Source organism: Streptomyces europaeiscabiei, assembly GCF_001550375.1.
Classification (GTDB): Bacteria; Actinomycetota; Actinomycetes; order Streptomycetales; family Streptomycetaceae; genus Streptomyces; species Streptomyces europaeiscabiei.
Map to the genome: position 1 here is coordinate 1 of NZ_LRTR01000804.1, position 46,731 is coordinate 46,731.

At 69.0% G+C, this 46,731-nt stretch carries 33 protein-coding genes and 4 pseudogenes; 21 read left to right on the forward strand and 16 right to left on the reverse strand.

Annotation, left to right across the window (positions count from 1 at the left end; all coding sequences use genetic code 11):
* Together tap and tpg are read left to right on the forward strand one after the other, a co-directional pair.
* The coding region (tap, locus tag AWZ10_RS39560) for a telomere-associated protein Tap (RefSeq protein WP_060893472.1) at nt 1-1,845 on the forward strand (1,845 nt) is incomplete at its 5' end.
* A gap of 14 nt (nt 1,846-1,859) precedes the next feature.
* The gene (gene tpg / locus AWZ10_RS39565) at nt 1,860-2,417 is read left to right on the forward strand and encodes a telomere-protecting terminal protein Tpg (RefSeq protein WP_060893473.1); all 558 of its coding nucleotides are present in this window, start codon (nt 1,860-1,862) and stop codon (nt 2,415-2,417) included.
* A gap of 132 nt (nt 2,418-2,549) precedes the next feature.
* On the opposite strand, the gene AWZ10_RS39570 is transcribed toward tpg, so the two are convergent.
* Both AWZ10_RS39570 and AWZ10_RS39575 read right to left on the reverse strand, forming a co-directional pair.
* Complete coding sequence (locus AWZ10_RS39570) at nt 2,550-3,971, reverse strand: hypothetical protein (RefSeq protein ID WP_208618636.1); 1,422 nt, start codon at nt 3,969-3,971, stop codon at nt 2,550-2,552.
* 189 nt (nt 3,972-4,160) lie between these two features.
* Nucleotides 4,161-4,973, reverse strand: coding sequence for a competence protein CoiA family protein (locus AWZ10_RS39575; protein WP_060893474.1), 813 nt, complete (start codon nt 4,971-4,973; stop codon nt 4,161-4,163).
* Nucleotides 4,974-5,587: 614 nt separating this feature from the next.
* On the opposite strand from AWZ10_RS39575, the gene AWZ10_RS39580 reads away from it, so the two are divergent.
* Nucleotides 5,588-7,210, forward strand: coding sequence for a serine/threonine-protein kinase (locus AWZ10_RS39580; RefSeq protein ID WP_244172707.1), 1,623 nt, complete (start codon nt 5,588-5,590; stop codon nt 7,208-7,210).
* Nucleotides 7,211-7,659: 449 nt separating this feature from the next.
* Here the strand turns inward: AWZ10_RS39580 and AWZ10_RS39585 are convergent, their stop codons facing one another.
* Together AWZ10_RS39585 and AWZ10_RS39590 are read right to left on the reverse strand one after the other, a co-directional pair.
* Nucleotides 7,660-10,332, reverse strand: a complete 2,673-nt coding sequence (locus tag AWZ10_RS39585; RefSeq protein WP_060893475.1) for a phospholipase D-like domain-containing protein — start codon at nt 10,330-10,332, stop codon at nt 7,660-7,662.
* Nucleotides 10,329-12,044: a trypsin-like peptidase domain-containing protein gene (locus tag AWZ10_RS39590; protein ID WP_060893476.1), complete on the reverse strand. Its 1,716-nt coding sequence runs from the start codon at nt 12,042-12,044 to the stop codon at nt 10,329-10,331. Before AWZ10_RS39590 ends, AWZ10_RS39585 begins: the two co-directional genes overlap by 4 nt.
* Before the next feature lie 503 nt (nt 12,045-12,547).
* Here AWZ10_RS39590 and AWZ10_RS55370 point away from each other — a divergent pair.
* The 6 genes from AWZ10_RS55370 (at nt 12,548) to AWZ10_RS39620 (ending at nt 18,461) form a co-directional block, all read left to right on the forward strand.
* Nucleotides 12,548-12,679 (forward strand): hypothetical protein, encoded by a 132-nt coding sequence (locus AWZ10_RS55370; protein WP_279616671.1) that lies wholly within the window; start codon nt 12,548-12,550, stop codon nt 12,677-12,679.
* 220 nt (nt 12,680-12,899) lie between these two features.
* Nucleotides 12,900-14,192, forward strand: a complete 1,293-nt coding sequence (locus AWZ10_RS39595; protein WP_060893477.1) for a helix-turn-helix domain-containing protein — start codon at nt 12,900-12,902, stop codon at nt 14,190-14,192.
* A gap of 12 nt (nt 14,193-14,204) precedes the next feature.
* Nucleotides 14,205-14,960: a TIR domain-containing protein gene (locus AWZ10_RS39600; protein ID WP_060893478.1), complete on the forward strand. Its 756-nt coding sequence runs from the start codon at nt 14,205-14,207 to the stop codon at nt 14,958-14,960.
* Nucleotides 14,957-16,939 (forward strand): hypothetical protein, encoded by a 1,983-nt coding sequence (locus AWZ10_RS39605; RefSeq protein ID WP_060893479.1) that lies wholly within the window; start codon nt 14,957-14,959, stop codon nt 16,937-16,939. Before AWZ10_RS39600 ends, AWZ10_RS39605 begins: the two co-directional genes overlap by 4 nt.
* Nucleotides 16,936-17,970: a hypothetical protein gene (locus AWZ10_RS54570; RefSeq protein WP_244172708.1), complete on the forward strand. Its 1,035-nt coding sequence runs from the start codon at nt 16,936-16,938 to the stop codon at nt 17,968-17,970. The genes AWZ10_RS39605 and AWZ10_RS54570 overlap by 4 nt, the downstream gene beginning before the upstream one ends.
* Before the next feature lie 47 nt (nt 17,971-18,017).
* Nucleotides 18,018-18,461: a hypothetical protein gene (locus tag AWZ10_RS39620; protein WP_060893480.1), complete on the forward strand. Its 444-nt coding sequence runs from the start codon at nt 18,018-18,020 to the stop codon at nt 18,459-18,461.
* Between the two features lie 265 nt (nt 18,462-18,726).
* On the opposite strand, the pseudogene AWZ10_RS39625 reads toward AWZ10_RS39620, so the two are convergent.
* A pseudogene (locus tag AWZ10_RS39625) lies at nt 18,727-19,532 on the reverse strand (ISL3 family transposase); the annotation flags it as partial.
* A gap of 805 nt (nt 19,533-20,337) precedes the next feature.
* On the opposite strand from AWZ10_RS39625, the gene AWZ10_RS39630 reads away from it, so the two are divergent.
* Together AWZ10_RS39630 and AWZ10_RS39635 are read left to right on the forward strand one after the other, a co-directional pair.
* Nucleotides 20,338-20,625, forward strand: coding sequence for a hypothetical protein (locus tag AWZ10_RS39630; RefSeq protein ID WP_060893481.1), 288 nt, complete (start codon nt 20,338-20,340; stop codon nt 20,623-20,625).
* Nucleotides 20,626-20,715: 90 nt separating this feature from the next.
* Entirely contained in the window at nt 20,716-21,636 is a 921-nt protein-coding gene (locus AWZ10_RS39635; protein ID WP_159058531.1) for a helix-turn-helix domain-containing protein, read from the forward strand.
* 529 nt (nt 21,637-22,165) lie between these two features.
* Here the strand turns inward: AWZ10_RS39635 and AWZ10_RS39645 are convergent.
* From AWZ10_RS39645 to AWZ10_RS39660, 4 genes are all read right to left on the reverse strand, one after another.
* Entirely contained in the window at nt 22,166-23,653 is a 1,488-nt protein-coding gene (locus AWZ10_RS39645) for a UvrD-helicase domain-containing protein (RefSeq protein ID WP_060893498.1), read from the reverse strand.
* Complete coding sequence (locus AWZ10_RS39650) at nt 23,650-24,132, reverse strand: hypothetical protein (RefSeq protein ID WP_060893484.1); 483 nt, start codon at nt 24,130-24,132, stop codon at nt 23,650-23,652. Before AWZ10_RS39650 ends, AWZ10_RS39645 begins: the two co-directional genes overlap by 4 nt.
* Nucleotides 24,129-24,989, reverse strand: a complete 861-nt coding sequence (locus tag AWZ10_RS39655; RefSeq protein ID WP_060893485.1) for a DUF6083 domain-containing protein — start codon at nt 24,987-24,989, stop codon at nt 24,129-24,131. Before AWZ10_RS39655 ends, AWZ10_RS39650 begins: the two co-directional genes overlap by 4 nt.
* Before the next feature lie 169 nt (nt 24,990-25,158).
* On the reverse strand, nt 25,159-25,422 hold the full coding sequence (locus tag AWZ10_RS39660; RefSeq protein ID WP_060893486.1) for a helix-turn-helix domain-containing protein: 264 nt from the start codon (nt 25,420-25,422) through the stop codon (nt 25,159-25,161).
* Between the two features lie 191 nt (nt 25,423-25,613).
* On the opposite strand from AWZ10_RS39660, the gene AWZ10_RS39665 reads away from it, so the two are divergent.
* Both AWZ10_RS39665 and AWZ10_RS39670 read left to right on the forward strand, forming a co-directional pair.
* Nucleotides 25,614-26,666, forward strand: coding sequence for a hypothetical protein (locus AWZ10_RS39665; RefSeq protein ID WP_060893487.1), 1,053 nt, complete (start codon nt 25,614-25,616; stop codon nt 26,664-26,666).
* A gap of 187 nt (nt 26,667-26,853) precedes the next feature.
* Complete coding sequence (locus tag AWZ10_RS39670; RefSeq protein WP_060893488.1) at nt 26,854-27,510, forward strand: hypothetical protein; 657 nt, start codon at nt 26,854-26,856, stop codon at nt 27,508-27,510.
* A gap of 210 nt (nt 27,511-27,720) precedes the next feature.
* On the opposite strand, the gene AWZ10_RS39675 is transcribed toward AWZ10_RS39670, so the two are convergent.
* The 5 genes from AWZ10_RS39675 to AWZ10_RS39695 form a co-directional block, all read right to left on the reverse strand.
* Nucleotides 27,721-28,278 (reverse strand): hypothetical protein, encoded by a 558-nt coding sequence (locus tag AWZ10_RS39675; protein WP_060893489.1) that lies wholly within the window; start codon nt 28,276-28,278, stop codon nt 27,721-27,723.
* 411 nt (nt 28,279-28,689) lie between these two features.
* Nucleotides 28,690-29,733 carry an aldo/keto reductase gene (locus AWZ10_RS39680; protein WP_060893490.1) on the reverse strand — a complete coding sequence of 348 codons (1,044 nt, stop codon included), beginning with the start codon at nt 29,731-29,733 and terminating at the stop codon, nt 28,690-28,692.
* Nucleotides 29,730-30,488, reverse strand: a complete 759-nt coding sequence (locus AWZ10_RS39685) for an SDR family NAD(P)-dependent oxidoreductase (RefSeq protein WP_060893491.1) — start codon at nt 30,486-30,488, stop codon at nt 29,730-29,732. Before AWZ10_RS39685 ends, AWZ10_RS39680 begins: the two co-directional genes overlap by 4 nt.
* Nucleotides 30,485-31,822 (reverse strand): L-fuconate dehydratase, encoded by a 1,338-nt coding sequence (locus AWZ10_RS39690; RefSeq protein ID WP_060893499.1) that lies wholly within the window; start codon nt 31,820-31,822, stop codon nt 30,485-30,487. Before AWZ10_RS39690 ends, AWZ10_RS39685 begins: the two co-directional genes overlap by 4 nt.
* A gap of 14 nt (nt 31,823-31,836) precedes the next feature.
* The gene (locus AWZ10_RS39695; protein ID WP_060893492.1) at nt 31,837-32,688 is read right to left on the reverse strand and encodes a fumarylacetoacetate hydrolase family protein; all 852 of its coding nucleotides are present in this window, start codon (nt 32,686-32,688) and stop codon (nt 31,837-31,839) included.
* 745 nt (nt 32,689-33,433) lie between these two features.
* Here AWZ10_RS39695 and AWZ10_RS39700 point away from each other — a divergent pair.
* Nucleotides 33,434-33,907: pseudogene (locus AWZ10_RS39700) on the forward strand (IS5 family transposase); the annotation flags it as partial.
* Between the two features lie 4 nt (nt 33,908-33,911).
* Here the strand turns inward: AWZ10_RS39700 and AWZ10_RS39705 are convergent.
* Nucleotides 33,912-34,728 (reverse strand): annotated as a pseudogene (locus AWZ10_RS39705) (enolase C-terminal domain-like protein); the annotation flags it as partial.
* Nucleotides 34,729-35,468: 740 nt separating this feature from the next.
* Here AWZ10_RS39705 and AWZ10_RS39710 point away from each other — a divergent pair.
* From AWZ10_RS39710 to AWZ10_RS39735, 7 genes and pseudogenes are all read left to right on the forward strand, one after another.
* Complete coding sequence (locus AWZ10_RS39710) at nt 35,469-36,836, forward strand: ABC transporter substrate-binding protein (RefSeq protein WP_046703378.1); 1,368 nt, start codon at nt 35,469-35,471, stop codon at nt 36,834-36,836.
* A gap of 42 nt (nt 36,837-36,878) precedes the next feature.
* Nucleotides 36,879-37,892: a carbohydrate ABC transporter permease gene (locus AWZ10_RS39715; protein ID WP_231884873.1), complete on the forward strand. Its 1,014-nt coding sequence runs from the start codon at nt 36,879-36,881 to the stop codon at nt 37,890-37,892.
* Nucleotides 37,892-38,728 carry a carbohydrate ABC transporter permease gene (locus tag AWZ10_RS39720; RefSeq protein ID WP_234360898.1) on the forward strand — a complete coding sequence of 279 codons (837 nt, stop codon included), beginning with the start codon at nt 37,892-37,894 and terminating at the stop codon, nt 38,726-38,728. Before AWZ10_RS39715 ends, AWZ10_RS39720 begins: the two co-directional genes overlap by 1 nt.
* Nucleotides 38,725-41,259, forward strand: a complete 2,535-nt coding sequence (locus AWZ10_RS39725) for a glycosyl hydrolase family 95 catalytic domain-containing protein (protein WP_046703363.1) — start codon at nt 38,725-38,727, stop codon at nt 41,257-41,259. Before AWZ10_RS39720 ends, AWZ10_RS39725 begins: the two co-directional genes overlap by 4 nt.
* Nucleotides 41,244-41,399, forward strand: coding sequence for a hypothetical protein (locus AWZ10_RS52650; RefSeq protein WP_005476711.1), 156 nt, complete (start codon nt 41,244-41,246; stop codon nt 41,397-41,399). The genes AWZ10_RS39725 and AWZ10_RS52650 overlap by 16 nt, the downstream gene beginning before the upstream one ends.
* Nucleotides 41,400-42,318: 919 nt before the next feature.
* On the forward strand, nt 42,319-44,982 hold the full coding sequence (locus tag AWZ10_RS39730) for a BNR repeat-containing protein (protein ID WP_060893493.1): 2,664 nt from the start codon (nt 42,319-42,321) through the stop codon (nt 44,980-44,982).
* Between the two features lie 267 nt (nt 44,983-45,249).
* Nucleotides 45,250-45,614 (forward strand): annotated as a pseudogene (locus AWZ10_RS39735) (AbfB domain-containing protein); the annotation flags it as partial.
* Nucleotides 45,615-45,819: 205 nt separating this feature from the next.
* Here AWZ10_RS39735 and AWZ10_RS39740 read toward each other — a convergent pair.
* A partial coding sequence (locus AWZ10_RS39740; RefSeq protein ID WP_060893494.1) for a helix-turn-helix domain-containing protein occupies nt 45,820-46,731 on the reverse strand: 912 nt, incomplete at its 5' end.

The window sequence follows — 46,731 nt, forward strand, 5'->3', positions numbered from 1 at the left end:
GTCGGCGCACCGGCCGCCGTGTCGCTGCCGCATGCCGAACAGGCCCCGGCTCAGCGGCGCCCCGCTGCGAAGAAGGCCGCCCCGGCGGACACCCCCGCGCCCGGCGGGGCGTACGCGCACGGTCAGCTGCTCGTCCTCGACGCCGACACCGAGCGGAATGTGACCGGCTACGGCGCCGGCGGCCTGATCGTGGACGTGCCCGCCAAGTCGCTGCCCGCGCTGGTGGAGTGGACGCTCACCGAGGCGCGGCTGGGGGCGGAGAGGCTGCACGGTTCGGGCAAGGACGCCGACCCGCTGCTGGTGCTCACCGAGGCCGCGTGTGAACGCTACGGGCTGCCCGCCGCCCTGTCGGATTCCGAGCGGCTCGCCGGACGGCTGCCGGAGAGGCACAAGGTCATCAGGCAGCTCGAGCGCGCGGAGTGGCAGCTGACCAAGCGCGGGCTGGGGCCGTGGGCGCGGATCTACCGCCCCGCCCAGGGCAGCCGCCGTCAGTGCGTACAGCTGTGCATCCCCTCCTGGCGGGCCCTGGACGGCCGCGCCTGGGGCCATGCCGCGCAATTGGAACCCGCAGAGCTCGCCCGGGCACTGGGGGTGTACGCGGCCCGGGTGATGACGCCGGTCGGCTCCACCGCCGTGACCGGGCTGCAGCTGATGACCGCGCTCAGCCCGCCGACCCGCGCGAGCGAGCCGGACGCCGACGGCAGGCGGCACCGCGAGCACCGGCCCGGCTCGCTGGGTACGGAGCCGGTGGACCCCGCGCCGTGCGAGGCGATCGACGGGCACCCCGTCCTGGCCCATCTGCCCCGCTTCCACGTGCGCGGGCCCGGCGAGAGGCTGTTCGAGGAGGCCTACGACTGGGCGCGGGACCTGAGCGATGACGAGTGCATGAAGCGGCACCTGGTCGGCCTGGATGTGAACCTCGCCTTCGGTGCGGCCGCCAACGGCGCCGTCGTCGGCCTGGCCTCGCCGCCCGTGCACGTCACCCGCCCCGCCTTCGATGCGGCGGTGCCCGGCTCCTGGCTGGTCGACCTCTCCCACGTCGACCTCGCCCGGGTGAAGGTCGGCAAGCAGTGGCGCGAGATCGACGCCGCGCTGCTGCCCAGCCCGTTCACGCCGACCGGCAACCGCCCCGAGGGCCCGGCCTGGTACGCCACCCCGACGGTCGCCTACGCCGTCGAACTCGGCTACGACGTCACGCCGCTGGAGGCGTGGGTGCGCCGTGAGAGCGGCCGGTTCCTGGACGGCTGGTACAAGCGGCTGCGCGATGCCTACGTCGCCACCATGGCGGACCTCGGCGTCGCGGAGAAGCTGTCCCCGGCCGACTTCCTGAAGGCGATGGACGGCTACAAGAGCCGTGATCCGGAGCTGGGGATCGTGGTGGACGCGGTCAAGATGACCGTGAAGGGCAGCATCGGCAAGCTGCAGGAGAAGGCGCGCGGCGGCGGCTGGAAGCCGGGGCAGGCCTGGCCCGCCCTCGCCCGCCCGACATGGCGCCCCGACATCCGTGCCACCGTCATCTCCCGGGCCCGCATCAACATGCACCGCAAGATGCTGAATCTGGCGGCGGCCACCGGGCAGTACCCGGTCGCGGTCCTCTCCGACTGCGCGGTGTACGCGGCCGACGGCCCCAGCCCGCTGGACGTCCTGCCCTACGGCGCCGACGGCAAGACCGTGCCCGGCAGCTTCCGGCTGGGGGTCTCGCCCGGGATGGTCAAGCACGAGGGCACCCAGAGCGTGCTGTGGGGTGCGGATGTCCTCGAACAGCTCGGCGCAGACGGCCATGTCGCCAACCTCGCCCGCTACATCAAGACCGGCGAGGTCACCGCCAAGGACACCGGAGAATAGGGAGCGTTACGGCGATGGTCACGGTCGGGGAGGAACTCGACAAGGCGGTGCAGGGCGCGTTCACGCGTCCCGTTCCCAAAACGGCCGGGGCGCAGATGCGCTACCTGGTCAAGCAGCACCAGCGCAGCACCCAGCGCGTGGCCGAACTGCTCGGCATCAGCCAGCGCACCGTCGAACGGTACGTGAACAACCAGATCAAAACCCCCCGGCCGCACCTCGCCGAGCGCCTCGAACGCGAAGTCCGCGCACGCTGGCAGCCGCAGATCCGTGCCAGAGCGAAACAGGCTGCGGCCACCACGAGCGGCATCATGATCGATGTCCAGGCCCGGTTCGGCTACACCGCCGCCGCCGGCAGCACCGACCAGGCCCGCGTGCGTCACCTCACCCTCGCCCTGCCGCCCCGTCACGCCGCCCGCCTCCTTGCAGCCCAGGAGGCAGGGGTCGACGAGGACGAGCTGCGTCAGGTCGCGGCCGAGGCCCTGGGTGAGGTGTACTTCCGCGACAACGGCCGCCGCGCCCACGGCCTCGAAGTGGAACTCAAAGACCTCGTCGACCTGCAGTTCGAGCTGTAGCGCGGGCGGGGCACCGGGAGCAGGAGAACAGGAACTGAGCCGAAGCACGATGGTTGTCACCAAGGCAGGCGTGCTGTCACCAGGCCCGCCGGGCAGCGAGTGCCGAGCAGGGTTCCGGACCGCGGTGCAGTCTCAGGTGTCCACCCCGGCCTCCCACTTGCGTCGGCGCAGCACGTAGTCGCTGAAGAGGTGTCGGCTCCGGTCGAGCAGTTCCCCCACCTCCGCATCACCGCGCCGCGCGTCCGCCGACGGATGCCAGCGCTGCGCGGATTGGCCGGCCCAGGTGCGCAGCTTCACATCCGGGTCCTCCAACAGGCCGACCGCCGCCCGTAGCGCCACGATGCCGCCGCGCGCGTCGAGCAGCCGGAACGCACCGACGCGGACGTGCCGCGGCCGCTCGGAGCTGGTGCGCTCCAACAGCCAGTCGGCAGGCAGTTCCTTGACCGAGGGCAGCAGGGCGACGGCCGTCTCGCGGACGACACCGGCGGCAGGGTCGTCGAGGAGCGGCCGCAACTGGTCCGCGTCCGCGCAGTCCAGTGCCCGCAGCCCTGCCACCGCTCGCGCCCGCACCCCTGCCGCCGGGTGCACGAGCAGCGGCCACAACAGCCCTGCGTCCGCGCGGTTCCCGCACTCGGCCAGCCCGATGACCGCACCGGGCGGCAACTCGGGGTCGTCCGCAGCCGTGCACCGCTCCCGGTACCAGGCCGCCGGATCACCTCCCTGCTGTCGTACGACATACCGTGCGCAAGCACGCACGAGCGCGGAACGGTCGCTGAGAAACGTCTCCGCCTGCTCTGACCGCCCCGCCCGTCTCAGCGCGGTGACGCCGGCCGAACGGACATGTGGGTTGCGCGCGGACAGCAGTGGAGGCAGCACATCCTCGTAGGCCTCCTCATCCCCAAGAACCGTGAGCGCCGCTGTGGCACACAGGTCCTGGACCACGGTGTCCTGGTCCCGGGCGGCCGCGCGGGCCAGCTCGGCGGGACGGAGCAGTCGGCCTTCGACGGCCAGCCGGTAGGCGAACCGACGGACGATGCGGTCGGGGTCAGCGAAGAGTACAGCGAGCTGCCCGTGAGATGCCTGACGCAGAATGTGGCCGAGCGCATCGACACCGAAGGCGCCTCTGTCGCGGCGGCCGACGCGGAGGATGAGCGGCGCGAGGTCGAGGGCAGAGTCGATATTCAGGGCCTCGCACAGCAGTTGTCGGGCGCGCTCGCGCACCGGCTCGACCCAGTCGGTGCAGCGGATCACGATCAACGGCAGCAGGCCGGGGTACCGGACCGACTGGCGCAGGGCCTCCTGACGGATCCGCCCGTCGCGGTGGCAGAGGGCGAGTGCGAGCCGGGACTCGCCGAGCTGCGTGAGGTCGGCGGGCAGTGGGGCGGAGTGTTCCCACCCCGGCAGGAACTGCGGGCGGTACCAGGCCACCTCGCGTACTGCTGCGTCCAGCGCGAGCCAGTCAGCGGGGTCGGCGACATCGAGCGTGCTCTGCAGCGGCGCACCTCCCGCGAGCCGCATCGCTGCCGCTGCCCTGTCCTCGATGTCCTCGAGCATTTCCGCCCCTCCAGCAGTCGTACCAGGCGATCGTAGGGGCGGGGATCGCACAGGGCGCTCGAAATACGGCCCGTGATGGCCGAGGGCCGCCGCCCGGCACCCACCACAAGGCGCACGCTCGCCAACAGTCGGGTGGCGACGCCTACGGGGAGTCCTCGGCTCCCGCACCGTGGTGGGGGGCGTCGCAGGTCATGCGGGTGCGGGCCGTGTGGCCTGCATCGACGCGGCGTACTCGTCGGCCGCCGTGACGTCCTCGGGGGCTGCCCACCCGTCGTAGCGGGTGCCCAGGGCTGTGGTGGCCGTTCGGGGGACGAGGCGGCTGTACAGAAGAGCGTCGACGAACTGTGGGAGATCCCGTTCCTCGCCGTGGTCCCAGCTGGCGTGAACAGGGCCGTGCCAGAACGGGCTGGGGTCGCAGACCTCCGCGCAGGCCACGACGCTGAACCGGCGCACGAGCGGGTGCAGACGGATCCACGGCCCGTCCGGCCCTGCGGGACGGTACAGGCGGGCGGCGGGCACCCGGTCGAGCCAGCGCGCGGCGCGGTGCGTGAACCAGACCACGCCGAGGCCGTCGTCCTGGTAGCGGCGGGTGCGCTCGAGGACCTCGTCGACCGACGCGGAGGAGACCTGCGCCTCCAGAGCGGTCCGCGCTCCTGACAGCGCGGTGACGAGGACGTCGGCCCGCCAGCCGCCGTGCGCGGCGCGCACCTCCAGCTCCGCCCGGTGGCCGGTCTCCCGCGCGGCGGCGGCCAAGGCCCTCTTGAGAGCGCGGTGTTCCTCCGTCTCGCCGGCGGCCGCGCAGGTGGTGCTGCGGCGGTCGTGTGCGAAGAACCGCCCACCGCGTCCGGACACCTTCGCGTGCATCGCCAGCCCGCATTCCGTGCAGGCCAAAACCGGCCTCGGCCGCACCCGGTACACCGCCTCCCAGGCCATGCCGACACCGAGACCGTCGAGGGTCACATCCAGCGTCCCGTGCCCGTGCAGGCGCGCGGTCAGTGGCATCGGCACGCTCCCCTTTCACTGATCGGCTGCGGGTATCCCTCCAGCCTGCCCGCCCAGTAGCCACAAAGTCGACCGGCCCGCACGTGAGTTGCCCCAGCGAAGCATGACCCGGCACCGGGCGGCGGGCGGCGGCCCGCTGGCGCGTGGGGTCCGATCAGGAGACCGGCAGGCGGCGAGGGGCCCGGCGAGAATCACGAGCGGCCTCCGGCTGCGGGCGGCTGTACAGAAATCTGCGGCACGTAGTTGCATCTGGTGGGCGTCGATGTCGCCTGCGGTGATTCGTGCGTCGCGTAGTTCCTGTGTGGGGCGGGCGGGAGTTGGCCAATCGCGGCCTGGAGGCTGCGGGCGTGCTGGCGGACGGTCGCGTCCCGCCACGGGTCGGTACTGAGGCGACGGGCAGGGCAGTAAGGTGCGCGGCTTCGGGCTTGCCTGGGTGGTGGGCTGCGCGTTCGGCGATGTGGTCGGTGTTGCGCAGGGCGGGTGTGTGGCGGATCGAGGCGGAGGGTGAGGACTGGCAGCGGCATCTGCCATCGCCTCCGGTTGCGCAGGTAGTCGATACGATTGATCACCACTTTTGGCGTATGCGTGCTGTTGATCACCAGGGGGAAGCAATCGTGTCCAGCCGTGTTCAGTCATTGCAGCAAGGTGATCCGCAGCGTGTCGGCCCCTACCGCGTTGTGGGGCGTCTTGGGTCCGGCGGCATGGGCACCGTGTATGCCGCGCTCAGCGGTGCTGGGGAGCGGATGGCTGTCAAGGTCGTGCATCCGGCGCAGGCCGCCGCCGACGAGTTCCGTGCTCGGTTCCGGCGGGAGGTCCACCTGTCCCAGCGTGTTGCGGGGCCCTGCCTGGTCTCGGTGCTTGATGCTGACCCCGATGCGCCCAGTCCGTGGCTCGCTACCGCTTTCGTACCCGGTCCCACCCTCGACCGGTACGTGGCCGCCAGCGGGCCCCTGGCCGGGGCCCGTCTGTATGCCTTGGCCGTGGGTACCGCAGCAGCATTGTCCGCAGTCCACGAAGCCGGTGTTGTCCACCGGGATGTGAAGCCCCAGAATGTCATTCTGGCGCCTTCGGGACCGATGGTGCTGGACTTCGGCATCGCTCATGCCTTGGACGGGACTTCCGTCACCCGCACTGGCGTGATGACGGGCACGCCGGGGTGGATCAGCCCTGAGCATTACCGCACCGGGACGGTCGGCCCAGAGGGCGATGTGTTCGCCTGGGGTGCCCTGGTCGCCTACGCGGCAACAGGGCGTCTTCCCTTCGGCAGCGGTGCTGCGGACGCCGTGGCTTTTCGTGTCCTGTCCGCCGAGCCCGACCTTGACGGCATGGGCGATGATCTGCGCCAGCTGGTGGATAGGGCCCTGTCGAAGGAACCCTCCAGCCGGCCGGCAGCATCCGAACTCGCGCAAGTGTGTGGTGAGTTGCTTGCCAGCCAGACGACAGCCGTCACCGGGCCCGCCGATCTGCCTCAGCCGACGCTGATAGCCGACTTGGTCGGTCTCAATTGGGATCTGCCGTCCGACGAGCCGGTCTGGCCTGCCCCCTCGAAACGCACCGGCCGTACTCGCCTGTACCTGGCGGTCGTCGCAGCCGCTGCCGTCGTGGGGAGCCTCGGTGGCGTCCTCGTCGCCACGCAGTCATCCACCGCCGCTCGGGGACCGGCCTCCGCACCCGGCGGTCAGAGAACGTCGGCCGCCGGCCTCACGCCTGCAGCGCAGCACTCCGCCAGCCCTGAAACCGGCCCCGCGCTGACCACCTCCGACGTACCGTCATCCTCCTCGCCGATTCCTCGTTCTTCGCCTGCCCCCTCTCCCGCTTACACCCGCAGCGACAGCGCTCAGCCCACCGTTGAGGAGTGGGCCGCCGCCCGGGTACCGGCCACACAGGCGGAGAAAGCCGCCGCACAGCGCCTGCGCGAGGGCGCTGCTCCCGTCCTTCAAGGGCAGCAGTACATGGGCGACGAAGTGACCGTCACATTCAACCCCTCGGCGCAGACGATGTTCGTCACCTTCGGCCCTGGAAGCTACCCCGAAGGGCAGAGCTACCAGGACGATGCCGACTGGACCGACATCGTCCGCGGTCTGATGTTCGGCAGCTGCGCAGAAGCCCAGCAGACCTTCCACGACGACATCACCTGGCCCTACGGTCGTGCCGCCGTCGTCTACCGCGAGTCGATGGCCAGCCCCCTCATCGCCAACTTCCGAGAGGTCACCCACACCGACAGCTGCCGCGTATAGCCGCAACACCTCCGCAGAAACCACGGACTCCTACTGCAGGGCCGCAGGGGGCGCGCGGGAGTGTCTAATTTAGACACTCCCACCGCACGCCGGTCATCTGCATGATGGCGTGCGGATCACCCCGGTGCCGTCTCGAGTGTGGCACTGGCGGATCATGCGTACGACGTTATCGCCGTTCGACTGCCCCGGGGAGTGGGCTGGCGGCGCCCCGGGCCACCTGCAGCGCCACCGCCAGCCGCGGGCGCGGCGCGGGCCGACGCTGGCCTGTGGACACCGCACCATCTCCCGTCAGGCCGCGGCCGAGATCCAAGCCAGCGGCAGCGCCCCCCTCTTGAGCCGTCAAGGGGCACGGGGAGAACAGGTCCGGCCGATCCGAGCCTCGCGGCTCGAGACCATCTGGTTCCCCGGGCCCTGTCCCGCGCGCCGTCGTCCCCGTCACTCGCCCGGCATCAAAGCGTCGTCGCATATTCGGCGGGGAAGAGGTCGGCGAGGACGCCGCCTGCCGCACAGAGTTCCTCAAGGGCTCCGCGGGTAAGTGGCCGAGCCGACTCGGCCAACGTCTCGCCCACGCCGGGCAGGTAGGCGATCGTCTCATCGGTCACGAACGCGAGACGCCAGCCGCAGTCGGCGGCGATCAGGACGACTCCATCGCACCGGCGATAGTGCCGTGCCGCGACGACCAGACGGGGCACGCGCGCGTCGATGAACGGGGCGGTTATGCCGCGGACATCGAGCCGGAGCTGGACGGCCGTTACACCCGGCGACGCTGCCAGCCTCAGCTCGTCCAGGCCGAACTCTTCAGCCGTGCGGGCGCACCAGAGGTCGTCGTCGATGAAGTCGATGGCGGCGAGGAGCTGATCGTCGGCCACGTCACAGGTGATGTTTTGTCTGGTTATAGCGGATAGGTAATGGCTTGTCGTCTCGGTCGGATCGAGCAGGCCGTGGGCGAGGGCCGCCGCAAGGACCGGTTTGACGGCGACGACGCGTTCGCGCCGGTCGCTGCCAGGCTGAATCACCAGCCAGCACAGAGCCGCGACGGTTTCAGGCAGCCAGGCGGGCAGCCGGTTGAGCACTTGCGTTCGGGTCGGCGCGTCGAGCTGGTCGAGCCAGCCGTCGCCCTGGCCGGTCCCTACGAACGGCCGCAGCCACAGCTGCCATATCTCGTCCAGGTCGTCGTCGGTGAGCTCGGCCCGCTCCGGATGGCGGGCTTGGTCGAGGCGGAGGTGGGCGAGGGTAATGGCCATCACGGCGAAGTTCCCGGCGGGGGCGAACGGATCGACCCATACAAGGCGTGGATCGGTTTGCGCGGCGGCCCAGCGGCGCAGGACGTTCCGGGCGCGCATCCGGATTCGCGTGGACGGCTTCCAGGAGCGGGGCGGCCTGTGCTCACCGTGGTCAGGTTGCTCGTGTGTGCGGTCGAGAAGCTGTGCGAGCAGCGAATGCGGATGCGGGCTGGCGATGGTCGGGGTACGGGCGCGGAGTGCCTCGAGCAGTTCGACGAGCGGTTCGGCGCCATCGAGCGTATGGCGCCTCCACACGCGGTTGTAGACACTCGCCCGGGGGTCGCGTGCGAGCTGTTCACGTTCGAGGCGGTCCCACAGGTCGTCATCCGTCTGTTCACCGTGCTCGCCACGGGCCTCCGTTGCGGTACCGGTGGTCGTGGCCAGTTCGCTGACATCCATGGTGAGGTTGCGGTGCAGCCGGATGAGTGCCCGGCCGAGAGGTGTGTCCAGATCTGCGCCGTGGAGTTCGGGGGGAATGTCGCCGCCGGAGCGGGCCGAGTTCTTGATGAGCGTGGCGGCGAGGGCGACGGGGTCATCAACGATGACACGGTTCGACAGGACTTGCTCGTCGCCGTCGAGGAGTTGGACAAGTCGGCCTTCCAGCGGCCCGGCGGTCAGCGCACGGCCGTTGTCGCCGGCGGTGAGGGGCTGATGACATGTGAGGTCGTCGAGGAGCCAGTCGTCGCTCCAGGGTGGCTCGGTCGTGATCTCGATCCGGCCATCGGGAAGCGCGGTGGCGGTCACAAGCTGCGCTGTGGGGGATTCCGGCTCCGGGTGGGTGCGGAAGCTGAGGGACGTCAGAGCTCGGAGACTGTGTTCCCGAACCGCCACGCCGGGCGGCACGAAAGCGGCCCGAACCTCGTCGGTCTCCAGCGGGGCAAGGACAGCGAGTTCGATGTTGCCCTGGGCGGCGTGGGTCAGCCTGAGCGCGGCGCTCGAGAGGTTCGCCGATCCGGACACTAGCCACGCTCGCGGTCCCGCCAGGATGCCGATGAGCTTTGCGTGGACGAACTGATCGGGCTCATAGGCAGCCACGGACACGCCAGCGCCGCTTGCGGCAAGCCGCTCGGCGAGTCGCTCGCCGTTGACGCTCGTCGACCCGGTGACGAAGAGCTTCACCCTTTCGGGCTTCAGCATGTCGAGCAGGGCGCCGACTGCGACGGCATTAGCGTCGTAGAAGGGAGCGGCCAGCCACAGCTCGTTCACCCGAACTCCCGACTCGGCGACTACGGCCGCAAGCTGGTCGGCGATCGGGGTGTCAAGGTTGTGCAGCAGGGGCGATGGCACGTGCTGGGTGGCCACAGCCGGGGACGGGATCTGGCCTTCGAGGTGCTGGAACCGTGCGGCGAGCGTGGTGTCACCGACTATGCCGACGAGGCGCCGCATCCACGATCGCCACGCGGCGATGGCGGCGTCGCCGACAGGGGTGCCAGACCGGAAGGTGGTGAACGCCTCGCGGCCATCGTCCAGACCTCCGGCCGACAGGTTTCCGGAACCGACCAGCAGCGTGGCCCTGGCACCGGTGACCGCCAAATAGGACTTGGGGTGGAATGCCCCGCTGATCCGGACCCCGCGCAGGAGCCAGCGGCGGTTCACGGTTGCGAGCGTGTCGGCGCGCTCCGCTGGTATGCGGGCAAGGCTGGTGGTGAGACGCCGATGGTCAGCCAGCACGGCGATGTTGAGCGGCGGTTCGCCGAGCCGGGCGAGCAGGAACTCGTTGAACAGTCCGAGATCCATGGTGTACGTCGTGGCCCATAGCGCCTGCGCGCCGCCGGTGAAGAGTTCGACGATGGGCTGGACTGTGGGTATCACCGGACCGTTTTCGGGAGTGTCCGTCATCCGAGGACCTCTTCGACGAATCTCATTCCCCGTGCGGTCAGAGTTGCAGGACTTTTATCGTCGGCGGTCTCGCTCCACAAGCCGAGGTCCCAAGTGAGGGACGACAAGGGCGCATTGCGAACAGCTGCCAGCGGGAACCGCCCGATTCCGTGGTCGTAGAAGCGCAGCAGGCCGTCCTCCCAACGGAAGCGGAAGGTGAGTTCCGGCAGCTTCGAGTACGCGATCCGCTCATGGACGGGGATGACGAACCGTGACACCAGCCACCACAACGTGTCCGCCACAGTGGGGCTATCGGCCAGATGGCTGCCCAGGGCTGCGATGACGCCAGCGATCGAGGGCTGCCATCCCGACCTGATGCCGGCGGCCTTCTGCCAGCCGTCTCCTGCGCGGCCTTCCATCCGGCGGGCCAGCTCAAGCACCACCACAAGACCGGAGGAGGCGGTATCGAGCCGGCTGGTGAGCCGTCGCAGATCGTCCAGCGGTGCAGTTGCCACATCCACGTCGGTGCCATCGGCATCCGAAACGGCGAGCGTCCCGGCCGCCAGCTGGGCGGCGAGGGCAGTGGTCAAAGAGGTCGGGTCAAGGTCCGGTTGCCCGGCAGCCAGACCAGCAGCGACCCTGCGCACCTCATCCCAAGTGAGGCCGCGGCCAAGATCACGGGTGCGGGTCAGGCCGGCTCGGCAGAACTCGGACCAAACCGAGCAAAGTGCCTCCTGCCAGACGTCTTTGGCTATCAGCGCAGCCCACTGACCCGCTACCACGGCATGGGCTTCGCTGCGGGGCGCCGGCGGCGACCACAGCGCGTCCCGGTACGCGGTCTCCGAGGCGACGACGCTCGGGGCAGTGTCGAGGAGCGAGAGGTAGTGGCCAACGCTGAGGCGCCGTTGCCGCACCCCCGCCTCCGAGAACACCTCCCCGACCACTGTCGGACCATCGTCGACGCCCAGCAGTTCGCTGTTTTCCCCGACCACGGTGGAGAGCACTTCGGCGTCCGGGGTGTCCGTACCGAACAGCGCAGCGTGGACGGCGTCACGCTCTTCAGGCAGCTCCCGCAGTCGGCACAAACAGGCGACATGGGCGTACTCATCGATCACATCGGCCGGCAGGTCGTCGGCCGCCCACATGGCACGCTGGTAGTACGCGGTGTGCTCCACGGCCGACTTGAATGTGTTCGCGAGCCGCCGAGCCCGGTCGGTATCGTAGAGCACGTCGATGGGGATCGGCCGACCGCCGAGCAGCGTCCCTGTTCTGGCCACGATGCCGAACTCGGCCATCGGCGAACGGTAGTACAGCCCGTAGCCGCCAAAGGCGCTCTCCACCGATTCACCCCGCCCATAGGGCCCCGGCCCCATCGCCAGGCCGCTCAGTTTGCGGGCCCCCACTGGACTCGATCCGCAGTCCCGGGGGCAGCGCAGTACAGCCAGGCCGTACTCCCACTCCCGACGTTTGATGAATGCCGACAGCGTATTGCCGTCAGCCGCGAGGTGCCGGTCGCGGTACTCGGCGAGCAGGAAGGCGTGGAACGAGAAGTAGCGGGCCCGCCGCGACAACTCCAGGATGCCGGGAAGCAGGACCGGCATCAGCCGGTCCTGCGTGGTCGTCTGGAGTCCGAGCGGGTCCCGGCCTTCTTTGAGTTTCAGCGAGGCCTCGATCCAGGCGGGTGCAGGCACCTTCGTCCCGTCTGCCCTCAGCCCCTCAAACTTCGCTGTCACCTGTTCGCGTCTCCCATGCGCCGACTGCAGAGGTTCACCGTAGAGGTCCGGTCGCGAGCAGGGCACGACCGAGAACTCGAGTTCCGAAAAAACGCCGCAGCTGTTGGAGGAAGGAGCGCAGCAGGTCAGTGGCCCGGTACCCGCCGCTACCTGACATACCAGCTGCAGCAGGCGCTCAGGCCGCGAAACTGCCCGCGGTGGCAAAGAAGCAGGCGCCGTCCGGGGCTGCCAATCGTCGGTATTTTCGCCGCCTGTGGCCGTTCTGAACGTGCTGCCTCATGACCGGCAAACCCACCGCGCCTGCACGGTCGGACCGCAGGTCACCGTCAAGTGCGCGGAATGCGGCGCTGTCATCCGCCGACGGCGCGGTGAAGGCGGGCCGCCCGGTGGAGGGACGATCCGTGGCGACTGCAGCGGGAACAGCAGCCCGCCACCATGGCCGGAGGCTTGCGCGTCATGACCGCGCACATTCGGGCGGCTCGGGGACCCGGTGGCGGGCCGCCGTGTCCGCCGAACACCGCTTCCACATCACCCAGTTGGTCATGGAGGCCGACGCGCAGCTGGTGGAGCTGCGCGGCGTGCACAGCGGCACCACCCCCGAGGTGAGCCCACACCCTGCTCCAGCACCTCAGTGAGAGTGCCGCCCTGATCGATCTCCGTTCAGGCCCTTAATCCGCTCCGCGGCAGGCCTGGTTGGCGCCCGATCTGGCGGGTCCTCTCGTCGCGAGTAGCGCCTCCCGTCTGCGGAGAGGAAACGGGAAACAGTGCCATTTGCCTTGTCCGTCCAGTCAGGAGTGCCGCACTCTTTCGTGCAGCAACCCTCTTGCACCTGGATGGACGGTCCTGGAGGTTTCCGTGCCACAGCCGTCCAGCGAGTTCGGCGAAGAGCTGAGGAAGCGGCGCTTGGGCGCCGGATTGAGTCTGACAGCGCTATCCGCGGTCGTGCACTACAGCAAGGCGCAGTTGAGCAAGGTCGAACGAGGCATCAAGGCGCCCAGCCGTGATCTGGCTCGGTTGTGCGACGCCGCCCTCCACGCCGGCGGAGCGCTGATCGCTCTGATCGCCCCGCCCGCTACTGACGTACCGAAGGAACCGGCTCCCTACGGGGTCAACGAGGAGGAGTGGGTGATGCAACTGTCACCGGATGGTTCGAGCGGGTTTCAGCCCGTGGGTCGGCGGCAGGTCGTTAGCGCCGGGGCAGCCTCGCTGATGAACTGGCGTACGGGCGGCCAAAGCCGCGTATCGCAGAGCGGGGGCGTGGGGATGCTGGATGCATCCCGTTCGCTGTTCACGCACTACCGGCGGCTCGGCCAGAGCGTTGAGCCCGGCTTCCTGCTGCCCGGGCTGATAGCGCAGACCCATACACTGCGGGAGTTGTCCGCACACGTGGATTCCCGCACCCGCCAGGAGTTGCTGGCGCTGGGCTCCCGGTACGCCGAGTACGTCGGCTGGCTGGTGCAGGAGACGGGTGACGAGCAGGCGGCGCTGTGGTGGACGCAGCGCGCGGTAGACCTTGCTGCAGCCGGTGGCGACCGGGCACTGGCCGGGTATGCGCTGGTCCGGCGGGCCCTGGTCACGCTGTATCAGGACGATGCCGAGCAGACCGTTGCTCTGGCACGTCGGGCGCAGAGCGGCACGCTCCCGCCGCGGATCCGGGGTCTTGCCGCGCAGCGCGAGGCGCAGGGGCACGCTCTCGCCGGCGATGGTGACGCGTGTTTACGCGCTCTGGACCGGGCCCGGACACTGCTGGCCCGCCAGGAAAGCGAGGGCGACGCTCCCGTGATCGGCAGCATGCATCTGCCTGACTCGGCCGGCATGATCACCGGGTGGTGTCTGTTCGACCTCGGCCAGATGCGGAGGGCAGCTGAGGAATTGGACCGCCAACTTGCGCTGGTGTCGCCTGATGCGGTGCGTACGCAGGTGCGTTACGGCGTACGCCGGGCGCTGGCTTATGCGTCGCACGGTGAGATCGACCACGCGTGCGCATTGGCGGCGCCGCTGCTCGACGGAGTGGAGGCTGTCCGGTCCGCGACCGTGACGATCGACCTCCGTCGCCTCTCCCGCGTCTTGGCCCGCTATTCCGGCCACGCCCTGGTGCGCCGGCTGGAGCCACGCCTGGCAGTGCTATCCCGACTCCCTGTCTCCTGAGAGGAACCTGGCATGCCCGACGTGTTCATCAACTACCGCACAGGGGACGGCAATGAAATCGCCGCCCTGATCGACAACGAGCTTGCCAACCGTTTCGGCAAGGACCGGGCGTTTCGCGCCTCGAGGTCCATCCCTCCGGGCTCCACCTACCCCGACGCCCTCCTCATGAGCGTGCGCCGCAGCGCACTGGTGCTGGCGATCATCGGGGCCGACTGGCTCAACTTCCAGTCCAGGCTGCGCGACCCGGAGGACTGGGTCCGCAAGGAGATTGTGGAGGCGTTCAACTGCGGAGTGCCGGTGGTGCCCGTCCTCGCAGGCAGGGGGACGGAACGCCTGCGCAAGGAAAGACTGCCGGACGAGCTGGCGAGGCTGGCCGAACTGCAGTCCGTGCGGCTGGACACACAGAACGGCGAAGCGGACTTGAAGCGCCTGGGCGACCTGGTAGCCGAGATGGTTCCCGAGCTGTACGACCTCGAGCACGCCGAAGTACCGACGCCTGCTCCCGGCTCCGTCTCCAATTCGGCTGGCGCCGTCAGCGGAACGGCCGTGCAGAGCCGTGACTTCACCGGAGATGTCGGCAACACCGTGATCAAAGGATCGACCGGTCCTGTGCATTCCGGCCAGGGAAATATCTACCAGAACTCGCGCCATGTTTCAGGTGACCGGCACTACTCGGGCGACGGCATGACGAGCATCGAGGGTGATCAGCGTGGTGACATCCGCCACCGGTTCGGTGACTCGGGCCAGCCCGAGGACGACGAACGGTGAGCGATACGTTCACCACGCGCGTCGAGCAGCCCGGCGGGCCGGTGCACGCCGGCTCGGGTGACTTCTACAGCTACACCGTCAATGTGGGCCTTGGTGACCAGGAGACGCCCGGCCGAAGTCCGCGCCGCATCGCAGATGACCAGCTCCGCCTTCTTCGGCAGCAGTTCGTCGACCCCGCCGGGATGGGCATGGCACGCCGGGTGCTCGACGGCAGCAGTACCGTGATCCTGCACGGCGCTCCTGGCAGCGGCAGGACCGCGGCAGCCTGCGTCCTGCTGTACGAGGTTCACCAGGGCACCGGTATCTTCCGCGAGCTTCTGCCCGGGGAGGAGGAGGGGGCCCTCACCGATCCGGGCCTGGTCGGCGTCGGTGACCGGCTGCTGTTGAACCTTGCCGAGGCGGACGTCTCCCAGTGGGCTCAGACGCGTAGGGACCTGTCTGCTCTGCGCAAGGCCGTGCAGGAACAGCAGGCGCATCTGGTGGTCGTCATGCCGCATGATGGCGCCTTGGAGTCTCACCTCCAGCCCTACCGAGCCGATATTGCGCGCCCGCCGGCCATGGAGGTCTTCCGGCGGCATCTGCGTCTCCACCGGCTACCGTACGAGGAGTACCTGGTTCCTGCCCCGGCGCTAGATGAATTCCTGGCAGAACAGCCGCCGATGGAGGAGATCGCGCACTTCGCCGACCGCGTTCGCCGAGCCCGTGCGGCGTCTCCGGTTCGTGGGGGGTTCGCCGCTTGGTGCGAGCAGTCCCGCGACGCGCGCACTCAGTGGCGCAAGGAGGTCGCCGAACTCGTCTCGACGAAGTGCGCCGCCCAGCAGCGGGCGCTGCTGTTTGCCGCCGCCATGCTCCACGGCGCGCATGCTGACGTCGTCCACCGCGGCGCCGCACTTCTGCTCAGCACCCTCAACACGCCTCGGGACGAGACGCCTTTACTCGAAGGCAAAGACCTGGCCGAGCGCTTGGCGGAGATCGGTGCAGCAGCCGGTCCGGATGGCCGCGTGCGGTTCGACAGGCTGGACTACGACGCCGCGGTCCGCGCCCACTTCTGGGACCACATGCCTGACCTGCGGCACCTGTTCAGCTCCTGGACCGCCCAGAGTGCGGAGCTGGACGATCCGCATATCACTTCGGATCTACGCAAGCGACTGGTGGGCCGGCTCGCCGACCAGTACTTGCGCACCGGACGGGGAAACGATTTGGCATTCCTGGCGGAGGAGTGGAGCGCTGCGCCCACGAGCCGTGCCCGGCTGGAGGCCGCTGTGGACACATTGGCCTGCGGTCTGAACGACCCGCGCTACGGCCGAAGCCTGCGGATGCTCGTCTACTACTGGTGTAAGGGGAAGCATCTGACGGGGAACCTCGCGCATGTTCTCCTACGCGCCTGCACTGACGTGATCGCCCCCACTCACCCTGACCAGGCCGTGACCCGCTTACATCACCTGGCCCGCCGGGAACGCGGCGCCACCCCCGCTCTCGATGCGTTGTGCCGCCTGGCAGCGACCAGTGCCCGACTTCGCCGCCGCATGCTCGACCGCCTCACCTGTCATTCGGCCGCACCGACCGTCGACGCCCGCCTCTTCCTGCGGATCTGCGACCCCGTGGCACTCACGGACCCAGCAGGCGCACTGCGCCCGCTCATCGACGAAAAGGGCGTCCAGGACTGCGCGGTAGCAGGCTGGGCGGAGGCACTCGCCCGACTACCGCAGCCGCACTGGCAGCCGTACGCCGAACGATGGCTGCACACAGCCTGCACCGCCGACAAAAGTCGCGACCGGCTGCTCGCTCTGTTGGTCGATGCCGCGGGCCGAAACGGCAGCACCCTCGCAGCGCTGTACTCGGCCGCCCGCGCCGCAGAGCCCGCCGCCCCAGGTGGGCGGGCATCCGGCGCCGCAACCACCGAACACCTACTCCAGAAGATCTCCACGGCCCAGGGCCTACGCCCGTCGGCCGCACCGCCCAGGGGGACCACACGATGACCACCGGCCGCAAGACGACGATCGTTTTCCTCACCGTCCTGTGTGCCCTACTGCTGACCATCCTCGGCCTGGTGCAGGAATGGCCCGCATGGGCGTGGGCCGCCCTGGCCCTCGCCGTCATCGGCGCTCCCGCGGCAGCCTTCAAGATCGCAGCGACACGCCGCGGCTCTCTACCCGCCGACTTCACGAACTTCCTCCCCGCCGCTCCGATCGAGCGCAGGGAACACCACGTCAGCCGCGTCGCACTGCCCAGCCGATGGCCCGACTACGACTTCGTGTTCTCCGCCACCGTACGGTGGCACCCTCTCGAAACCCACGGCGACGACCCCGTCCTCAACCCGGCAGGCCTCGCCGTCGAAGCGGTGCTGGACCGCGCCCGCACGCTCACCGAACAGCGGGAGCCCGGCCGGGCCTCACTCGTCCAGCACGAACTGAGCGGTGCCCTCAGCAGAATGCGTCCGGACCACACCGGCCATCTCCAAGTCATGGCAGAAAACGTCACGCTCACCTTGCACGAACCCGACCAGGAACGGCTGACCAAACTCGCTGAGATCCGCAAGGACAAGGCGGTCTGGGAACACCAGCGCACATACGAGAAGAGCAAGCGCGAGTACCTGGGCGACGACGTACTCAAGGACACTGGCAGCGCGGTGGTCTGGTGGCTGGCCAAGAACGACAACCACGTAGAGAAGACCGTGGCAGACCTCGGTCTCCTTGCCCAGCTCACATCCGCAGCCAACGACGCCGATATCCCCGAGCGGCTTCAGGACCTCATCCCCACGTCCAGCGAGACCTCCACGCCTGCCGAACGGGAACCGACAGCTTCTGACCACTTCGATGCCTTCCTCACCGGCATGGGCTTCACCAGCGGAGATGACCGACGGGGAATGCTCACCAAGCAGATCGCCGACATCATCAGAACGCAGGACAAACACGAGACGGCTGATGAACTGCTGCGCCGCTACGACCCGCCAGCAGCCTTCACTTCCAACGCGGGCGACCAGCCAGAAGAGCCAGAACACCCCAGATGACGCAGACGGCCGAATACCCGGAGCTCAGATCTACTTGAAGGAGAACCATGGACAGCGAGTTGGCCGCGTTGACCGCGTCAGGAGCGACCGCCCTGGTCTCACTCATGGTCACCGATTCCTGGACGCACGCCCGCGAACTCCTGCGGCGGTTCCTCTCACGCAACGATCCAGGCAACTCCACGATCACCGATCTGGACGCCGCGCGGGACCGGCTCCTCGCCTCCCAGTCCACTGGCCGTCCACACGAGGCCCGCGAGACCGTCGAACAGTGGGACGCATACCTACGACATCTGTTGGAGGCACGCGCCGTCTCCGGCGCCGAACTGCGCGAACTGCTCACGTCGTTGCAGCACCTCCAGAGCGGAGCCGCGCGGCCGGGCACCGTACACAACCACGTTAAAGGCGGTGTACACCACGGCCCAGTCATCCAATCAGGCCGGATCACCGGACTGACCATCCACGCCCACCACCCCGACCCGCCACAGGACTGAGTTCTGAGCACACAGGCTGTCGTGGGCGAGTCCGTGAGGCAGAGGGAAACGGTAGGTACCGGCGCCGTAGACGGAGTGGATCTGGTTGTCCGCCGCCCAGCTCAGCTCCAGTACCGCGCCGTCCAAGGCTCCGCCATCGACGACGGCCGCCAGCAGGTCGGGCCCGTTGGTGATCTGCGTGAACCAGCCCGCGCGCTGCGGCAGGGTGATAGGGACTGTAAAACGTTCGGCCCTGTCTCACATTCGGTGATGACGGAGCGTGCCGCTATCCGAGGAGGATGCGGTGGCGAAGGAGAGTGAAGCCTGCTCGTCCGTGCATCTGGCGCGCCATCCGCTTGGTCTTGGTGTTGACGCCCTCGGTGGGGCCGTTGCTGTACGGAAGCATGAGCGCGGCGATCCCGGCGTCGAGGTCCCGCTCCAGGCCCCGGGTGAAGGTGTGCAGGTGAGGCAGATCGACTGCGGGCCTGGACGATCCAGCGCGAGAGTGCGTCGGCATTTCCTGCGCAAGGCGTCAGGAGTTTGGCGAAGCCCCCCCGACAACGGCGGCCAGTTGGGTCATCTCGGGGCAGGCTGCGGTGATCCGGGCCAGCAGCTCGCGATGCTCGGCCTTGGGTTGTCGGGCCTGGTGAGGATCATCTGGGCGAGCCGGCGCGGGGAGATGTGGCTGCGGCCAGCGTCCGCGCGGCCCTGGTTGATGTACTTGTGCAGGGAGGTTGAGGCAGCCGGTGAAGCCGAGGGCCTTGATCTCTTCGAAGAGGTGCTTGACGGGGACCGCGGGGTCTTCGGCCCGGCGTTTGCGCAAGTACTCGCGGTAGGGGTCGACGAGGCTGGCACGGTACTTGGGGACGCAGAGCATCCGCTCGGGCCGGTCGGCTCGCGCGTAGCGTTTGACGGCGTTCAGCGCCAGCGGCGGGCGGCGGGTGCACTCAAGGCCCACGCCCTTCTCGAGCAGGCCGTGGATCTGATGCCGGCGTTCGAGGGTGGTCTGGGCGCGGGGCCCGTCGTACAGGGGCGCATCCAGCACGGTGGCCCAGCAACTGCTGTGGCCTTGACCTCGTTCAGGGCGGCTTCCCAGCGTCCCCCGGAGCGAGTAGCTTCCACTCGCCGTTCGTCCAGCGTGTGGGGCCGCCCGACGTGGGCAGCCGTATCACCAGCACGACATGCGAGGGGGACATGAGGAACGCCACTGGACCGCGTGGGCTGTTTGTTGGATCCAGCGGCGCCTGGGTACGAGCGCATCGCCATCGCTGACCAGGGGCGGAACGCGCTGTAGTGAGTGAGCCCGAAACACAGAAGCCCGACCGCTGAGCGGCCGGGCTCTGGTGGGTGGATTTATTGACTTTCCCCCTGGATGGGGCTTTTGCCCCTCCCGCAGTGTCGAGCCAACGCGCCAACGCGCCCGACAGCTGAAACAAACGGATTCGTCCGGGCTAGTGGACGAGTTCCCATGCGATTGTTGCCCGCTTGGACGGACTCCAATTAAGGGCTATTAAGAGTTGTTTCCCTCGACGTGTCAAATCCCCCGGCAGGCACTCGGACGAAGGGCCTGATTCCGCGCCTCTGGCCTGCATTGTTGCGCACCTGTTTGTTTCCTTAGTTTCGGTCCACGGATCGAGTCGGACGAAGTCGGATGCCGGGAAACAATGGCATCTTCCGGCCCGAAGTGATGGACCCGTGGGGCACATGTGTACGAAGTGAAATCCTCGGGCCAATGGTTCAAAATGCAAGGAAACAGGGTTAGTTGTGATGCGGTCGCGTGCGGGCTTATCTTGTTGAAAACGGAGCCCTGAACGGGTGATCTCGGTCAACGCCAACGCCGTGATCATGGATTTCTTTCCGGGTGCCGGGCTAGACAGGATCGAGATCAAGGAAAGAAATGACCATTCGCCGTTTCTCGCGTTCCCCCGGTAATTTTTCCATCTCCCGGGCCGGTACGCCGTACGGGACCGCTGCCTGCGTCACGGCTCCGGTCCCGTACGAGGAGTTCCTTTTCCTCCCCACCCGTTTCGTGGTGCTGGTGATCGTGATCATCTGCTACGTCGGAGGGTTCTTGGGTCTGCTCCGTGCAGGTCACGACCCCCTGGACATCGTCAGCGTCCTCTACCTCGCCTCCGGTGTGGCGGTCGACATGGCCCGCCGCGCCATTGGCCTGATGCGCCGCTGACGGCAGTACCCACGCCGCCCACCAGGGCAAATGCCGACCCCATCCGGGTCGGCATTTGCCGTATCACCACGAATACCGGAGGACGCGCTGATGGGGCGCCCCGAGAAACCGATCTTGTCGTACGACTGTGCTGCTGGAGGCTTCGCCTGCGTGCTGCGCGGCGCCCGTGAACGGGCTGGCTCACCCAACTACCGCACGATGGCGGAGACCGAGAGCTGCAGCGTCTCGTACTCCCAGCTCTCCAAGGCCGCCAGTGGCAACACCGTGCCGAGCTGGGCGGTCACCGAGTCATTCCTCAGCAGCCTCAACGAGCTGTCGATGAACGAGCGGCCGGGGGACCCGCCGGAGGACATCGGCATGTGGTTCGAGCGGTGGAAGAAGGCTGCGGAGCGCGAGGAGACCGAGGGCGCAGCGCCGCTGCGTCGCCGCCGGGCTCGCCACGCCCGGCCTGGCGAGCCGATGATCGTGCCCACCGCCGCCGACCCCACAAAGGCGACCACGCCGAAGGAGTTCATCGTCCAGCTGAAGATCCTTCAGGCCTGGTCCGGGCACAACCAGGCGGAGATCTGCAGGCGGTCCAAGGTGCCCACGAGCACGATGAGCAACACACTGGGGCGCTCCACGCTGCCCACGTGGTCGTTCGTGGAGAAATTCGTCACCGCGTGCGGAGGACGCAAGTCCAGCCTGCAAATCTGGCGGGACGCCTGGCGCAACATCTGTGTCATACCGCTCCTGGACGACGCCCCCACGGCCGGCGCCGGGGTGCGCATCGTTGAGGAGGCGCTGAATCTGGGATCCGACTCGGCGGGCGAGCAGGTCGCCGAGACCGTCGCCTACCTGAAGAAGGCCAAGAAGGCCAAGAAGGCGACGGGCGCCAGCATCCCGCGCCAGCGTCATGCCTGGTTGCAGGACGCAGTCGAGGGCAAGCCCGGCAGCGAGCTCGTACTTCTGACCAGCCTCGTGCCGGACTTCCCCCCGAGGCTCGGCCCCCCAGCGCGTCGCCCTTCTTGAGCAGACGTCACCAGCCCGTATCCGCGTCGACGAGCGCGGACTCAATCTCTGGACGCTAGCCCGGGGCCCACCAAGGGGTCCCGGGCTTCGCCGTGCACATGAACGTCGTACGGCTCAACGACCCGGTCCGTGACCGGTCACGGGTCGTACGGGCGGTGGTCCGCAGGCGAGTCCCGTTGAGTGGTCGACACCTTCTCTATGTCGGCAACCTTCTGCGGCACCACACTCCGCGACGTACGCACCGCGGAACAGGTCGACGAGCGGACCCTCGTCGACCGGCCGAGGGAAGTGGCGCGCCCATCGCTGATGCCAGCGCCGCACTCGAAGGTGCACCCGAGCCTCGCGCGGCGCCGGGCACGCTGGTTCGGCTGGACGGACTACCTGGCGACACGATCCCGTGCGCGTTCCCCGTGAGGCATAGACGCTGTGGGCCTAGCCCGGTTGAGGGCTGAGGCGGTCTGGGCCAAGCGGCAAGTGGTCTGCCCAGAGTGCGGGGCATTCGGCCTCGCCGGTGAGGTGAGGTCTACGTTCACCTGTCCTCGGCCTGCGGTGATGGTGACAGGGATGGGGCTGGGTGGTCCTCGATCCAGGACAGGCCTCCGATGTCGAGGCGGCGGCGGGTACGGGTGACGGCGACGTAGGCGAGACGGGCTTCGCCGTCGTCGATCGGACCGGGCATCGCATGACCGGTGTCGTCCAGTTGGTCGCTGTCCTTGGGCGGGGTGAAGTCGTCGGCGATTCTCACGCAAGGCCATTCGCGGCCCTTGGCCTTGTGGGCGGTGGAGACGGTGACCTCGGCCTGTTGCTCGGGGAGGAGTTGAGCAAGGGCGGACAGGACGGCGTCGGTGCCGTGGGTGTCGACGAGGTCGACCAGAGGCTGCAGGTCACGTCCGGCCGGATCGTGGGCGGCGTAGTCCTGAAGCTCACCCCAGGAGGGGAACAGGACCAATTCGGGATGGGTGGTGCAGCGGCCGTCCTTTAGATCACGGGCGGCCAGGGCCAGGGCGCGCAGGCTGTCTCCTCCCCCGACCAGGGCTACCCGGTACCCGGTAGTCAGCAGGTCCATGACCTGGGCGATGGCGCCAACGTTGGTGCGGCACAGCACCGCGTCGGGACGGGTGAGGGGACCGATTTCGGTGGGCACGGTCTCGGTGCCGGTGAGGCGGATCGGGGCATCGGCGATGGCCAGCCACCGGTTGGCCTCGTCGGCGAGGCGGGGGCCGAAGCGGAAGGACTGGGAGAGGGCGAGCTGGGTGCCGTCGAAGCCGGTCATGACGTCTTTGGCTCCACGCCAGTCGTAGATGGCCTGGGCGGAGTCGCCGACCATGACCAGCTGGGCGTGGTCGCGCTGGTCGAGGAAGATCTGCTCGACGACGGGGTTGGTGTCCTGAGCCTCGTCGAGGAGGAGGAACTCGGTGCCAATTTTCGGGCTCGTGAGGGCCCAGATTTTCAGGTAGTGGTCGTGGTCGAAGCGGACCGCGCCGTCGTCAGGGTGCTGAAGGTCGGTCCAGGCTTTTCGGGCGAAGGGGACGATGTGGGCGGCGAGTTGGGCGTGCAGGTCGCGGTCGTCCAGGCCGCGCAGGTGGGGGACGTGGTGGCGGGTGATGGCGGGGTCGGCGGTGTGGCAGAAGCGGGCCACCGTACGCAGGGCGGCGTTGGAGAGTGTTCGTTGTGACAGGTCGCGTTCGCCGATGCGGAGGGCTTTGGTGATGCCGAGGGCTTGTCCGGTCTGCCAGGCGTGGCGGCGGGGGGCGCCCAGGCGGTGGGTGTAGCGGTGGCCGATGGCGGCGTAGGCGAGGGCGTGGGCGGTCTTGCAGGTGACGGTGGGCGGGAAGCGGATGCGTGCGTCCTGGGCGATGGCCCGGTTGTAGGCGAGGTAGCGGCCGCGGCGCTGGGTGGCGTGGGCGAGCTGGGCCAGGGTGGTGGTTTTGCCGGTGCCTGCTCCGGCTTGAAGGGCCAGGTGGTCGCCTGTGTGGAAGGCGTCGGCTGCGGCTTGTTGTTCGTCGGTGGGGGTCAGCACGGCGTGGCTCCGGGGGTGAGGGTGAGGGCGCGGCCGACTGCGGCGAGGAGATGGGGTGCGGTGGTGTGGGCGAGCAGGTTCTGGACCTTGCGGTCGAGGCGCTCGGCTTCTGCGTCGGCGTGTCGGGCGAGGGCCCGGTGGAGGGCCATCTGGAGGAAGAGGCGGAGTGGTTGTCCCGCGCTGTCGGCGGCGGCCTGGAGGTCAGCGTGTGTGGCGGGCGGGTAGGCGAGGTTGAGGAGGATCTTGCCGTCCGCGTTGGGGTAGTGCGTGGTGATCACGTCGATGGGGAGCAGTGCGCCGGTCTGGTGGCGCAGTCGGTTGAGGGCCTTGCCTGGGGTTTTGGCGGATACCAGGGCCAGGAGGTGGGTGGTGTCGTGGTTGGCTGCGAGCGGCGTTGTGCGGGTGGCCTGGTGGAGTTCGGCTGGGGTGAGGGGCCGGGTCAGGGTGATGTCCAGGGCGTGGTGCGGCATTGTCATCCCTTCCCGTGGTGGTCGGGCGTGGTGTGGGGCAGGCGGGTGTGGATGTGTGCCGCGTGGAGGAGGGGGTCGAAGACCTGCCATCCGGCCAGGGCGAGGTCGGCGGCGCCGGGATTGGTGGCGTGGTTGGGGCAGCGCTGGGTGCGCCAGCGCATCTGCTCGGTGTACGGCAGGCGGCTGAGGTCGTAGACGGCCATGAGTGTGGCGGGCAGGGTGAGTTGGCCGCGTTGTGGGCTCGCGGGGTGCAGCGTCCATTGGCCTTGGGGGGTGTTGGGGTCGAGGACGGGCTGGGGGCAGCGGTGGCGGTGTCGGGTCTGGGCTACACACCGGATGCCTTCGATGGGGGTCTGGGCGAGGTAGCGGCCCAGGAGGAGTTGCACGATGGACCGGGCGGGGCGGTTGCTGTCGGCGGGTGGCTTGCAGGCGGCGGGCGGGGGAGGGGTGAAGACGCCGGTGTCGGTGAGGCGGCGGGTGCGGATGGCGAGGTGGCGGCGTACCGCGTCAAGGTGCGGGCCGGTCCGGGTGGTGGGGGTGCGGTCCGGGCAGAGCATGGCGTGCGGGACGCGGCACCAGGTGCTGCCGTCGCCGTGGGGGTGGGCGATGCCGCTGCTCAGGTGCCAGCGGCAGGATTCGGGGACGTGGGCGGCGGTCAGTTCGGCGGGGTGCAGGGCGATGGGCCGCTGGTCGGTGCGCTGGTAGAAGTCGATGCGGTTGCCGCATCGGCGGCAGCGGCCGCTCTGGCCGGCGCGCAGTAGGCGGCTGGGGCTGGTGGCGGTGACGCGTAGCGGGCGGCGCGTCGATATGGTGCGGGGGCTGCCGTCCCAGTGGCGGCCGGTGGAGAGGGTGTTGGGGTGCATGGCGGGGACCGTGTCAGGCGACACCCGGCGATGGTGGGGATGGACAGGGTGGTGTCCCCCGGGCGGCCCAGTGGCATCGAACGCGCATAGCAGTTGGCGTGCGCAGGTTTGATGCGTGCTCGCCGGTTCGGGTGAATCGTAAAACGGTGGGCGAGCGGGGGTAGTGCGGTCAGGAGTCTGGGGTGCCGGGTGGGGTGTGGTTGTCGCAGATGGGGCCCAGCAGGTGGTCGATGGGGACGTCGAAGGCGTGGGCGAGGGCGTGCCAGGTGGTGACGCTGCCGGTGGTGCGGCCGTGTTCGAGGTCGATGAGGGTGCGCCGGGCGAGGCCGCTGCGGGCGGCGAGTTCGTCGAGGGTCCAGCCGCGCGTGTCCCTCAGCCGCGCCAGCGTCACGCGCAGCGCAGTGAGGTCGGGTTCAGGCGGCAAGATCGCCACTCCACCATCCGACGGTGCAGACCCCTGCCCTGTCAGTGCGGGTTTCTGCACTATCGATGCAGGTGGACGACGGACGGTTCGGCACTGCGGGAGGGCAGGGATCTGCACTACGGTGCGGCCGACTCCCGCTCTTGCACTGGGAGGGCACGGCACCTGGACAGCACGGATTCGGAGGGGAGGGCAACGGGCCGATGCGCGTTGCGAGCACGCACGCCACGGTGCAGCGCATCTGGACGGTGGAGCTGCGCCCGCAGCCGGGCGGACCAGCTTTGGCCTGTCCTCACTGCACGCTGCACGGCCACCCCGTGCAGGCCGCCTCCGCACGGTCCGCGGCCCTGACCCATCTGGCCCGGCACGCCCGCACCGACGCTCTGCCGGGGCATCTGCGTACCTGCCAGTGCAGGGCACGCGGCTGCCAGTGGCATCCCCGCCACCGCGGCTGTGCAGGACCGGTGCTCCTCGCCCTCACCCGTGACCGCAGCGGCCGCACCTGGCGTCTCGCCGACGCCTGCGCCGCCTGCGCGGCTGCCACCAGTCACACGGCTGTTGTCCCCGCCACCCTCCTCGCCCCGCGACCTCCCGGACGCTCTCGGTGCCGGCCCGAGCCGCCGGGCGGCCCGGCCGAACGCACGCGGGTGCGGGAGATGCTCACCTATCTGGCAGCGGCACTCCCCCAGTTCACCTCCCCCGGCGCCCGCCTGCTCGCCCTGCAGTGCGCCCTGCGCTCCGACACCCACGGCTGTGTCCAGCTGCCCGGTGGCCTGCTGCGCGGCATGCGGCTGCACGGCCGCAGCGAGCTGTGGGAGGAACTGGAACACACACGCTGGCTACGCCGCCCAGCGGGCAAGTATCCGCGTTCGCAGGCGCAGCTGCTGGATGCCGCAGTTCTCTCCCAGCAGCCGGGCAGCCGAGCGCGAGCTCGCGCCGCCCACTGGGCCCTGCGCCCCACTCCCCTGGCACCGCCGACCGGACGGCCTGCGGCTTTGCAGCTGACTGCGCTGGCCCTGGCCTCGCACACCTCGGGGGGCGCCGGCAATACCGACATGAATGTGCTCGCCCGCCTGTGCGGACACTCACCTCATCAGACCGCCGAACTCCTCGACCGCCTGACGGCTTCACGCACGCTCACCGCCTGGCACCACAATCGCGAAACCGACGAAGTCTTCTGGCACCTGCCCCAACAGCACGGCCCGGCGAACCTCGACGGCACTGACTGCGGTGCATGGATGACAGTCCGGCTGTGAGCGCAGGACATCGCCCGGGCGGAACAACTGGCTCCGCCCGCCCGTACCATCGCTACACAGGAGCAGACTGCACCAGGTGCGGCCCGCCCATGACTCGATCAAGCCCTGCGGAATCACCGCCCAGCCCAGGCGCCCGCTCTGGGGGTTGCTTCAGCCCGCCACCGCGCCCCGAGGAAAGGCCAGCATCATGCCTGACACCCAGACCGCCACTACCGAACTGACATCGCAATACACGGCCCAGGTAGCGGGCGACCTTGAACGCAATGCCAAGGAGCAGGACCGCATCGGCGCGGAAATCAACGCGCTGCAGGAACAACTGCTCGCCCTGCAACACGACCACACCGTGCTGACGAGCATGCAAAAGGCACTTGGCGCCACAGACACCGCCGCGCAGCCTGCCCCCGAAGCCGCGGCAACGCCCTCGGTACCGCGGCAGAAGACCACCACGCAGCCCGCTACGGGCAAGCGGGTGCGGACGAAGAAGACTGCCGCCGCGCAAGGCGGCGAGGCGGTCAAGAAGACTGCCGCCAAGAAGCCCGAGGCCACAGCCAAGACGACGGCAGCGAAGGCGACCCAGCCCACCCTCGTCGAGCTGATCCGCCGCCACCTCGCCGATCAGGGCGAGCCCCGCTCCGCGGCGGAGATCGCCGCCGCACTCGGCGAGGCCCACCCCGACCGCACCATCAAGACCACCGTCGTACGCACCACAGTCGAGGGACTCGTCGCCAAGAGCCATGCCCAGCGCACCAAGCAGGGCAGCTCCGTCTACTACACCACCACCGGCACCCCGGAGACGGCCTCAACCGCGACGGCCCCAGCCAAGGACCAGCCCGAGACCAACTGATCACCGGGGTGCCCTTACTGGGCATGGCTGACCACCCCGCGCCCGTCCGACGAGACGACGAGCCTTGGGTGCGCCCCGGTGATGTGCACGCAGAAAGTGCCTTCCTGCTGTGGTGACAGAGACCTTGGACAAGCCGCATCGTCCCAGCTCAGAAGGCACTTTCGCGTTTCCGCTCAAGATCCGGACACTATGGCAGGTGAAAAGCACAGGCTAGATGTTGTTGATCTGAAAGGAGCCGATGCGGTCGTTCGCCCAGTCGCCCACGTAGGGCGTGTCATAGCCCCAGTAGGTTGCGCAGCAATCGCCGTCATAGCGGTACGCCGACTGGAAGTTGCAGCTGCTGTACGTCCTGAACGACGAGATGCTCCTGCTCCACAGGCCGGTGTCCAGCTTGTAGCCCGACAGGTCACAGGGGCCGTAGTCGCCGAACACCATGGTCGAGCCGCCGCCGTAGTTGGCGTGCTCGTACCAGGACATGAGCGGTGTCCGGGCGCTGTTGCGCGCTGCTGCTGCCGTCGCCCGGTCGTCGGAGCAGGTCCGGCTCTTCACCCGGGAGAACTTCTCGCCCGTCTTCACCGGCTCCACGACGATGGTGCAGTACTTACCTGTCGGCCGGGTGTCCGCCGCCCGCGCGGACGAGGCGGCCTCCGCCGGCGCGGCGACCGACGGGGTGGCCAGGGCCGTCGTGACCATGGACGCGGCGACCAGTCCGAGTGCGAACGAGGTTCGGCGGGGGCTCAGCGGATTCAGCTGCTTCAGTGGATTCATGTCTCTCCCGTTGGTGTGTGGCGGGAACCATTGCTCCTGCGACACCCCCATGGTCAATGGCGCCTCTCAGCCCACGCCACGCGTTTCGAGCACGGTCGAATGCCGCTGGTCATCCCATGCACCAACAGACCAAACACCAACAGGCCAAGCCGATCCACCGACCTGCTTGACCCGCCGGGTCAGGGAGGCGTGCCGAAGTTGAGCGAGCCCACATGTCCCGCCTGGACCACTGCGCCGTGCTGCACGCCGCGGGTGATCGTGTTGTGGACGGGCGCAACATAGGCAAGAGTGTTCGACCCATTGGTGCCTGTTGGTGTGCCTGCCCCGGACATGTGCTGCCCGACTGTTCCGTCGCAGCGAAGGCTGAGCAGTCTCACCGAAGCTTGAGCGGCTCGTCTGATCTATTTATGTCTACCGCGTCCCGTCCACGTCCTCACGCATGGCCGCGGGGCCTTCCCCGGTCGGCGCGGCTGCGGGGACGGGGGTGTCCGGGGCCAGCAGTCCCTCGGCGCGCAGCTCGTCCCACAGGGCGTCCGGAATCGGGCGCCGCAGCTGCTCCACCGTGTCGTGCACCTCCTGGGGGGAGCGCGCGCCGGTCAGGACGCTCGCGACCGCGGGATGGCCGAACGGGAAGCGCAGCGCGGCGGCGCGCAGTGGCACGTCATGGCGTTCGCAGACCGCGAGGAGTCGTAGCGCCCGGTCGAGGACCGGCTGCGGAGCCGGTGCGTAGTCGTACGTGGCGCCTGGCCGGGGGGCCGTCAGCAACCCGGAGTTGAACACCCCGCCGATGACGACGCTCCGGCCGCGGGCGGCGGCCTCGGGGAGCAGTTCGGCGAGCGCGTCGTGTTCCAGGAGGGTGTAGCGGCCGGCGAGGAGGACGACGTCGATGTCTGTCTCGCGCAGGAACCGGGCGGGCAGGGCGGACTGGTTCATGCCGACGCCGATCGCTCCGATCACGCCTTCGGCGCGCAGCCGCTCCAGCGCCGGGTACGCCTCGCGCAACGCCTGGTCGGCGTGGTCGTCGGGGTCGTGCAGCAGGGCCACGTCGACGTGGTCGAGGCCGAGACGTTCCAGGCTGGTCTCCAGGGAGCGCAGCACTCCGTCGGCGCTGAAGTCCCAGACGCGGCGGTGGACGGCCGGGACGGCGAAGCCATGGGCGAGGTCGTCGCCGGCGCCGCCCTCCGGGTCCGGCACGAGAAGCCGTCCCACCTTGGTGGCGAGGGTGTAGGTGTCACGGGGGCGGTCGCGCAGCGCGGCGCCGAGCCGCCGTTCCGACAGGCCGAGACCGTAGTGGGGCGCGGTGTCGAAGGTGCGGACACCGGCGTCCCAGGCCGCCTCCACCGTGGCATGGGCGGCCTCATCCGTGACCGGATGGAGAAGGTTGCCGAGGGCGGCACAGCCCAGCGCCAGTTCCGAGACCGGTACGGCGCTGCCGCCCAGCGTGGTGGTCCTCACGACCGGTCCACCGGGCGCAGCCGCAATCCCTGCATACCGCCGTCCACCGCGAGCGAGGTGCCGGTGACGGACGCCGCGGCCGGACTCGCCAGGTAGACGATCGCGGCCGCCACCTCGTCGGCGGTGACCAGGCGGCCCATGGGCTGGCGGGCGTTGAGTGCGGCCCGCTCGCCCTCGGGGTCGTCGGCTGAGTCGAGGAGCCGGCCGACCCAGGGGGTGTCGGCGGTGCCGGGGTTGACGCAGTTGACGCGGATGCCCTCGCGGACGTGGTCGGCGGCCATGGCGAGGGTCAGTGAGAGGACGGCGCCCTTGCTGGCGCAGTACAGGGCGCGCTGCGGCAGTCCCGCGGTGGCGCCTATCGAGCACGTGTTGACGACCGACGCGTGCGCGGAGCGGCGCAGGTGGGGCAGGGTGGCGCGCGTAGTGCGGACGATGCCGAGGACGTTGACGTCCAGGACCCGGTGCCACTGCTCGTCCGGGTTGTCCTCGACGGTGCCCACCGCGCCGATGCCCGCGTTGTTCACGAGGATGTCCAGGCCGCCGAGCCGTTCGGCGGCCTGTTCCACGGCGGCGCGCACGGAGACGTCGTCGGTGACGTCGGCCTGGAGGCCGAGCAACGGTTCACTGACACCGCCCGGGTCGAGGTCGAGCACGGCCACCGCCGCGCCCTGGGCCGCCAGTGCGCGGGCCGTGGCGAGCCCGATTCCGGACGCTCCGCCGGTGACGACGGCCCTGAGCCCGGACAGACCGATCATGCCGCCTCCTTCTGAGCAGCGCGGTCGGCCACCCAGAACGCGCCGTCCGGGTAGCGGTACTCGGCGATGGATTTCTCCCGCATGGTGGCGGAGAAACCGGGAATGAGCGGCGCGGTGTAGTGGCCGTCGCGCATCACCACGGGAGCGGTGAAGTGCTCGTGGAGGTGGTCGACGTACTCGATGACCCGGTCGTCCGTTGTTCCGGACAGCGCCAGGTAGTCGAACATCGACAGGTGCTGCACCAGCTCGCACAGACCCACACCGCCGGCGTGCGGGCACACCGGCACCCCGAACTTCGCGGCGAGGAGCAGGATCGCGAGGTTCTCGTTGACCCCGCCGACCCGGGCCGCGTCGATCTGGAGCACGTCGATGGCGCCGGCCTGGAGGAGCTGCTTGAAGACGATGCGGTTCTGCACGTGCTCGCCGGTGGCGACCTTCACGGGGGCCACCGCCCGCCGTACCGTGGCGTGGCCGAGGATGTCGTCGGGGCTGGTGGGCTCCTCGATCCAGTACGGGTCGAACTCGGCGAGCGCATTGGTCCACTCGATGGCCTCGTCCACGTTCCAGCGCTGGTTGGCGTCGATGGCGATGCGTACCCCGTCGCCGACAGCGGCGCGGGCGGTGCGCAGACGCCGGATGTCGTCGTCCAGGTCGGCGCCGACCTTGAGCTTGATCTGGGTGAAGCCGTCGGCGACGGCCTGCTTGGCCAGCCGGGTGAGCTTCCCGTCGGAGTAGCCGAGCCAGCCCGGTGACGTGGTGTAGCCGGGGTAGCCGCGCTCCAGCAGGACGGCCTCGCGCTGCGCGAGCCCGGTCCGGCCCTCGCGCAGAAGGGTGAGGGCGTCCTCGGGGGTGAGGGCGTCTGTGATGTAGCGGAAGTCGACCTGGGAGACCAGCCACTCGGGCTCCGCGTGGGCGAGCAGCCGCCACAGGGGCTGCCCGGCGCGCTTGGAGGCGAGATCCCAGACGGCGTTGACGACGGCACCGATGGCCATGTGCATCACGCCCTTCTCGGGGCCGAGCCAGCGCAGCTGGCTGTCGCCGATCAGGTCGCGGCTCAGCGAGCCCGGGTCGGCGCACAGCTCCTGAACCGAGCGGCCCACGACATGGGGTCGCAGAGCGTCGATCGCGGCGACCTGGACATCGTTGCCGCGGCCGATGGTGAAGGTGAAGCCGTGGCCTTCGTGGCCGTCGCCGGCGTCGGTGCGCAGTACGACGTAGGCAGCGGAGTAGTCGGGGTCCGGGTTCATCGCGTCCGACCCGTCCAGTTCCCGTGAGGTGGGGAAGCGGACGTCGTAGGTGTCGACCGCGGTGATCCGGGCGGAGGTTGTAGTCACGGGGGTGCTGCCTTTCACGCTTGGGCGAAGGTCTGGCGCTGGCTGCCGAGTCCGTCGACGGAAAGCTCGACGGTGTCGCCGGGGCGCAGGAAGGGAGTGCCGGGAAGCCCCAGAGCCACGCCCGCGGGTGTACCGGTGTTGATCACGTCACCGGGCTCCAGGACCATGTACCGGCTCAAGTACGAGACGATGTGGTCGACCGAGAAGATCATGTCGCCGGTGTGGCCGTCCTGCCGCTTCACGCCGTTGACGCTCAGGTGCAGGCCGAGGTCCTGCTGGTCACCGACCTCGTCGGCGGTGACCAGCCACGGACCCATCGGGTTGAACGTCTCGCAGGACTTGCCCAGATCCCACTGCGAGGAGTACTCCAGCTGGAACTCGCGCTCGGAGACGTCGTGGCTGATCGCGTAGCCCGCGATCACGGCCCGCGCGGCTTCGGGTCCGTCGAGGTAGCGGGCCCGCCGTCCGATAACGACCGCCAGCTCGACCTCCCAGTCGGTCTTCACCGAGCCGCGCGGGATCAGTACCTCGTCGTACGGGCCGACGACCGTGCTCGGGTCCTTCATGAAGACCACGGGGCGGGGCGGGATCGCCGCGCCGGTCTCGGCGGCGTGGTCGCGGTAGTTCAACCCGACGCAGATGATCTTGCCGGGGCGCGCGACGGGCGCGCCGATGCGCAGACCGTCCGGGTCGAGTACGGGCAGCTCTCCCGCCTCGACCGCCGCGCGGGCCCGGTCCACTCCCCCGGAGGCGAGGAAGACGCCGTCGATGTCAGGGGCCACAGAGGACAGGTCCAGCAGCCGGCCGTCGTCGGTACGGACGGCGGGCCGCTCCTCACCGGGGGCGCCGACTCGAAGCAGTTTCACTGAGGGCTCCCTTGCCATGCGGGTTTCGTCTGAGTGGTGGTCGGCCGTGGGGCTGGGCCGCGCCTGTGGTGCGCCCGGGCCGGACCTGTCGACAGGCTTCGCTCATCCGCAGCACAGTCATCGGATGTATGGCTGCACAGTGACCTTAGATGCGGGGGATCGCACTGACAATGGATTCCTCGGATGTATTTCGTCGGCGATGCCGGTCAAGCGCTCACACATGCAGATGGCCCATGGCCACGAATGGCCACGAGGTCGACACGCGACCCGCCGTCCGATGACTTCAGAGTGAGCCCGCCCCAGCCCCCCGCTCTACGCCGGCACCGGCGGCTCCGCTGTCGAATCGTGAGCTGCCGCAGCGCATCGCCCGTCACGCAGGAAGGCCGAAACTCCGCAGGTCGTACGGGGCCTCAGTACGGAGTCCCGAGGTCGGGACGGCGCCTCGGCGCCCTACGGCGTGGCGTCCCGTAAATCTCTGGCGGCGAACCCTTGTCAACGTCGGCAACGCCGTCGTAGCGGCCTCGACGTCCCAAGATACATCGGAGGAATGATTGCACCATCCAGTGCGTCCGTTCGGCTCACAACCGTGCGGTCGCTCCGCCTCCGCATCCCTCGGGCCCCGGCTGACCCTCACATCCACCCCTCAGGGCACGATCCGCGCATTGTCCGCACCGGATCGGCAGCTGCCCGTCCGGCGACCTCGCCCCTCGCCCCGTTCGTGGGGAAACGACAGTCGCGGCCGTGGATCGTGTCGGATGAACTGTGGTCGCTCATCGAACCGTTGCTGCCCGAGCCTGGTCCGAAGCTGGTGGAGGGCAGGCCGCGGGTGCCGGACCGGCAGGCGTTGTGCGGGATCCTGTTCGTGCTGCACACCGGTATCCAGTGGGAGTACCTGCCGCAGGAGCTGGGCTTCGGGTCGGGGATGACGTGCTGGCGGCGCCTGGCCGCGTGGAACGAGGCCGGCGTGTGGGACGAACTGCACCTGGTGCTGCTGAGGAAACTGCGGGCCGCGAAGAAGCTGGACTGGTCGCGGGCGGTGATCGACTCCTCCCACGTCCGGGCAGCTCGGCGCGGCCCAAAAGCGGGCCCAGCCCGGTCGACCGTGCACGGCCGGGCAGCAAGCACCACGTCCTCACCGACGGACAGGGCATCCCGCTCGCAGTCTCGCTGACCGGCGGAAACCGCGGGCGACGTCACACAGTTGCTGCCTCTGCTGGACAAGGGTAGGGGTCGAACTCGGCCAGCGCGGTGGTCCAGGTGATGGCTTCGTCGACGTTCCAGCGCTGGTTGGCGTCCATGGCGATGCGGATGTCCGGGCCGACTGCGGTACGGGCAGCCCGGAAGCGCCGGATGTCGTCGTCGAGATCGGCCCCGACCTTGAGCTTGATCTGCCGGAAGCCGTCGGCCACCGCGCGCTGTGCCAGGCGGGTCAGCTTCTCGTCGGTGTAGCCGAGCCAGCCGGGCGAGGTGGTATAGGCGGGATAGCCGTGGGCGAGGAGGTCGCTTTCCCGTGCGGTACGGCCTTCCCGGCCGCGTTGCAGGATCGTTACTGCTTCCTGGCGGGTGAGTGCGTCGGTGATGTACCGGTAGTCGATCTGGTCGGCGAGCCATTCGGGGTCGGCGTCGGCGAGGAACTTCCACACCTTTTTCGGGACCGAGCAAGCGCAGTTGACTGTCGCCGGTGAGGTCGCGCGCGAGGCTGCCTGGGTCGTCGCACAGATCCTCTACGGACCGGCCCACGACGTGGGCTCGCAAGGCGTCGAGCGCCGCGACCTGCACGTCGTTGCCACGACCGATGGTGAAGGCGAAGCCGTGGCCCTCCAGGCCGTCTTCGCTGTCCGTCCGCAGTACGAGATAGGCGGCCGAGCAGTCGGGGTCGGTGTTCATCGCATCCGACCCGTCCAGCTCCCGGGACGTGGGGAACCGTATGTCGTACGTGTCGAGACCGGTGATCCGGGAGACGCTTGTTGAGGACACGCTGAGCCTTTCGTGATCGGTGAGCCTGACGGACAGTGCCAGGGCCGGCAGCCGCCACCGCATCGCCGGGACCGACCCCGCTGACAGATGGGTCCGGCTGAGCCGGGTACCTGAGGCCACCGGCGGAAGCACACGTGGGGAGCCTCCTGTGCGGCCGTGTGCCGGCCACGCCGGTTGACCCCGTCGGCGAGAAACAGTGACCTGGGCCCGTGCTTCGGACGCCCTCGCCCAGATGTGTGGACGGGGCCGGGAAGGTCACCGGGCGGGGAGCGCGCGCCGGCCTTCGACGCGGTCCCTTGCGGCCCATCCCTCGACACTTCGGATGATTTTTCTGCGGCGGTGCCTGACAGTACGACCGCCGGCCCGTTGGCGCAGTCAGTCCTCCGATGTCTATGGTCGAGGACTGGTCCCAAAAGTGATTAGATGGGCGCTTTGCCCTGGTGATCTATCTCGGCGTTCGTGCCGTCGGTCACGATCCTGCGCATACATCGGATGAGACTCTTGCCAAGTGTGGCAATGCGCTCGTAACGTCACGCCACGTTCCACAGGCAGCCGAGGAGGACCTCGGTGGTGAGACGATTGCCACGCCTGAGGTCGCCCCCGGGGCAAGGCATCGGATGTCTAGTCGTGTCGCTGGGGAAGCTTTCGGCCTGACGGTGGAGAAAACAACCTTGTTTCGGCCATTGCTCGTTGCTGGAACGCGGTTGTAACGTTTCATGCCTTAGCCGCATGGACTGAGTAGATCCGATGTTTTACCCGGCTTCGCGAATCCGAATCGCGCCCTATCGATGGGTTTCCCGATCATGAGACGTTTCAATGAAGCACGTCGAAACCCGCTGCCTCGCGCCCTGACGGCGCTGTCCGCGGTCGCCGTTCTCACCTCCTCTGCCGTGGCGTGTTCGTCGTCGGGGAGTGAGGGGAGCGACACCACGGGCTCGGCGCCGGTCACTCTGACCGTTCAGCAGCAGACCGGGCAGGAGACCTTGTTCGGCTACTTCGCCAAGGCCTTCCACAAGGCGCACCCGAACGTGACGGTCAAACTGCAGACGATCAGCCAGGAGCAGAAGGCCGGCTCGAACCTCACTGTGCTGGGCTCGGCCAACGCGCCCGACGTCGGCTTCGTCCCGGTCGGCTCGTCGCCCTACACCGCTCTGACCAGCCGTGGCGGGCTGACCGATCTCAGTGACGTGTGGAGTTCCGGTGACCTCGCCAAGCGCTACGGCAGCGGCGTCTCCGGGTCGCTGAAGGTCGGCGGCAAGCCGTACGTCGTCGCCTTCTCCCAGGCCATCTACAACGTCGTCTGGTACAACCCGGCAGCCTTCGCCAAAGCCGGCGTGACCGTGCCGACCGATCACCGGTTCGCGACGCCGGAAGACCTCATCGCCGCGGCCAAGAAGCTGAAGTCGGCCGGGTACGCACCGCTGCAGCTCGGCGGCGCCTCCGGCTATCAGGCCAGCTGGATGGTCGACGCCCTGCTGCCGACCTCGGCGTCGCCGGCGCAGCTCGAGAACTACCTGGCGTCCTACAACAGCAAGACCGCCGTCACCGCGAAGTACACCGACCCGGCCTTCACCAAGGTGCTCTCGACGCTTGAGAACTACCGCAAGTCGGGCGTCTACCAGGACGGGTTCCTCGGTCAGAAGTACCAGGACGCCGAGACGCCGTTCCTCGCGGGCAAGGCGGGAATGTTCCTCGGCGGCAACTTCACGGCGGCCGACTTCGTGCCCGCGAAGACCTCGGTGAAGCCCGACTGGCTGCTCCTGCCGCCGGTCAACGCCGGGACGAAGACCACGCAGACCGGCTACTACGGCGACGCCCTGGGCATCCCGGTGAGGGCGCAGCACAAGGCGTGGGCGAAGAAGTTCCTCGAGTTCGTCATGTCCGAGAAGGCGCAGTCGGAGGGCGTGGTCGGCACCGCCAATCTGCTCCCCGGGGTGAAGGACCTGCCCGCCTCGGCCTTCACGAAGTTGGACGCGAATTCCCGCAGCATCCTGGCTGACATCGCCAAGAACGGCAGTGCGGCCGGCTGGACGTCGGTGGTGCCGAACGCGCTCGCGCAGACCTTCATCGACCCGAAGATCCAGGCGATGTACTCCGGCAGCCTTTCGCCGTCCGCGCTGGCACAGCAGCAGCAGGACGAACTGCTGAGCTTCCGCAAGTCCGCGAGCTGAGCCGACCGTGAACGAGCCGTATCCCAGTTCGAGGAGAGGTGTATGAGCACGCATTCCGTGATCACGGCGTCGGACCCGGGGGCCGCCGCCGGCGACGCCGCGAAGTCCACGGGCGTCGTGCCCAGCCGGGCGCGATCGCGATCCGCGAGGCGTCCCGGCGCGGGCGGGAGGGGGTCGGGTCGCCGGTCGAGGGCCACCACCTCACCGTTGGTGACCCGCCTGGCACTGGTGCCCGCGCTTGTCCTGCTCGCCGTCTTCGTCCTCGGCGCGATCGTCCAGACGGTACGCATCAGTACCACGGACTGGGTCGGCTTCGGTCCCATGCACTCCGTGGGGCTGGACAACTACCGCACTGTTCTCAAGAGTTCGGACACCTACCAGTCGCTGGGCGTCACTCTCGTGTACGCCGCCGCGTCGGCGGTGGCGACGATCGTCATCAGCAGCCTTCTCGCCGCGGCGGTCAGCCACGGCGTGAAGGGCGGGCGCTTCTACCGGGTCATCTGGTTCCTGCCCGGTGTCGCGCCCGCGGCCGCCGTGTCGATCTTCTGGACGGCGAGTTTCCAGCCGCACTCGGGCGGCGTCAACCAGGTCCTCGGCCACATCGGACTCGGCAACGCGCACGCGTGGCTGGGTGACGCCTCCACGGCCGTCTGGCCGGTGGTGTTCGTGACCGTGTGGGCGGGCGTCGGCTTCGCGTTCCTGCTGCTGCTCGGGGCGATGGAACAGGTCCCCGTCTCCATCTATGAGGCCGCGCGCATCGACGGCGCCTCGACGGCACGACAGTTCTTCAGCATGACTCTCCCGATGATCCGGCCGGTGTTCGTCATGACGGCCCTGCTCGAGTTCATGTGGGCGTTCAACGGATTCACGACCGTGTGGGCGATGACGCAGGGCGGTCCGGGCACGGCGACCTCGATCCTGCCGGTGCGGATCTACCGGGAGGCGCTGCTGAAGGGGCAGTTCGGCCCGGCGTCGGCACTGGCCGTGCTCTCGGCAGTCGTACTCATCGCGGTCGGCCTCGTCGGCGTACGGGCCAGCCGCTCGAAGGAGGCGTGATGCGTAATCTGCTCGGTCGAGGCACCGCACGGGCCGCCCTCGTGCTCTGGACGCTGCTCGCCGTCGTGCCGTTCGTGCTGATCCTGCTGCTCAGCGTCAGGTCCAACGCGGACATCTACCTGAACGGCCTCGGTATCACCGGAAAGATCCTGCCCGGCAACTACGCGCGGGCCTGGCAGGGTTCGGCCGGGACGGCCGGACTGACCAGCTACTTCGGCAACAGTCTGATCGCGGCCGTCACCGCGCTCGTCTTCAACCTCGGGGCCGGAGTGACGGCGGCGTACTTCGCGACGCACCTGTCCGACCGCAGCCGCATCTGGTTCACCCGGCTGTTCGTGTCGTCGACCGTCCTGCCGATCGTGCTGATGATCGTTCCCTACTACCAGGCGTTCAACGCGTTCGGCCTGCTCAACATGCCGGTGGTCATCGGCATCGCGTACGGCGCCCTGGCCCTGCCGACCACCGTGCTGATCATGCACTCGTTCTTCGTCGACTTCCCGGTCGAGCTGCTGGAGGCAGCCGCACTCGACGGCACAGGGGCCTGGCGCACGTACGTCCGCATCGTCCTCCCGCTCGCCAAGGGCGCGGTGACGGCGGTGGCGATGCTCACGCTCGTGTTCGTCTGGGGCGAGACACAACTCGGCGTGGTGCTGCTGCAGTCCGGTGAGTCGCAGACCGTGCCGGTCGGTCTGCTCTCGTTCCAGGGCCAGTACACGACCGACCAGGGGGCGCTGTTCGCCGGGCTCTCGCTGGCGTCCATCCCGATCATCCTGCTGTACCTCGTCTTCCACAAGAACGTCACCAAGGGCATCGCGCTCGGCGGAGTGTTCAAATGACCACCAACCCCCTGTACGCGCCACTGTCACAAGCGGTCGACGGCCTCGATGTGAGCCGCCGCCACCCCATCGTCCGCACGCCGGCCGCCGGCGACTTCTTCGAGGGCGCTCTGCTGGGCAACGGGGAGTTCGGGGCGGTCGTCGTGCCGCGGCCGGACGCCATCGTGATCCACCTGGGTCACAACGCTGTCTGGGACAAGCGGGCCCAGGTGGTCGACCCGGACCGGCTGGGGACGTTCACGGACGTGCTCACCGCCGCCGAGGAGGCAGCCCGGCACGGACGCCCGGACGAGGACGAGGAGTTCGCCCGGTACCTCGCCGACACCGAGGAGGGCTACGGGGCTCCGTACCCCAAGCCGTTTCCGTGCGGCTCGGTCCTGCTCAGCCTCGACACCCGGCGCTGCGAGGTCCTCGGCTATCACGTCGACATCGCCACCGGGATCTGCAGCGTGCAGCTCACCATCGACGGCGCTCCGTCCACGGTCGAGATCTTCGTCGCGGCGGATTCCGACACCGCGTGGGTGCGCTGGTCGGCGCACGATACCGCGACGCTGCCGGTACGGGGCCTGCGCGTACTCCCCGACCCGCTCGGTTACGACGGCGCGGACGGGCCCGCCGACCCCATCGAAGCGGGCAACGCCTACACGCGCCCGAAGTCGGCGTTCACGCCGAACGAACACCTCACCCACGAGCAGTCGTCCCATCACCTCGCCTTCGTGCAGGGCCTGCCCGTCACCGGCGAGGCTCTGCCCGACACTCCGGCATTCCGGCTCGGGCTCACCTCCGACACCGAACTCACGGCCGGAACCGTCGCCGGTTTCAAGGGGCGACGCGTCGCTCTCGACCCCCTCGCCACGCATGTCGCACCGACCCGCGAACTCAACCTGCGGATCGATCTGACCCAAGACGAACTGTCGGCGCTGTCGGCCGCCCCGGTCGCCGTCGAGATGGGTGACCAGGACACGGCCAGGTCGGCGACGACGGCCTCATGGCGCGACTTCTGGGCCCGCTCGGCGATCGACGTCGGTGGCCACGAACTCGAGGCGCTGTGGTACCGCAACCTGTACTGGACGCGCTGTGCGCTGCGGGACGGCGGTGTCGCGCCCGGCCTGTTCGGCCCGTGGACCTACCGGGACATCGGCTCCGGCTTCCACGGCGACTACCACTTCAACTACAACGTGCAACAGCTGTACTGGGGCCTGTTCGTCACCGGCCACGAGGACCTCCACCACCCCTACCTGGATCTGCTGGACTCGCTGCTGCCACAGGCCCGGCGTACCGCAGAGCAGTACTACGGCATGCCCGGTGCGGCCTTCTCACTGATCGGCTGGCCGCTGGAGACCACGCTCGCGCCCTACCTGTGCCCGAAGTGGGCGTGGGAGGCGTTCATCCCGGCCTGGGCGGTGCAGACCCTGTGGTGGCACTACCTCTACACCGGTGACGTCGACCTGCTGGCGGACCGCATCGCACCCTTCCTGGTCGACGTCGCCCAGTTCCTGCTCGACTATCTCGACGCGGGCACCGAGCGCCTGGCCCGCGACGACGGACGGTTGCACGTCTACCCCACGGTCGTCCCGGAGGTGTACGGCCTGTCCGACGGGCTGCGCCTCAACGTCGACGGACACGTCGACATCGTGTTCTTCACCTTCGCCTTCCAGGCACTGGTGGACGCGGACGAGGCGCTGCGTACCGCCGGACGGGACGCTCTGCCCGAAGACCTCGTGGAACGCGCCCGCGCCGCGGTGTCCCAGCTCGTCCCGCTGCCGACGACAGAGACCGACGAGGGCACCGTGTGGGTGAGCGTCGCAGGCGAGGACCCGGACGTCGTCTACAACGTCCCGGCCGCGGCGATGGCGGTCTTCCCGTGCGAAGCCGTCTCGCTCTCGTCACCGGCCGACCAGGTCGACATCGCCCGCCGTACGGTCCGCCGCCAGCGCACCGAGGGAGGCAACGACCTCGTGTTCGTCGCCATGCAGGAGGCACGGCTCGGTCAGCTCGACCTCGAGCGGTGGCTGCGCCACGTCCGGTACTGCACGATCCCCAACGGCACGGCGACAGCACGGGTCCAGTGCGCTGGCGGCCGGTACGACGACGCGACACCCTTCGACTTCATGGCGCGCATGGGGGTGTGGACCGAGAACTTCGCGGTCGGCGCCGTGATCTCCGAGTGCCTGCTGCAGAGCCACGACGGCGTGATCCGCATCCTGCCGAACTGGCCCCTTGATCTCCCGGTCAGCTTCACCGAACTGCGAACTCGCGGGGGTCACCGGGTTTCCTTCACCCGGCGCCCCGGCGAGGCAGACCGGCTCGAGCTGACCGGAGGGCACGAACGTGAACTGACGGTCGTGCCGCCGTGGTCCGGACCGAGCACCGTCCACCCGGCCGCGGACAGCACCGAAGAAGCGCAAGCGATCCACCATCCGCCCGGGTCGATCCGACTGTCGGTGCAGACCGGGACGGTCGTCCGTATCTCACCTGTTCCGTCCCTCAATGACGAGCTCGAAGGAACCACCACATGCGCGATTTCCTGAGACCACGCCAGCTCCCAGCCGTCGGAGCGGCCGCCGCCCTGGTTGCGGGGCTGTTCGCCGGTGCCGACAGCGCGGCCGCGGCCAACAGCACCTACTACGTCAACAACCAGGCCGGAGGGGAGGGGGCTCCGTGGCGCTGAGCGGCCGTCTGCCAGGCCGGAGTTCTGGCGGGCCGCCGTACCCCCGCCGTCACGAATGCGGGCGCGTGAGGCGACCCGGGGCCCGTCCTGGGCTGATGGGGAGCAGCTGCTGCCGCGATGCAGCTGAGGCCGTCACGCTGGTCAGCCGTGCGGGCATCGCCGTGGCTAAGCGTCCGGCTGCACGGAGTCCGTGGTGGTGTTTTGGGTGTCAGGTGGCCGACCGTGGACCGAGGCAGCCTACCGACCCACCCATGTCGCGGACGGCTCCGCATCCGCGATTCACTATGTCATCTGCATGCAGCGATAGCGGTATCGGAACCGGCCTGCCTTCTCGCCTGCCAACCTGCGCGGTTCTTCGCCGAACAGGCGGCACGAGCCGCGACATGGCACAAGGTCGGCCACACGAACACGGTTGGCACGGCCGCGGTCGGGGCACGGCGCCGCCCGCCATGCGCTCGACGGCCTCTCGGCCCATCGGTGGCGAGGCCATGTGCTCATTGGCCGCCCGGACCATGTCCCCGGCCAATCACTCAGCGGTGAGGAAGGTGTTGGGGCGGCGGTCACGAGGGGGACGGGTGGTGCCGGCACGGCCAAGAGTGGCCCTGGAAGGTCAAGTCCCAGGCCGCGATGGACGGTCGACGGCCTTGCCCGGGGACCGCACGCGCACGGCGGCGAAGCGAGAGCGCACCCCGACCTATCGGCGGTAATACGTCCGATGTTACCCCCGCCGACACATGCTGTTTGTAAGGCCAGTCATGACATCGTGTGCTGTCCTGCGAACTGCCAGGAGAAGGCCTTGTCGGAGCCGATCACCCGCCGAACGGGCGCTCGGCGGCATGGCGGTCACCCGCGGCGGGCTTCGCCCATGCGTCCGCAGCCCTGTCTCACGTCAGGTACTACCGACACAGAAGGAACGATCATGCCCATGACGCAAAGACGTCGAAGGTTCCTGCCGCGGCTGCGGGCCACGCTGATCGCCAGTGCCGCCGCCCTGGCGTGCATGCTGGTCATGCTTTCCGCGCCCGTTCCGGCGTCGGCCGTCGACCAAGTGACCAGGACCGATAACTTCGAACGCGCCAACGGCTCCCTCGGGGCGAACTGGGTCTCCGACCGAGGAACGTGGTCGATCGCATCCGGTGAAGCTCTCTCCGCTGCCACCCCGACGAACGCTGTCGCCACCTACCGTCCGGTTCAGCTAGGTAGCTCGTACACCGTGAGTGCTCAGATCAGGATCGTCAGCAGCTCGCCTTCCGGTGCGGAATGGAGCGGTATCGCGGCGAACGTACAGGGAACGACCTCGCTGGACTACTACGTCCTGCGCGTGTCGACCGCCGGTGGGGCCCGCACGGGGCAGTGGCAGCTGCTGAAGATGGCGGCCAGCACCACACCGACCGTGCTGGCCCAGGGAAACATGAACGCGCCCTACGGCACATCTCTCGAACTGAACCTCGGTCGCACCGGGACCCGTTTCACCGTCTCGGTGCGCAACAGCGACTCCGGGACGACCCTCGTCGACACGTCGTACACGCTGCCCACCACCGACCCGACCCGTGTGGGCGGATCCGCCGGCCTCTACTCGAACACCGGCAACCTGCGCGCGAAGTCGTTCTCCCTGACGACCTCCACCCCGGCCATCTCACCTACGGCAACGCGGTCCGATGACTTCGAACGCGTCAACGGCTCCCTCGGGGCGAACTGGGTCTCCGACCGAGGAACGTGGTCGATCGCATCCGGTGAAGCTCTCTCCGCTGCCACCCCGACGAACGCTGTCGCCACCTACCGTCCGGTTCAGCTAGGTAGCTCGTACACCGTGAGTGCTCAGATCAGGATCGTCAGCAGCTCGCCTTCCGGTGCGGAATGGAGCGGTATCGCGGCGAACGTACGGGGAACGACCTCGCTGGACTACTACGTCCTGCGCGTGTCGACCGCCGGTGGGGGCCAGACGGGGCGGTGGCAGCTGCTGAAGATGGCGGCCAGCACCACACCGACCGTGCTGGCCCAGGGAAACATGAACGCGCCCTACGGCTCATCTCTCGAACTGAACCTCGGTCGCGACGGGACCGATTTCACCGTCTCGGTGCGCAACAGCGACTCCGGGGCCACCCTCGTCGACACGTCGTACACGCTGCCCACCACCGACCCGACCCGTGTGGGCGGCTCCGCCGGCCTCTACTCGAACACGGGCAACCTGCGCGCGAAGTCGTTCACGTTCACGACTTCCACCCCGGCCATCTCACCTCCGGGAACGCTCGATTGCACGGTGGACAAGGGCTCCTACGACTTCCCCGGTGCCCAGCGGCAGGTGCTCCAGACGATCCCGGTGGGCACGACGTGGGCCGGCATGCCGGTGACTCAACGGGTGCTGACACACGGTGACGATCAGTACGTGGCCTACTACGCCGCCGATCGCCGGATGACGATCGCGCACCGCAGCCTCTCGGACAACAGCTGGACCACAAAGGTGCTCCCCTCGACGTTGGGCTGGGACAGCCACAACTACATCTCGCTGGGACTGGACCGCGACGGCAACCTCCATGTGTCCGGCAACATGCACAACGTGGCGCTGGTGTACTTCCGCACCACCGTGCCCGGCGACGTGACGTCGCTGATCCGGGTGACCACGATGATCGATGCGTCGACCGAGAACTCGGTGACCTATCCCGAGTTCATCAACCGCCAGGACGGCAGTCTCGTCTTCAGCTATCGCAATGGTGGGTCAGGTGACGGCGTGACCTACTTCAACGTGTATGACGAGGCCTCCTCCGCCTGGTCGCGGCTGGTCGACGAGCCGCTCTTCGACGGCGACGGATCCGACGACAATCCGAGCGGGACGTGGAACGCCTACTTCGAGAACCCTGCCCTCGGACCAGACGGATGGTTCCACATGATCTGGGTCTGGCGTGACAGTCCCGACGCCGCGACCAACAGTCGGCTGAGCTACGCCAAGAGCAGGAACCTCGTCGATTGGTTCGACAGTGCCGGCAATGCGCTGACGACCCCGTTCCGGTACGGCGAGGCGGATGTGATCGACCCGGTGCCGGACGGCGGCGGTCTGCTCAACGGCAACTCGAAGCTCGGCTTCGACGCCGAGGGCACTCCGATCATCAGCTATCACAAGTACGACGATGACGGGAACTCCCAGATCTACGTTGCGCGCCCCGACGGATCAGGCGCGTGGGACATCCACCAAATCAGCGACTGGAAGGGCCGCTGGAGTTTCGGCGGTGGCGGCAGCCTCGCCTTCACGGTGTCCATGCTCGGCTCCGAGATGATGGAGGACGGCAACATCCGCGTCGACTTCACTTGCTCGGGTGAACCGCGGAGCATCGTCATCGACGGTGGCCTGCACCCCGTGGCGGAGGCCTCGACCCCGGAGTTGCCCGCCGAGATCACGGATGTGCGCGGCACCTACCCTGGCCTGGAGGTGCGACTGCAGGCCGACCTGGCCGGCCGCAACGACACCGGCACCTACTATCTCCGCTGGGAACACCTGCCCGCAAACCAGGACAAGTCGCGCACGGACTGGCCTAGGGAAGGAAGTGCGCTGGAGGTGGTGCTCCTGGGCCCGCCGTCCGCGGGGTAGAAGACGGCCGCTCTCCGCAGCGTCGGTTCTGCAGGGGCGGGCTCAGGCGAACCCGTCCCGCTGAGCGGCAGCACCAGCACACACACGTCTGCGGCCTTCGTACCGGTCCCATGTGTTTCCAGACCTGGAACACAGGATCGGGGCGAAGGCCGCCGTGCACTGTGGGGACCAGGCAGACCCAGCGATAGACCGGTTCAGAACGAGGAAGCTGTCGGTGCAGGAGGGCCGCATCGGACTGGAGGCCTCGCCGAACGTGGGCCTTGCCCCTTGATCAACCTCCCCGTGGTGAGCACTTCCAGCACCACCGCGCTCAAGCAGGCGTCCACCTTCACGGCCGTCGCCGGACTGGCCGACGCGGGCGGCTACTCGTTCCGCGACAGCTCCGGCAACTACCTTCGCCACTACGACTACCGAGCCCGCTTCGGCGCCAACGACGGTACGTCGACCTTCGCGAAGGACGCCACGTTCATCGCCCGGACGAGCACGACGTCGGGCTCGGTCCGCTTCGAGTCGTACAACTACCCGGGCTACTTCCTGCGCCACTACAACTACCAGCTGCGCGTGGACGGGACGGACGGCACAGGCATCTTCCGCCGGGACAGCTCGTCGTGCCGGTGACCGGCTGGGCCTGAGCAGCGCCCTTGCCGGCCCAGGCAGTCGCGCCGGCGGTCGGGGATTTCCGTCAGACGCCGTTTCCGGGAGGACGGATTTCCGCACCCCCTGGACGAAGCGCTTTACCACCCGGAAGACCTGCGGCCCTGACCGAAGGCTTTCACCGGACCGTCCCGGTGACCGCCCGGTATGGGTCACCTCCCCTGTACCTCGCCTGCATCTCCCCTATGTGCGCCCCAAATGCCGCATGGCCAGGGCCAGTTGGAGTCTGAGTCGGCCCTGCGGGGTACGGACGGGCCACCCGAGCAGCGCCTCGGCGTGGCCCAACCGGTCCTGGAGCGTGGAGTGGTGGACGTTGACCTCGACGGCGGCTGCCCGCAGGCTCGCCGTCGAGGCGACCGCGTGCAACGTCGTCAGCATCCAGGGCGCGTCCGCGACCGCCGCATCCAGCGCCCGCACATCGGGCGGCGGATCGGCCCCCGGCACGACAAGCTCGGCGAGCAGCCCGATACCGCCGAGCTCATCGGCGTACACGACCCGGGGTCCGGGAGCGTGCGGGGTGCCGTCGGCGGTGAAACGGAGCGCGGTCCGGGCGGCGGCCCAGGAGCCCGGCAGTTCGAGCACGGGCACGGCGGGGCCGACACCGACCCGGCCCGGTGGGAGGGCGGTGTCGGCGGGTCCGGCGTCGAGGTGCGCCGGTCGCGGGTCCGTGGCGGCGGGTCCGGCGTGGGTCGGTGCGGTGCCCCGGGCCGGTACCGGTGACGGCCCGGGGGCGGACGGCCGGGCTTGCGGATGGATCGGCCCGCGCCGGGCGGAGGCGTTCACGATGCGGGGCGGGCCGTCGAACGGCGCGATCACGCGGGCCCGGATGGCCGGGTCCAGGCCCAGCTGCCGGGCCGCGTGCAGCCGTACCTGCTCGGGTGCGGTGGCGTCGAGGAGGGTTTCCACGAGCGCCGGGTCGTCGGCGCGGGCCGTCGGTGCGCGGCCACGGGTGCGGTCGAGGACGACGCGGATGGCAGCCGCCGCCCGTTCGAGGATCACCGCGTCGACGACGCTGGGTGCCCCCGCCCGCTCCAGCCACAGCGCCGGGGCGCCGTCCGGCGCCAGCGCGGCGGACGGCCACGCGGGGTCGGGAGG

Bases quoted from the DNA above. Each gene is read 5' to 3' on its own strand.
- tpg (WP_060893473.1), top strand. From the start codon at position 1,860: ATGGTCACGGTCGGGGAGGAACTCGACAAGGCGGTGCAGGGCGCGTTC.
- AWZ10_RS39570 (WP_208618636.1), bottom strand. From the start codon at position 3,971: ATGCTCGAGGACATCGAGGACAGGGCAGCGGCAGCGATGCGGCTCGCG.
- AWZ10_RS39575 (WP_060893474.1), bottom strand. From the start codon at position 4,973: ATGCCACTGACCGCGCGCCTGCACGGGCACGGGACGCTGGATGTGACC.
- AWZ10_RS39585 (WP_060893475.1), bottom strand. From the start codon at position 10,332: ATGACGGACACTCCCGAAAACGGTCCGGTGATACCCACAGTCCAGCCC.
- AWZ10_RS39600 (WP_060893478.1), top strand. From the start codon at position 14,205: ATGCCCGACGTGTTCATCAACTACCGCACAGGGGACGGCAATGAAATC.
- AWZ10_RS54570 (WP_244172708.1), top strand. From the start codon at position 16,936: ATGACCACCGGCCGCAAGACGACGATCGTTTTCCTCACCGTCCTGTGT.
- AWZ10_RS39620 (WP_060893480.1), top strand. From the start codon at position 18,018: ATGGACAGCGAGTTGGCCGCGTTGACCGCGTCAGGAGCGACCGCCCTG.
- AWZ10_RS39630 (WP_060893481.1), top strand. From the start codon at position 20,338: ATGACCATTCGCCGTTTCTCGCGTTCCCCCGGTAATTTTTCCATCTCC.
- AWZ10_RS39635 (WP_159058531.1), top strand. From the start codon at position 20,716: ATGGGGCGCCCCGAGAAACCGATCTTGTCGTACGACTGTGCTGCTGGA.
- AWZ10_RS39650 (WP_060893484.1), bottom strand. From the start codon at position 24,132: ATGACAATGCCGCACCACGCCCTGGACATCACCCTGACCCGGCCCCTC.
- AWZ10_RS39655 (WP_060893485.1), bottom strand. From the start codon at position 24,989: ATGCACCCCAACACCCTCTCCACCGGCCGCCACTGGGACGGCAGCCCC.
- AWZ10_RS39665 (WP_060893487.1), top strand. From the start codon at position 25,614: ATGCGCGTTGCGAGCACGCACGCCACGGTGCAGCGCATCTGGACGGTG.
- AWZ10_RS39670 (WP_060893488.1), top strand. From the start codon at position 26,854: ATGCCTGACACCCAGACCGCCACTACCGAACTGACATCGCAATACACG.
- AWZ10_RS39675 (WP_060893489.1), bottom strand. From the start codon at position 28,278: ATGAATCCACTGAAGCAGCTGAATCCGCTGAGCCCCCGCCGAACCTCG.
- AWZ10_RS39685 (WP_060893491.1), bottom strand. From the start codon at position 30,488: ATGATCGGTCTGTCCGGGCTCAGGGCCGTCGTCACCGGCGGAGCGTCC.
- AWZ10_RS39710 (WP_046703378.1), top strand. From the start codon at position 35,469: ATGAGACGTTTCAATGAAGCACGTCGAAACCCGCTGCCTCGCGCCCTG.
- AWZ10_RS39715 (WP_231884873.1), top strand. From the start codon at position 36,879: ATGAGCACGCATTCCGTGATCACGGCGTCGGACCCGGGGGCCGCCGCC.
- AWZ10_RS39720 (WP_234360898.1), top strand. From the start codon at position 37,892: ATGCGTAATCTGCTCGGTCGAGGCACCGCACGGGCCGCCCTCGTGCTC.
- AWZ10_RS39725 (WP_046703363.1), top strand. From the start codon at position 38,725: ATGACCACCAACCCCCTGTACGCGCCACTGTCACAAGCGGTCGACGGC.
- AWZ10_RS52650 (WP_005476711.1), top strand. From the start codon at position 41,244: ATGCGCGATTTCCTGAGACCACGCCAGCTCCCAGCCGTCGGAGCGGCC.
- AWZ10_RS39730 (WP_060893493.1), top strand. From the start codon at position 42,319: ATGCCCATGACGCAAAGACGTCGAAGGTTCCTGCCGCGGCTGCGGGCC.